This is a genomic window from Massilia phyllosphaerae (assembly GCF_034659755.1).
In the GTDB taxonomy this organism is placed as follows: domain Bacteria; phylum Pseudomonadota; class Gammaproteobacteria; order Burkholderiales; family Burkholderiaceae_D; genus Telluria; species Telluria phyllosphaerae.
In genome coordinates this window covers 54386-109848 of record NZ_JAXSQX010000008.1, presented here as the reverse complement: position 1 = coordinate 109848, position 55463 = coordinate 54386, and the positions used below count along the sequence as shown (strand labels likewise).

At 65.7% G+C, this 55463-nt stretch carries 54 protein-coding genes (2 of these 54 running past the window's edge); 29 read left to right on the top strand and 25 right to left on the bottom strand.

What is annotated here, in order from left to right:
* Positions 1-60, top strand: partial view of a 7-cyano-7-deazaguanine synthase QueC gene (queC, locus tag U1H99_RS25630; protein WP_323144505.1) — the 3' portion only. The gene continues 666 nt to the left of window position 1, outside the view; 60 of the gene's 726 nt are visible here — the last part of the coding sequence; the start codon falls outside the window, past its left edge; it ends in the stop codon at positions 58-60.
* A gap of 47 nt (positions 61-107) precedes the next feature.
* On the opposite strand, the gene U1H99_RS25625 is transcribed toward queC, so the two are convergent.
* Entirely contained in the window at positions 108-473 is a 366-nt protein-coding gene (locus tag U1H99_RS25625) for a hypothetical protein (RefSeq protein ID WP_323144504.1), read from the bottom strand.
* A gap of 231 nt (positions 474-704) precedes the next feature.
* Between U1H99_RS25625 and U1H99_RS25620 the strand changes: the two genes are divergently transcribed.
* From U1H99_RS25620 to U1H99_RS25610, 3 genes are all read left to right on the top strand, one after another.
* Complete coding sequence (locus U1H99_RS25620; RefSeq protein ID WP_323144503.1) at positions 705-911, top strand: hypothetical protein; 207 nt, start codon at positions 705-707, stop codon at positions 909-911.
* 147 nt (positions 912-1058) lie between these two features.
* Entirely contained in the window at positions 1059-1550 is a 492-nt protein-coding gene (locus U1H99_RS25615) for a hypothetical protein (RefSeq protein WP_323144502.1), read from the top strand.
* A gap of 102 nt (positions 1551-1652) precedes the next feature.
* Positions 1653-3626 (top strand): GAF domain-containing sensor histidine kinase, encoded by a 1974-nt coding sequence (locus tag U1H99_RS25610; RefSeq protein ID WP_323144501.1) that lies wholly within the window; start codon positions 1653-1655, stop codon positions 3624-3626.
* Here U1H99_RS25610 and U1H99_RS25605 read toward each other — a convergent pair.
* Positions 3595-4008: a PPC domain-containing DNA-binding protein gene (locus tag U1H99_RS25605; protein ID WP_323144500.1), complete on the bottom strand. Its 414-nt coding sequence runs from the start codon at positions 4006-4008 to the stop codon at positions 3595-3597. The genes U1H99_RS25610 and U1H99_RS25605 overlap by 32 nt on opposite strands.
* A 261-nt stretch (positions 4009-4269) precedes the next feature.
* Here U1H99_RS25605 and U1H99_RS25600 point away from each other — a divergent pair, with 261 nt between their 5' ends.
* Positions 4270-4542, top strand: a complete 273-nt coding sequence (locus U1H99_RS25600; protein WP_323144499.1) for a hypothetical protein — start codon at positions 4270-4272, stop codon at positions 4540-4542.
* Position 4543: 1 nt separating this feature from the next.
* Here the strand turns inward: U1H99_RS25600 and U1H99_RS25595 are convergent, their stop codons facing one another.
* From U1H99_RS25595 to U1H99_RS25585, 3 genes are all read right to left on the bottom strand, one after another.
* Positions 4544-6754 carry a hybrid sensor histidine kinase/response regulator gene (locus tag U1H99_RS25595; protein WP_323144498.1) on the bottom strand — a complete coding sequence of 737 codons (2211 nt, stop codon included), beginning with the start codon at positions 6752-6754 and terminating at the stop codon, positions 4544-4546.
* A gap of 76 nt (positions 6755-6830) precedes the next feature.
* Positions 6831-8336: an HD domain-containing phosphohydrolase gene (locus U1H99_RS25590; RefSeq protein WP_323144497.1), complete on the bottom strand. Its 1506-nt coding sequence runs from the start codon at positions 8334-8336 to the stop codon at positions 6831-6833.
* Between the two features lie 156 nt (positions 8337-8492).
* On the bottom strand, positions 8493-9230 hold the full coding sequence (locus U1H99_RS25585) for a DNA-formamidopyrimidine glycosylase family protein (protein ID WP_323144496.1): 738 nt from the start codon (positions 9228-9230) through the stop codon (positions 8493-8495).
* Between the two features lie 170 nt (positions 9231-9400).
* On the opposite strand from U1H99_RS25585, the gene U1H99_RS25580 reads away from it, so the two are divergent.
* Entirely contained in the window at positions 9401-9898 is a 498-nt protein-coding gene (locus U1H99_RS25580) for a DUF3016 domain-containing protein (protein ID WP_323144495.1), read from the top strand.
* A 209-nt stretch (positions 9899-10107) separates the two neighbouring features.
* Positions 10108-12507, top strand: a complete 2400-nt coding sequence (locus tag U1H99_RS25575) for a catalase (RefSeq protein ID WP_323144494.1) — start codon at positions 10108-10110, stop codon at positions 12505-12507.
* 149 nt (positions 12508-12656) lie between these two features.
* Here the strand turns inward: U1H99_RS25575 and U1H99_RS25570 are convergent, their stop codons facing one another.
* Positions 12657-13100 carry a thioesterase family protein gene (locus U1H99_RS25570; RefSeq protein ID WP_141835000.1) on the bottom strand — a complete coding sequence of 148 codons (444 nt, stop codon included), beginning with the start codon at positions 13098-13100 and terminating at the stop codon, positions 12657-12659.
* 74 nt (positions 13101-13174) lie between these two features.
* Positions 13175-14491, bottom strand: a complete 1317-nt coding sequence (locus U1H99_RS25565) for a M20/M25/M40 family metallo-hydrolase (protein WP_323144493.1) — start codon at positions 14489-14491, stop codon at positions 13175-13177.
* 148 nt (positions 14492-14639) lie between these two features.
* On the opposite strand from U1H99_RS25565, the gene U1H99_RS25560 reads away from it, so the two are divergent.
* Positions 14640-15443: a lipid II flippase Amj family protein gene (locus tag U1H99_RS25560; protein ID WP_323144492.1), complete on the top strand. Its 804-nt coding sequence runs from the start codon at positions 14640-14642 to the stop codon at positions 15441-15443.
* Between the two features lie 7 nt (positions 15444-15450).
* The gene (locus U1H99_RS25555) at positions 15451-15747 is read left to right on the top strand and encodes a hypothetical protein (RefSeq protein WP_323144491.1); all 297 of its coding nucleotides are present in this window, start codon (positions 15451-15453) and stop codon (positions 15745-15747) included.
* Positions 15748-15775: 28 nt separating this feature from the next.
* Here U1H99_RS25555 and U1H99_RS25550 read toward each other — a convergent pair whose 3' ends face one another.
* Both U1H99_RS25550 and U1H99_RS25545 read right to left on the bottom strand, forming a co-directional pair.
* Positions 15776-16243 carry a hypothetical protein gene (locus tag U1H99_RS25550; RefSeq protein WP_323144490.1) on the bottom strand — a complete coding sequence of 156 codons (468 nt, stop codon included), beginning with the start codon at positions 16241-16243 and terminating at the stop codon, positions 15776-15778.
* A gap of 1 nt (position 16244) precedes the next feature.
* Entirely contained in the window at positions 16245-16610 is a 366-nt protein-coding gene (locus U1H99_RS25545; RefSeq protein WP_323144489.1) for a nuclear transport factor 2 family protein, read from the bottom strand.
* Between the two features lie 116 nt (positions 16611-16726).
* Here U1H99_RS25545 and U1H99_RS25540 point away from each other — a divergent pair, with 116 nt between their 5' ends.
* Both U1H99_RS25540 and U1H99_RS25535 read left to right on the top strand, forming a co-directional pair.
* Complete coding sequence (locus U1H99_RS25540) at positions 16727-17176, top strand: MarR family winged helix-turn-helix transcriptional regulator (protein WP_323144488.1); 450 nt, start codon at positions 16727-16729, stop codon at positions 17174-17176.
* 42 nt (positions 17177-17218) lie between these two features.
* Positions 17219-18406: an FAD-dependent monooxygenase gene (locus U1H99_RS25535; RefSeq protein WP_323144487.1), complete on the top strand. Its 1188-nt coding sequence runs from the start codon at positions 17219-17221 to the stop codon at positions 18404-18406.
* Between the two features lie 3 nt (positions 18407-18409).
* Here the strand turns inward: U1H99_RS25535 and U1H99_RS25530 are convergent, their stop codons facing one another.
* The 3 genes from U1H99_RS25530 to mepK are packed head-to-tail and all read right to left on the bottom strand — an operon-like array spanning position 18410 to position 20174.
* Entirely contained in the window at positions 18410-18739 is a 330-nt protein-coding gene (locus tag U1H99_RS25530) for a hypothetical protein (protein ID WP_323144486.1), read from the bottom strand.
* Positions 18736-19563, bottom strand: coding sequence for a hypothetical protein (locus U1H99_RS25525; protein WP_323144485.1), 828 nt, complete (start codon positions 19561-19563; stop codon positions 18736-18738). Before U1H99_RS25525 ends, U1H99_RS25530 begins: the two co-directional genes overlap by 4 nt.
* 47 nt (positions 19564-19610) lie before the next feature.
* On the bottom strand, positions 19611-20174 hold the full coding sequence (gene mepK / locus U1H99_RS25520; RefSeq protein ID WP_323144484.1) for a peptidoglycan L,D-endopeptidase MepK: 564 nt from the start codon (positions 20172-20174) through the stop codon (positions 19611-19613).
* A 242-nt stretch (positions 20175-20416) separates the two neighbouring features.
* Between mepK and U1H99_RS25515 the strand changes: the two genes are divergently transcribed.
* From U1H99_RS25515 to U1H99_RS25505, 3 genes are all read left to right on the top strand, one after another.
* Positions 20417-23206 carry a M16 family metallopeptidase gene (locus U1H99_RS25515; protein ID WP_323144483.1) on the top strand — a complete coding sequence of 930 codons (2790 nt, stop codon included), beginning with the start codon at positions 20417-20419 and terminating at the stop codon, positions 23204-23206.
* A gap of 184 nt (positions 23207-23390) precedes the next feature.
* The gene (locus U1H99_RS25510) at positions 23391-23534 is read left to right on the top strand and encodes a hypothetical protein (protein WP_185748657.1); all 144 of its coding nucleotides are present in this window, start codon (positions 23391-23393) and stop codon (positions 23532-23534) included.
* A gap of 220 nt (positions 23535-23754) precedes the next feature.
* The gene (locus U1H99_RS25505) at positions 23755-25944 is read left to right on the top strand and encodes a TonB-dependent receptor plug domain-containing protein (RefSeq protein WP_323144482.1); all 2190 of its coding nucleotides are present in this window, start codon (positions 23755-23757) and stop codon (positions 25942-25944) included.
* Positions 25945-26090: 146 nt separating this feature from the next.
* Here the strand turns inward: U1H99_RS25505 and U1H99_RS25500 are convergent, their stop codons facing one another.
* Positions 26091-27794, bottom strand: coding sequence for a M1 family metallopeptidase (locus tag U1H99_RS25500; RefSeq protein WP_323144481.1), 1704 nt, complete (start codon positions 27792-27794; stop codon positions 26091-26093).
* A 77-nt stretch (positions 27795-27871) separates the two neighbouring features.
* Between U1H99_RS25500 and U1H99_RS25495 the strand changes: the two genes are divergently transcribed.
* Positions 27872-28462 carry an isochorismatase family protein gene (locus U1H99_RS25495; protein WP_323144480.1) on the top strand — a complete coding sequence of 197 codons (591 nt, stop codon included), beginning with the start codon at positions 27872-27874 and terminating at the stop codon, positions 28460-28462.
* Positions 28463-28601: 139 nt separating this feature from the next.
* Here U1H99_RS25495 and U1H99_RS25490 read toward each other — a convergent pair whose 3' ends face one another.
* Together U1H99_RS25490 and U1H99_RS25485 are read right to left on the bottom strand one after the other, a co-directional pair.
* The gene (locus U1H99_RS25490; RefSeq protein ID WP_323144479.1) at positions 28602-28898 is read right to left on the bottom strand and encodes a hypothetical protein; all 297 of its coding nucleotides are present in this window, start codon (positions 28896-28898) and stop codon (positions 28602-28604) included.
* A gap of 120 nt (positions 28899-29018) precedes the next feature.
* Complete coding sequence (locus tag U1H99_RS25485; protein WP_323144478.1) at positions 29019-30005, bottom strand: LLM class flavin-dependent oxidoreductase; 987 nt, start codon at positions 30003-30005, stop codon at positions 29019-29021.
* 221 nt (positions 30006-30226) lie between these two features.
* On the opposite strand from U1H99_RS25485, the gene U1H99_RS25480 reads away from it, so the two are divergent.
* On the top strand, positions 30227-30919 hold the full coding sequence (locus U1H99_RS25480) for a hypothetical protein (RefSeq protein ID WP_323144477.1): 693 nt from the start codon (positions 30227-30229) through the stop codon (positions 30917-30919).
* 133 nt (positions 30920-31052) lie between these two features.
* Here U1H99_RS25480 and scpC read toward each other — a convergent pair whose 3' ends face one another.
* Positions 31053-32576: a succinyl-CoA:acetate CoA-transferase ScpC gene (gene scpC, locus U1H99_RS25475; RefSeq protein WP_323144476.1), complete on the bottom strand. Its 1524-nt coding sequence runs from the start codon at positions 32574-32576 to the stop codon at positions 31053-31055.
* Positions 32577-32714: 138 nt separating this feature from the next.
* Positions 32715-33641 carry a bestrophin family protein gene (locus U1H99_RS25470; protein ID WP_323144475.1) on the bottom strand — a complete coding sequence of 309 codons (927 nt, stop codon included), beginning with the start codon at positions 33639-33641 and terminating at the stop codon, positions 32715-32717.
* 298 nt (positions 33642-33939) lie between these two features.
* Here U1H99_RS25470 and U1H99_RS25465 point away from each other — a divergent pair, with 298 nt between their 5' ends.
* Positions 33940-34929, top strand: coding sequence for an aldo/keto reductase (locus U1H99_RS25465; RefSeq protein WP_323144474.1), 990 nt, complete (start codon positions 33940-33942; stop codon positions 34927-34929).
* 109 nt (positions 34930-35038) lie between these two features.
* Here U1H99_RS25465 and uvsE read toward each other — a convergent pair whose 3' ends face one another.
* The 3 genes from uvsE to U1H99_RS25450 all read right to left on the bottom strand — a co-directional run bounded on the left by uvsE (position 35039) and on the right by U1H99_RS25450 (position 39767).
* Complete coding sequence (uvsE, locus tag U1H99_RS25460; RefSeq protein WP_323144473.1) at positions 35039-35947, bottom strand: UV DNA damage repair endonuclease UvsE; 909 nt, start codon at positions 35945-35947, stop codon at positions 35039-35041.
* A 176-nt stretch (positions 35948-36123) separates the two neighbouring features.
* Entirely contained in the window at positions 36124-38571 is a 2448-nt protein-coding gene (locus U1H99_RS25455; protein WP_323144472.1) for a PAS domain-containing sensor histidine kinase, read from the bottom strand.
* Between the two features lie 2 nt (positions 38572-38573).
* On the bottom strand, positions 38574-39767 hold the full coding sequence (locus tag U1H99_RS25450) for an ABC transporter substrate-binding protein (RefSeq protein WP_323144471.1): 1194 nt from the start codon (positions 39765-39767) through the stop codon (positions 38574-38576).
* A gap of 270 nt (positions 39768-40037) precedes the next feature.
* On the opposite strand from U1H99_RS25450, the gene U1H99_RS25445 reads away from it, so the two are divergent.
* From U1H99_RS25445 to U1H99_RS25420, 6 genes are all read left to right on the top strand, one after another.
* Positions 40038-41750 carry a methyl-accepting chemotaxis protein gene (locus tag U1H99_RS25445; RefSeq protein WP_323144470.1) on the top strand — a complete coding sequence of 571 codons (1713 nt, stop codon included), beginning with the start codon at positions 40038-40040 and terminating at the stop codon, positions 41748-41750.
* A 116-nt stretch (positions 41751-41866) separates the two neighbouring features.
* A complete protein-coding gene (locus U1H99_RS25440; protein ID WP_323144469.1) occupies positions 41867-42304 on the top strand; it encodes a hypothetical protein in 438 nt (145 codons plus the stop codon).
* A gap of 34 nt (positions 42305-42338) precedes the next feature.
* A complete protein-coding gene (locus tag U1H99_RS25435) occupies positions 42339-42539 on the top strand; it encodes a DUF2905 domain-containing protein (protein ID WP_323144468.1) in 201 nt (66 codons plus the stop codon).
* A 160-nt stretch (positions 42540-42699) separates the two neighbouring features.
* Complete coding sequence (locus tag U1H99_RS25430) at positions 42700-43116, top strand: ribbon-helix-helix domain-containing protein (protein WP_323144467.1); 417 nt, start codon at positions 42700-42702, stop codon at positions 43114-43116.
* A gap of 11 nt (positions 43117-43127) precedes the next feature.
* The gene (locus U1H99_RS25425) at positions 43128-44357 is read left to right on the top strand and encodes an extracellular catalytic domain type 1 short-chain-length polyhydroxyalkanoate depolymerase (RefSeq protein ID WP_323144466.1); all 1230 of its coding nucleotides are present in this window, start codon (positions 43128-43130) and stop codon (positions 44355-44357) included.
* A gap of 99 nt (positions 44358-44456) precedes the next feature.
* On the top strand, positions 44457-44993 hold the full coding sequence (locus tag U1H99_RS25420; RefSeq protein ID WP_323144465.1) for a DUF2058 domain-containing protein: 537 nt from the start codon (positions 44457-44459) through the stop codon (positions 44991-44993).
* 6 nt (positions 44994-44999) lie between these two features.
* Here the strand turns inward: U1H99_RS25420 and U1H99_RS25415 are convergent, their stop codons facing one another.
* From U1H99_RS25415 to U1H99_RS25405, 3 genes are all read right to left on the bottom strand, one after another.
* The gene (locus tag U1H99_RS25415) at positions 45000-45488 is read right to left on the bottom strand and encodes a hypothetical protein (RefSeq protein WP_323144464.1); all 489 of its coding nucleotides are present in this window, start codon (positions 45486-45488) and stop codon (positions 45000-45002) included.
* Between the two features lie 153 nt (positions 45489-45641).
* On the bottom strand, positions 45642-46205 hold the full coding sequence (locus U1H99_RS25410) for a lipocalin family protein (RefSeq protein ID WP_323144463.1): 564 nt from the start codon (positions 46203-46205) through the stop codon (positions 45642-45644).
* 63 nt (positions 46206-46268) lie between these two features.
* A complete protein-coding gene (locus U1H99_RS25405) occupies positions 46269-47201 on the bottom strand; it encodes a LysR family transcriptional regulator (protein WP_323144462.1) in 933 nt (310 codons plus the stop codon).
* Between the two features lie 273 nt (positions 47202-47474).
* Here U1H99_RS25405 and U1H99_RS25400 point away from each other — a divergent pair, with 273 nt between their 5' ends.
* Entirely contained in the window at positions 47475-47684 is a 210-nt protein-coding gene (locus tag U1H99_RS25400; RefSeq protein ID WP_141834905.1) for a hypervirulence associated TUDOR domain-containing protein, read from the top strand.
* 335 nt (positions 47685-48019) lie between these two features.
* On the opposite strand, the gene U1H99_RS25395 is transcribed toward U1H99_RS25400, so the two are convergent.
* Entirely contained in the window at positions 48020-48784 is a 765-nt protein-coding gene (locus U1H99_RS25395; protein ID WP_323144461.1) for an SDR family oxidoreductase, read from the bottom strand.
* 231 nt (positions 48785-49015) lie between these two features.
* On the opposite strand from U1H99_RS25395, the gene U1H99_RS25390 reads away from it, so the two are divergent.
* From U1H99_RS25390 to U1H99_RS25370, 5 genes are all read left to right on the top strand, one after another.
* On the top strand, positions 49016-50956 hold the full coding sequence (locus U1H99_RS25390; RefSeq protein WP_323144460.1) for a PKD domain-containing protein: 1941 nt from the start codon (positions 49016-49018) through the stop codon (positions 50954-50956).
* 458 nt (positions 50957-51414) lie between these two features.
* Positions 51415-52650, top strand: coding sequence for a glycine betaine/L-proline ABC transporter ATP-binding protein ProV (gene proV, locus U1H99_RS25385; RefSeq protein WP_323144459.1), 1236 nt, complete (start codon positions 51415-51417; stop codon positions 52648-52650).
* A complete protein-coding gene (gene proW / locus U1H99_RS25380) occupies positions 52647-53717 on the top strand; it encodes a glycine betaine/L-proline ABC transporter permease ProW (protein WP_323144458.1) in 1071 nt (356 codons plus the stop codon). Before proV ends, proW begins: the two co-directional genes overlap by 4 nt.
* Positions 53718-53731: 14 nt before the next feature.
* Positions 53732-54781, top strand: coding sequence for a glycine betaine/L-proline ABC transporter substrate-binding protein ProX (gene proX / locus U1H99_RS25375; protein WP_323144457.1), 1050 nt, complete (start codon positions 53732-53734; stop codon positions 54779-54781).
* A gap of 64 nt (positions 54782-54845) precedes the next feature.
* Positions 54846-55364 (top strand): FxsA family protein, encoded by a 519-nt coding sequence (locus U1H99_RS25370; protein WP_323144456.1) that lies wholly within the window; start codon positions 54846-54848, stop codon positions 55362-55364.
* A gap of 74 nt (positions 55365-55438) precedes the next feature.
* Here U1H99_RS25370 and U1H99_RS25365 read toward each other — a convergent pair whose 3' ends face one another.
* A protein-coding gene (locus U1H99_RS25365; protein WP_141834885.1) for a hypothetical protein crosses the window boundary here: on the bottom strand, positions 55439-55463 show its 3' portion. It continues 224 nt past the right edge of the window; the window shows 25 of its 249 coding nt (coding positions 225-249); its start codon lies off the right edge, out of view; its stop codon occupies positions 55439-55441.

Sequence of the window (55463 nt, the reverse complement as noted above, 5' to 3'; positions counted from 1 at the left end):
CGCGCGCGCGGCTACGCCCAGTACGCGCAGGAACACGCGCAGGAAAGCAAGAAAGCCTGACCATCCAGGCTGCGCGCCATGCGCCTGGTGGAAGGCCTGTGGAAGCTTCAGGCAATCCGCGGCTGGCGGCGCGCGCGCCGCGCCAGGTACCAGATGACGGCCAGCGGCAGCAGCAGCGGCAGCAGGAAGGGGGCGACCACCAGCGCCACCACCAGCGCGCCGAAGGCCAGGCCGCCGGCGCACACGATGCCGACGCCGGCGAACACGATGGCCAGCAGGCCGCCCACCAGCAGCAGGATGAAGCCGGCCAGCATGATGCCGCCGCCCGCGAACACGAGCCCGATCAGCGCTTCCAGCGGACCGTCGGCTGGGTCGCCGTTCACCATGAACAGGGTGCCGCCATGGCCGTCGAAGGCGCTCCAGCACAGCAGGGCAAACAGGAACAGCAGGATGATGGCGGTGCGGTCTTTCATGGTGGCTCCTTTCGGGTGGTTCGTGGACATGGCACCAATGTACCGGTAGCGGCCACCGTGCCTCCAGCCCGGTGCGACGGGCTGCAGCTTGGCGGGGCCGAAGCGGCGGCAGGCAGGATGAACGGGGGGCGAATGGGGGGCGCCATCGAGCCCTGCCTTGCGCCAAATCAAGCCTTGCAATGCGGGGCTCGGCGTCTATACTGACAGCCTGCTCTGTCGCAGGAGGATCTTATGCACATCGTTCAACGCCTTGTCCGCGGGATGGCATGGGCCGATGCGGCCGGACACAAAAATCCGCCCTCGGCGCCACCTGCCATTCCCCCGATTATCATCAACCCGTTCAACCGGATCATTCCGATACCGCCGCCGATCGATCCGCTCGAAACGCCGCCCGGCCCACCCATCCTGCCGCCCGGCATCCCCATGCTGCGCATGTAACTGCGGCCTGTCCAACCCGGCGTCCGGTGCCGGCGCGCACCGGATACGGTAATCCGGTGCGTTTTAATGCGGTCAAAGCTTGTTTCATGGGCCGGAATTTCCTATGATCTGTTCTTTAGGAATTGTCCTACCCTATTGAGACCGAACATGAACGACGAAGTATCCGACCGCGACGATGACGCTCCGGTACAGGAAGCGCGCCTGTGGCAGGGCAACGGCTGGACCGCGCGCGTCATCAAGAACGACGACGACGACGGCTGGGCCGTGGCCATGTACAAGGATGGCGAATCCGAACCGGCCTTGGTCGGCCCCTGGACCATGGGGCGCGACAAGAAGAACCCGAAGCCGCTCGACATCAACGCTTTCCACACGCTGGTCAAGACCGCCTCCGAGGTGATCCGGCGCCACGAGCAGCAATTGCATGCGCAACTGCACAAGAGCACTGTCGTATCGACCGAGCAGGGCGAGCTGAAGATCACGCTCGACATCGTGCCCGACGAAGACAACCCGTATGCCGTGCTGACCGCCGTCGACCAGATGGGCGAGCAGGTGGCGCAGGTGCGCGTGCAGCCGACCTTCAAGCTGTCGCCGTCCTCGGCCATGACCTGGGTCGACAACGATTTCCGGGCGCCGCGCTGAGCGTGTCGCCGGGCTGCAATATTTCCACAACACAATGATCTATGAGGCGCGCTAACCTGATAATATTTCCATAGTGCATTTATATGCTGAATGGGGAGATCCATGGAAAGCCGTCTTGACCGCCTGGAGGCGGTGCAGTCCATGTTGCTCGAAATCGGGCAGCTGTCCGCAAGCTGCACCGACATCACCGAATTCATCGGCGCCGTCCACCGCGCGCTGGGCCGCATCATGTATGCGGAGAATTTTTACGTCGCCCTCGCCGAGCGCGAAGACAACACCGTCCGCTTCGTCTACTTCGTCGATACCGTCGACCAGGGGCCGAGTCCGGACGAACGGGTGACGCTGGCCTCGCCCGAGCAGTCGCCCACGGCCTGGGTCATGCTCAACAAGAAGGCGATGTCGATCACCGCCGAGCAGATGCGCGCACGCATCGATGCCTACAACAGTGGCCGCAACTGGGGCAGGGGCAGCATCGCCGAGCACTGGATGGGCTGCCCGCTGTTCGACCAGCAGCACACTGTGCTGGGCGCCATCGTGATCCAGAGCCATTTACCTCAGCACAGGTACGGCGCGGAAGACGAAGCGCTGTTTGCGCTGATCGCCAACCACGTCTCGAACGCCCTGCAGGGCCTGCAAAGCATGGACCGGCTGGAACGCGCGGTGCAGGAGCGCACGCGCGCGCTGGCGCGCGAAGTAACCGAGCGCCGCCGCGCCGAGCAGGTCCAGCATGCGCTGTACCAGATCGCCGACCTGTCCGCTTCCGCCATCGAGCCCGAGGCGCTGGCAGCCAACCTGCACCGCATCGTCGGCGAGCTGATGGTGGCGAAGAACTTCCTGATCGCGCTGGCGCATCCATCCAGCGGCGAGATCAGCGTGCCGTACTACGCCGACGAGCGCGACACCTACACGCCCAACCAGCGCTTCCCGATCGGCGCCGGCATGGTGTCGCACGTGCTGCAGACGCGCCAGGCGCAGCTGCACGACGCCGGCAGCGTGGCGCGCCTGCGCGCCGCCGGCAAGGTGCGCGAGCCGCTCGGGAACATCGACGTCGCCAGCTGGATCGGCGCCCCGATGCTGGCGCACGACCAGGCCTATGGCGTGCTGGTGGTGCAGAGCTACGACCCGACCGTGGTGTATACCAAGAGCGAGCTCGACTTGCTGGCCTTCATCGCCAGCCACGTGGCGGTGGCGCTCGCGCGCATGCAAGCCGACCGCGCCGTGCGCAAGGCCAAGGACAGCCTGGAGCAGCAGAACGCGGCGCTGGCCCAGGCCCTGAACCAGCTGAAGGACGCGCAGTCGGAACTGGTGCGCCAGGAAAAACTGGCGTCGCTCGGCCAGATGGTGGCCGGCGTGGCGCACGAGATCAACACCCCGCTCGGCATCTGCGTCACCGCCACCAGCCACCTGGTCCAGGAACTGAAGCTGACGCGCGAGGAACTGGCGGCAGGCGAGATGACCGAGGACAGTCTCGGCGCCTTCTTCGACGTGGTCGACCAGTCGCTGCGCATCATGACCACCAATACCCAGCGCGCGGCCAGCCTGGTGCGCAGCTTCAAGCAGGTGGCGGTGGACCAGTCCTCGGACGACATCCGCAGCTTCGCGCTGGGTACCTACCTGAACGAAGTGCTGTTGTCGCTGCAGCCGAAACTGAAGGGGCGCAAGGTCGCGGTCGAGGTGGCGTGCGCGCCGGACCTGGTGCTGGAGAGCTTCCCCGGCGCGGTGTCGCAGATCGTCACCAACATGGTGGTCAACTCGCTGCTGCACGGCTTCGAGCACGGCCAGGCCGGCCGCATTCACTTGCGGGCGGCGCTCGACGCCGAGGGCATGGTGGACTTCGAATACGGCGACGATGGCGCCGGCATGGATGCCGCGACGCTGGCCAAGCTGTTCGACCCCTTCTTCACCACCAAGCGCGGCAGCGGCGGCAGCGGCCTCGGCGGGCACATCCTGTACAACCTGGTGACCGGCGCCCTGAAAGGCACGCTGCGGGTCGAGAGCAGCCCGGGGCAGGGCTTGCGCTATTACCTGCGCTTCCCGCAAAACATCAAGAAGAGGCCGCTGGCGGCCGCTGCGTGACGCATAACTCCTTGTAGCCCGTCGCGGGATCGTGCTCGCGGCTGAAACGGTGCCCCGGCAGCAGCGCCACCAGCACCTCGGCCGTGGTCCGCACCAGACATCCCGCCCCCATGTGGCCGCCGACCACGCGGCCTTCTCCATCCGACACCGAGATATGCAGGTGCGGGCCGTCAGGTCCCAGCGACCCGCCCAGCGTCAGGATCTCCAGGTCGCCGCGCAGTTCGGTAGCCTCCGGCTTGCCGGCATAGCGGATGCACGCCACGCTCAGGCTGCCAATGCCCTGCACCACGAAGGCCGCGTCGACCCCATGCAGGCGTGGAATCGCGTCGAGCGCCGCCCGCAGGTCGGTACCGGCCGAGAAACGCAAAGGCAGCGCTTCCATCTTCATTTCCACGCGCGCCGCGGCATGGCAATCGAAACTAATAGTTTCCTAACGTCAACAATGTTGAGATTGCAATTGATAAATTTAAGATTCTTAGGACGCATTATTTTGGTAAGAAATGGATAGATTGTTTCCACACAGACCGATTATCATAGCGTTGTCCTGAAAGACACCCATAAAAATACGGAATATACGGAAATGTTTCAAAAAATTACAACTATTGCCAGTGTGCTCACGCTGCTCTCGGCTTGTTCCACCACGATGACGCCTGTAACCGGGAATCACTATGCCAGCACCGATGGCGCGCTGCAAATTCGCGGCGAGCTGGTCGACAGCAGCAACGTGCGGATCTACGTCAACAATGCCAAGGTTATCGAAGACAATGTGTCGCTGCTCAAGGGCGATGGCGATTTCAGCGGCAGCTTCCAGGGCAAGCCGGTGCATGCCAGCTGCGCTACTGTGAGCGGACGCGCGCTGTCGGGTACCACCTGCATGGTCGCCTTTGCCGGCGAACGGGTCAGGCTGACCCTGTAAACTAGCGCGGGCGCGTCAGCCCGGCCAGCAATTCCACCAGCTGGCCTATCTCGTAGGGCTTGGCCAGCACTTGCACGCCCGGTACCACGGCGCGCTGGTCGGTGTAGCCGGTGGCCAGCACCACCGGCAGGCCGGGACGGCGTTCGCGCAGCAGGGCGGCGAGGTCGATGCCGCTGACCTGGCCGGGCATCACGATATCGGAGAATACGACCTCGGTGTCGAGTCCTTTCTCGATCATCGCCAGTGCCTGGTCGCCGCTGGCCGCGACCACCACGTCGAAGCCGGCGTCTTCGAGGCCGCCGACCACCGCTTCGCGCACCAGCGGATCGTCTTCGACGAACAGCACGCGGCCGCTCGCCTGCCGTATCGCTGTGCCGGTATCGGTGGCACCAGCCGGGCTATGGGACAGCGGCTGCGCCGAGCGCGGCAGGTAGAGATCGATCGTGGTGCCGACGCCCACGCTGCTGGCCAGCGCCAGGAAGCCCTGCGACTGGTTGGCGAAGGCATACGCCTGGGGCAGGCCGAGGCCGGTGCCTTCGCCCGGCGCCTTGGTGGTGAAGAAGGGATCGAGCGCGCGCGCCAGCACCTCGGGCGGCATGCCGCTGCCGCTGTCGGCGACCGTCACCACCACGTAGTCGCCGCCGACGCGTTCCATGGTCGGTTCCAGGCACGTGTTGCGTACGCGGATCTGCAGGCGGCCGCCGTCGGCCATGGCGTCGCGCGCGTTGATGGCGAGGTTCAGCAGGGCCAGGTCGAACTGCAGCGGGTCGATGGTCACCGGCCAGGCGCCGTCCTCGCAATCGATGTCGAGCGTGATGCCGTGGCGCAGCACGCCGCGGATCAGCTGCAGCGAATTGCGCACCTGCTCGGCCGGATCGACGGTCAGCAGGCGCGCATCCTGCAGGCGGCCGAAGGAACCGAGGCGCGTGGTCAGCGCGTTGGCACGGCCGACGGTGCGCTTGCAGGTGTCGATCAGCGACTGCACCCTGGGCTGGTTCGAGGTCAGCGCGGCCAGCTGCAGGGCGGTGGTCAGCGTCTGCAGCAGGTTGTTGAATTCGTGGGCGATGCCGCCGGTGAGCCGGCCCAGCGCTTCCAGCTTTTGGCTGCGCATCAGCGCCTGCTGCGCCTGTTCGCTGGCGGCCACCGCCTCGGCCACCCGACCTTCCATCTCGTGGCGCGCGCGGCGGATCTCGATGCTGGCGTCCGCCATGCGCCGCGCCACCGCATCCAGTTCGGCCACTTCCTGCGGCGCATACGCCACTTCGACGCCCTTGCCCAGGTCGTCGGCGCTGCGGCCCAGCTGCTCGATGGGCGCGATCGCGCGGCGGCCGACCCAGCGCGCGCCCGCCAGCGCCAGCGCCAGCAGCAGCGCCATCATCGCGGCCAGGAAGGCAGCGGCGTGCAGCGGCACGCGCCGCAGTTCGGCCTGGGGAATGGTGACCATCACTTTCCAGTCGACGTCCGGCACGGTGCCGAAGAAGCCCTGCACCGGGGTGCCGGCCAGGTTGGTGCCGTTGAAGATGCCCTCGCGCCGGGATGCGAACTGGTGCTGCGCCTCGGCGCTGACGCTGCGGCCGCGGAAGTACTCGGGTTCGCGCGTGCGCGCGATGATGCGGTTGCTGCGGTCGACGATCACCGCCTGCCAGCCGGCCGGGAAGCGCTGGAGCTCGAGCAGGTGTTGCAGCTGCCCGGCGTCCTCGCTCATGCTCAGGAAATAACGCAGCTGGCCCTGGATGCGCACCGGGACCTGGATCACGAAGTCGTGCTGCCCGCTGAACGGCGCCGGAAACAGGTCGGACACCAGTGTGCGGTCGGGACCGTATTTGGCGATCAGCGCCTGGATGTTCGAGCGGCGCCGCTCCGGCAGCGCCTGGTCCGGCGCCGCGCGCGTGTTCATCAGCTGGCGGCCCGTCGTTTCGAGCAGGATGATGGCGCTGTCGCGCGTCGGCGCCAGCAGCCTGGCATGCTGGGAGAACTCGCCGAGATCACCCTGGGCCAGTGCCGGCGAGGCGGCCAGCGCATGCAGGACGCCTTCGCGGGTTTGCAGGTCGTTCTGGACCAGCAGGGCGAAGGCGCGCACCGCCTCGGTCACGCTGTTTTCCTGGGCCTGCCGTTCCTCGACGTAGACGTAGCCGACCGCCAGCGCCGCCGCCGCGAAGGCGGGCACCAGGATGGCCAGGATGATGATCAGCAGTCGGGTTCGGATACGCATCGTGAAAGTCGGCCGCCTCGACAGGACGGTGCAGGATGCCGAATACTACCCGACAAATGGCCGGATTGTCTGGTCGTCAGTCCGGCCAGCGCCGGTTGACCTCGTCGGCCTTGTCGATGTTCCTGATCAGGATGTCGACGTAGTCCGGATCGAGGTGCTTGCCGGCGACTTCGCGCAGATAGTCGCGCACCTGGTCGATCGGCCACGCTTCCTTGTAGCAGCGTTCGTGGGTGAGGGCGTCGAACACATCGGCCACCGCCACGATGCGCGCATATGGGTGGATCTGCTCGGCCTTCAGGCCTTGCGGATAGCCGCTGCCGTCCCATTTTTCATGGTGCTGGTGGGCGATCACGGCGGCCGCCTTCAGGATCGGACGCTGCGAGCCGTCCAGGATCTGCAGGCCGACGGTCGGGTGCTGCTTCATGATTTCCCATTCCTCGGGCGTGAGGCGGCCGGGCTTCAGCAGCACCGCATCCGGAGTCGCGATCTTGCCGATGTCGTGCATCGGCGCCGCGTGCATCAGCACTGCGGTCTCTTCTTCCGTCATCCCCGATTCCAGGGCCAGCATGTGGCAGATCTGGGCCATGCGGCGCACGTGGTTGCCGGCTTCGTGCGAGCGCGATTCGACCACGTCGCCCAGGCGCAGGATCAGCTCGGCCTGGGTATCGGTGATTTCCTGGTTCAGCAGGATGTTGTCGAAGGCGATCGCCACGCCGGTGCAGAACACGTCGAGCAGCTGGACGTCGATCTCGGACAGCTCGTCCACGCCTTTCAGCACCAGCAGCGAGGCCTTGCCGCTGTTGTTGGGAAAGTAGCCGACATAGGTGTCGCCATGCAGCTTGGAGATGCGGTTGTGGCGCACCTCGTCGAGCCGGGCGATCAGCTCGGGACCGATATCCTCTTCGCCGAGGTCGCCGATCCGGGCCAGCACCTCGTAGCGGCTCTCGCCGGCGATCACGCTGGCGCCGGCCACGCGCAGCAGCATGCTCTGCTCGAGCTGCAGCAGCGCCACTACCTGCTGCAGCAGGCCGCTGGCAAAATCCTTCAGGCTGCGCTGGCGGAACAGGTGGCCGGACGCGGCGATCACGCGCTCCAGGCCTTCGCGGTAATTCTGCTGCGTGCGGCGCGCATCCTCGACCTTCATGATGTCGCGGTAGGCGCGCAGCGCCGCGAAGGTCGTGGTGAACAGCTTGGTGCGGTCGAGTTCCGTCTTTTCCTTGTAGTCGTTGATGTCGTAGTCGACGATCACGCGCTCTTCCGGCGCCTGGCCAGGCTGGCCGGTGCGCAGCACGATGCGGGTGAACTGGTTGTCGAGGTCCTGGCGCAGCCAGCGCGCGACTTCCAGGCCGCTGTCCTCGCGCTCCATCACCACGTCCAGGAACACCAGGGCAATGTCCTGCTCGCGCGCCAGCACTTCCTTGGCCTCGGCGCCGCTGTAGGCATGCAGGAAGGTGAGGGCGCGGCCGTCCAGGCGGAAACGCGTGAGCGTCAGCTTGGTGATGTCGTGGATGTCCGGTTCGTCGTCGACAAGCAAGACTTTCCAGGGAGCGAGTTTCGGCGCGGCTGAAGACAGGAATGACATAAGACGATCCAGTGTCGTGAATGTGTCAGATCAAAAGCTTGTGCTAAAGCAAGATGGGTGGAGCCGATTGTAGTACCAGAACTTACTATTAACAATAAGAAATATTGAACACAGTCCACAAATGTTCATACCCGCGCAACACATCGGGTCAGCGCATCAGCCGTAACGTTTCTGGCAGCGTTCGCACCAGAAGCTGCGCCGGTTGCTCTTGCCGAGATTGGCCTTGTGGAAGGGGATGTGACAGCGCGGGCAGATTTTCTGTGCGTGCGCCAGCCAGTGCTGCTTGAGGGTGAATTCCTTTTTCCAGCCAAGGAAATCGAAGCTGTACTGGCGCGCTTCCTGTACCAGCGCGCGCAGCTTGGCCGGCGGCAGGGCACCGACCGTCGAGCGTGGATCGACTCGGATGCGGAACAGCACCTCGTTCTTGATGATGTTGCCGACGCCCGAGAAGATGTCCTGATCGAGCAGGGCGTCGCAGGCCAGCATGTCGGGGCAGGCGCGCAGCTTCTTGCGCGCCCTGGCCGGATCCCAGGCATCGGACATGACGTCGGCGGCCCAGTCGTACATGCCGTCGATGTCCTGGTCGATTTCCTTCACCGAGCACGCATAGAAATTCAGCACGCTGCCGTCGGCGAAGCCGAGCGACAGCCGCGGCGGCTTGTCGCGTCCTTCATTGACGCGGTAGGTGCCGAACAACAGGAAGTGGATGCGCACCACCATGGCCGGCATCTCGATCAGGAAATGCTTGCCCCAGGTACGCAGCGACACGATCGGCTGGCCCACCATGCGCGTCGTGTCGATGGCCCAGGTATTGCCCTCGGCGCGCACGATTTCCTTACCCACGAACTGGGCGGTCTGCTCCTTCAATATATACAGCGATGGGCCTTCGGGCACGGCGCACTCCTGGGCGTTTACTGTCGGGTTCGATTGTGCGCCGGCCCTCCGCGACAGCCTGTGCGGGGACTAACATTTCGATACAAACTCAGGACGTTCGGCAGACGGACGACGCTGTAAAAAGCGGCGTATATTCCCATCTGAGACCTGTGAACAAAAGAGGAAAAAACATGAAACCGTCGACACGATGGGCGCTGGCAGGCCTGCTGGCGCTGAGCACCGGAGCCGCTTCGGCCGCGGTGAGCGTGGTCTATGACCACCCCGATAAATTCTACGACCTGCCGTTCGCGACCTGGGAGCGCGACGAGATGCTGGGCCAGATCACCGACCATTTCCAGCAGCTGGGCAAGGCGCTGCCGCAAGGCCAGGACCTGCGCATCGAAGTCACCGACTTCGATCCGGCCGGGCGCCTGATCCCGAATGCGCGCGCGGGCCGCGACCTGCGCGTGATGACCGGCCGCGCCGACTGGCCACGCATGGAATTGCGCTATGCGGTCGAGCAGAACGGCCAGGTCATCAAGAGCGGCGAGGCCAGGCTGGCGGACATGAATTACCAGCAAGGCTCTCTCCTCCTTTCGGACAGCGAACCGCTGCGCTACGAAAAGCGGATGATCGACGATTGGTTCGACAAGACGATCGCACCGCTGCCGAACCGGCGCCACCGCTGAGCCGGCGCTTTGTGCGTGACCGGGAGCGCTGTTCGCGAGAGCAGCGCTTTTTTATTGCCATCTCATTCTTAAAATCTATTAATGCAATAGCAATGATTTAAATACTATATTGTCTATATGTTAAGCACTTCACATTTCGTTCTGCCGGGCTGAGCTATGGTGTGTGTTGACACCAGACGCAATCAATTAACCAGTCAGCGAGGATACAAATGCCTTCCAAGAAGAAACCAGTTGCTTCCACCGACGGTGCAGGCTCCGTACTGAGCACCATGGCCGGCCCGTCGGATCCGACGCCGCCTTCCAGCCTCGGTAGCAGCAACCCGGTCGGCGATCGCCTGCTCGAGAAAACCAGCGCCGAGAAGCAGCTGGCAGCGGCGATGCCGGTCAACCCGAACAAGCCGTCCGAATACGGCCAGGCATCCGCTATCCCGCTCGAGGGTGAGCATCACCAGCCGGCAACCCACGCCGCCACCGGCAGCACCAGCAGCGAGATCGCCAGCTCGGACAAGGTCGGCAGCGGCAACCCGCCGCAGGGCGAGAACCCGACCGTCGCCCCGCTCGACCGCGTGCGCGTGGACCCGGCCGACCGCCACCTGACCACCAACCAGGGTGTGCCGGTTGCCGACAACCAGCACTCGCTGAAGATCGGCCTGCGCGGCCCGACCGCGCTGGAAGACTTCATCCTGCGCGAAAAGATCAGCCATTTCGACCATGAGCGCATTCCGGAGCGCGTGGTGCACGCGCGCGGTTCGGCCGCGCACGGCTTCTTCGAAGCCTACGACGATTTCAGCGCCCTGACGCGCGCCGTGCCGTTCGCCGCCAAGGGCAAGCGCACCCCGGTGTTCGTGCGCTTCTCGACCGTGGCCGGCGAGCGCGGCTCGACCGACACCGCGCGCGACGTGCGCGGCTTCGCCGTCAAGTTCTACACCGAGCAAGGCAACTGGGACCTGGTCGGCAATAACATCCCGGTGTTCTTCATCCAGGATGCGATCAAGTTCCCGGACCTGGTGCACGCCGCCAAGCCGGAACCGCACCACGCCATGCCGCAGGCAGCCACCGCGCACGACACCTTCTGGGATTTCGCCGGCCTGTCGCCGGAAATCGCCCACATGCTGATGTGGACGATGTCGGACCGCGCCATTCCGCGCAGCTACCGCACGATGCAAGGCTTCGGCGTGCACACCTTCCGCCTGATCAATGCACAGGGCGAGGCGCGCTTCGTCAAGTTCCACTGGACCCCGCTGCAGGGTACCCACTCGCTGGTGTGGGACGAAGCGGTGCGCATCTCGGGCGCCGACCCGGACTTCCACCGTCGCGACCTGTGGGAAGCGATCGAGTCGGGCAACTTCCCGGAATGGGAACTGGGCCTGCAGATCTTTACTGAAGAACAGGCCGCGTCCTTCCCGTTCGACATCCTGGATGCCACCAAGCTGGTGCCGGAAGAACTGGTGCCGGTCACCCCGGTCGGCCGCATGGTGCTGAACCGTAACCCGGACAACTTCTTTGCCGAGACCGAGCAGGTCGCGTTCTGCACCTCGCACGTCGTGCCGGGCATCGATTTTTCCAACGACCCGCTGCTGCAGGGCCGTAACTTCTCGTACCAGGATACCCAGCTGACCCGCCTGGGCGGCCCGAACTTCCACGAGATCCCGATCAATACGCCGATCGTGCAGATCCAGAACAACCAGCGCGACGGTTTCCATCGCCAGGCCATCGCCCGCGGCCGCGTGAACTACGAGCCGAACTCGCTGGGCGGCGGCGTGCCGTACCAGGCCGGCAGCGCCGGTTTCACCAGCTTCCCGGAGCCGATCGCCAGCGTCGATAAAGTGCGCGGCAATCCCGAGCTGTTCGCCGAGCACTATGGCCAGGCACGCCTGTTCTACCAAAGCCAGACCCCGGTCGAGCAAGAGCACATCGCCAACGCCTTCCGCTTCGAGCTGAGCCGCGTGCAGACCCCGATGGTGCGCGAGCGCATCCTGGCGCTGCTGGGCAACGTCGATGACGGCCTGGTGGCCAAGGTCGCCGAGGGCCTCGGCATGGACGTGCCGGCCCCGCTGCCGCGCGTCAGCAATGCGCCGGTGCCCGAGTATGCGCCGTCGCCGTCGCTGTCGCTGATGGCCCGCCCGGGCCAGACCGGCGTGCGCACCCGCCGCGTGGCGATCCTGGTGGCGCCGGGCGTGGACGGCAATGCGGTCCGCGCCATGTATGACGAGCTGCTGGCTGCCGGCGCGGTGCCGCGCCTGGTCGGTAACATGCTGGGCAAGGTCAAGACGTCGGCCGGCGATCCGCTGAGCGTCGAAGTCTCGCTGGAAGCCGGCCCGTCGGTGATCTACGACGCCATGATCGTGCCGGACGGCGACCAGGTGGTGGCAGCACTGGGCCGTAATGCCCAGGCAATCGACTTCGTGCGCGAGCAGTACCGCCACTGCAAGCCGATCCTAGTGCTGGGCGCCGGTGCCGGCCTGCTGGCCAAGGCCATGGTGCCGACGGCCCTGCCGGACGGCTCGGACGACCCGGGCCTGCTGGTGGATGCGCCGCTGGCGTCCTTCATCGAGGCACTGGCCGGCCACCGCGCCTTTGCGCGCGAGACCGATCCGCCGATGGTCTGATCGATCGCTGCCGGGCGCCACGTGCGGCCCGGCAGTGCCATGACCGTATAGCCGGACGGCACGCTGAACAGCGTGGCCGCCGGCTTTTTTGCATTCCGATGTCCCTCACCGGCACCGCGCCGCTGCCGTGCAGGGCGCCGTGCCGGTTCTCAGTCGATCCAGTTCACCCGCTCGAACTTGCTTTCGAACTCTTCCGGCATCGCCACCACCTGGCTGGTCTTGTAATTAAAGAAGACGAAGCCCTGCTTGGCCATGGCGATCAGCTTCTTGTCCTTCGGCCGGGTGATGCGGAAGATGACGTCGCCGCCGTACTTGTTGAAATCCATCACGCCGACTTCGAACAGCAGCTGGTCGCGCGCGTGCGCTTCGGCGCGGTACATCGTGGCCAGGTCGGTGACGATGATGCCGGTGCCGTCCGGCTCGGTTTCGGCGACGCCATACTCGAACAGGAACAGGGCGCGTGCCTCGGAAATCATCGAGATCATCGAGTCGTTGCCCAGGTGGTTGCCGGCGTTGATGTCGGTGGCGCGCACCGTCAGCATCGTCGTGTAGCAGTACTGGTCGTCTGGGAAGTTGAGCTGTAATCGTGCCATAGGTTGATTTTATCCCGTGAGGGTAAGTCGCTTGATTATCAAAATTCGACGGGCATCAAATATCCCGCCATTCTTTATCGGGTGAGCCTGTAGATCAGGAGGGCCGCCCGGATCGCGCCGCGTTCGATCGAGGCCGGGTCCAGGTCTTCGTTGGAGGAGTGGGCGCCGTTGCCGCTCGCGCCCAGGCCGTCCAGGCTGTCGACCAGCGGCGCCACGAACTGGATGTCGCCGGCGCCGCGCGCCTCGGCCGGCAGTGCGCCGATCGGCCCCAGGCCGGCATCGCGGCTGGCGCGCGAATACAGGTCGAGCAGCTTCAGGTTGCCGGGCGTGACCGCCATCGGCGGATAGGCTTCCTGGAACGCGATGCTGGCGCCGGCGCCGGGCAGGTGCTGGGCCACGATGGCGCGCATGCGCGCCTGGGCGCGGTCGCGCTGGGCGTAGTCGAGGTAGCGCAGGTCGCCGCTGACGGCCACGCTGTTCGCGATCACGTTGGTCTTGCCGAAGGCGCTGCCGCGCGCATTGGCGGCGTCGCGTTTCACTTCGGTACCGCCCAGTATCAGGCCGGGATTGAAGGTCAGGCCCGGCTCGGCCACTTCGCGGCGGAAAGCGTCGAGGATGCGCGCCGCCTCGTACACGGCGCCGTAGCCGTTGGCGCCGAACACATTCATCGAATGGCCCTGGCGCCCGCTCACCTGCAGCTCCCACGAGGCGGTGGCGCGGCGGCCGACGGTGGCGGTGGTGCGCCCGTCCTGGTCGGGGATGCTGCTCTCGAAGCTGAGCGCGGCGTCGCTGCGCTGCGCCAGCTCGCGCATCGTGGCGCGCGCCGTGGCGATCGGCTCGCCGGCGTCTTCTTCGTCGCCGCTGAACAGGACGGCAATCGTGGCGCCCTCGAGCGCACCGGCGCGCTGCAGGGCTTGCAGGGCGGCGATCACGATCACGTCGCCGCCCTTCATGTCGGACACGCCCTGGCCACGGATGCGGCCGTCTTTCTGTTCCCACATCGGCACCGCGCTGCCGGGCTCGAACACGGTGTCGAGGTGGCCCAGCAGCAGCAGGCGCTTGCCTTTGCCCGGCGCGCCGGCGCGGGTGGCCAGCAGGTGGCCGGCACGGCGCATCGCGGGTGGCATGTCGACCCAGCGGGTCTGGAAGCCGAGCGCATCGAACTGACTGCGGAACAATTTCCCAACCTCGCGCACGCCCCCCGCATTCATCGTGCCGCTGTTGATCAGCACGCTTTGCCTGAGCAGGTCCAGCGCCTGCGGCGCGTGCGAGCGCACTTCGGCGACGATGCGCTGCTCGACCGGGTCCAGGGTCTGGGCCGCCACCGTTGCCGTCTGTGTGCTGCCGGCCAGCGCCGCCATGGCCAGCAGCCGGCCCATCGTCCTGCGCATGGTGCTCTTTCGTAAGAATAGTGATGCTCAACTGTACACGATTCGGGCCGGGCGCCGGCGCGCCCGCTGGCGCAGTGAGAATGCGTGCATTTCTTGCATCGTCCGTATGCTATGTTGCACTGCTCAACGCACTGCTTGTCAAGGATACGTGGACACCCAACTCCTGCTGATCTGCTTCCTCACCTTCGTCATCCACCTGATCGGGACGCTGGCGTATTCGGTGCGGATCGCCGGGGTGCGGACCCGGCGCATCGCCGTCTCGCTAGCCCTGTTCAGCATCCTGATGCTGGTATCGCGTACCTCGAATTCCTTCCTCGGCCCGTTCCTGGCGAAACGGGTGGAAAACAATCTCGATCATCTGGCGCAGCACGCGCTGCTTGGCGATTTCCTCTGGCTGCTCATTTCGGCAAGCCTGGCAACCGCCGCCGGCGCGCTCTTGATTCCGACTTTCCAGCGCGTGTTTTGCCGCGCCGTCCTGCACTTCCAGGTGCACCGCTCGATGCCGAAGCTGATCATGCACGGTTTTTTCAAGGGCGGCCTTTCCTACGTAAAAGATGCGGCCAGCATGCCAGCGGCGCGCAATCTGACCGAACTCCGGGCGCGCCATGGCGTATCCGGTCGGATTACCGTGTTGAATGTCGGCGCGACGGCGTTATGGACGGTCGGCGTATTTGCGGCGCTGTATGCCGGCGTGCTCGACCCCTCGGTCAGGGTCACGTCGAGTACGCTGTCATCGATCATCAATGGCGGCGCCACCATCATGATGGCCGTGTTCATCGACCCGCACATGTCGGGCATGACTGACGACGTGGTCGAAGGCAAGATCGGAGAAGGGCAGTTCCGGCAGGCGGTCGTCTGGCTGGTGGGCAGCCGGCTGGCCGGGACGCTGGCGGCGCAGGTGCTGCTGCTGCCGGCCGCGATGCTGATCGTGGCGGTGGCGCATGTCATATAGAGAGATCATGGACAATCACATAAAAGCAGTCATCCCGGATGATGAGAGCATTCTGATCGAGGGGCGCAAGCTTGTTGAGCAAGGGGACATTGTCGACGCGCTCAAAGCGGCGCTGCAACGGGATCCGCACTTCATTCTGGTGATCGAGCCGATGGTGAATGCGCACTACAAGGGCATCGGCAAGTTGCTGTACACCTGCCAACGCATCGGCGTGCAGCTCGAGAACCTGCGCTATACGATGGAGAACGGCGAGGGGGTGACCTTGGACGAGCTGCGGGCAAGAACGCCTGCCGAGCCCGCGTAACGCCTTACGCGCGACGGACGACGGTCAGTCATTGCTTGCGATGCATGCGCCGCGCGCTGACCGCCTTGCCGTTCACGTATTCGATCACTTCGATCTGCCCGGTCCGGTACACCATCGGATAGATGATGCGCACCGCATCGGCACCGCCCGCGCAACCGTTGGCGCGCAGCTTGAGCAGATAGGTGGGCAGGCTGCCGGTGACGCCGGCGATGAACTTGGTGCCGCGCCCATTCACGTACATCGTCCCCGGCTTTTCGTTTTGCAGCACGAATTGCTGGACACAGGCCGGCGCCGATTTCGCAGGTCCGCCCCATGACATCCTGTCGCCCTTGATCGTCAGGGCCGGATAGGTGGCCGCCGCGGCGCCCGGCTGCTGGTCCGGCAGCCAGTGCCCGGCAAAGGGCATGTCCTGCGCCACGACGGACAACGCGCAGCCGAGGCCGGCGGCCATCGCCAGTAAACGCCCCCGCCATCCGGGATGCAAACGCTGTGTCATGTCAATCGAGCCGCTTGGCACCGAGCTTCACCACCTGGCTGCGGATCAGGCCGTCGACCACTTCGTAGATCGCGACCAGTTCCAGGGCACCTTTGCCTTCGGGGAAGTTGCGCGTCACGATTTCATGGTCGACCACCAGGTTGTCCATCACCACGCGCTGCACCAGGCGCGCGTGCAGGTCAGGCTCCTGGAAGCGGGCGGCGAAACGGCCACGCATGGCGTCATGGCCGCTGACCAGCAGCGTGGCGGGATGTTCGTACTGGCGCGCGTCGGGCGCGTAGGTGGCGAGCAGGGCGTCGACGTCGCGTGCGTTGTAGGCGTCGAGCTGGCGCTGGACGACGGCGGCTGGGGAATCGGATTCGAACATGGGCATCGAGTGAACGGGCGCTGAAAGTTTTTATTCTAGCTCAGCGTGCAAGAGGCGTCAGGCATGGTCCGCCTGGAGGCTTGCAGGTGCTGTCGAGCCTACGCTAAGCTTTGCCGATGAACCCAGATATCCATCCCGAAGCCGCCGTCGCGCCAGGCTATCTCGCCAACCATGCAGCGCGCGCCTTCAACCGCATGGTCGATGCCCGCCTGCGCGATCACGGCCTGACGCTCGCGCTGATCGGCCCCCTCCTGCTGCTGTCCTGGAAAGGCGCCATGCTCCAGCGTGACATCGTACGCGCCTCCGCCGTCAAGCAGCCTGCGATGGTGGCCTTGCTGGACAAGCTCCAGGCCATGTCGCTGATCGAGCGCGAAGCGCTGCTGTCCGACAAGCGCGCCGCGGCCGTGCGCCTGACGACGGCCGGGGAAAACGCCGCGGCAATCGGCCGCCGCGTGCTTCTCGACGTCAACGCGGTGGGCGTGACCGGCTTCACGCAGGAAGAAGCCGCGCTGTTTGTCGGCTTCCTTGGCCGTCTCATCGCCAACCTGGACGCGCCCATCGAATAAATATCATGTATGATATTGTTTCACTCATCAGGGAGACATGTCATGCCTGCATCTATTCTCGTCACGGGCGCCAGTATCGCCGGCAACACCACCGCATGGTGGCTGGCCAAGCAGGGCTTCGACGTGGAGGTCGTGGAGCACGCACCGGCGTTTCGTGACGGCGGGCAGAACGTCGACGTGCGCGGCAACGCGCGTGAGGTGCTGCGCCGCATGGGACTGGAGGAACTTGCATTCCAGCGCAGCACGCGGGAGCAGGGGACCGATTGGGTGGATGAGGACGACAGCGTGGTCGCACGCTTCGAGGCCGGCGATTCCGAAACGGACAGCGGGCCGACCGCCGAGCTGGAAATCCGTCGCGGCGACATCGCGCGCATCATCTACGATGCCGCGCGGCAGCGGGCGGCGTTCCGTTTCGGCGATCGTATCGAGGGCGTCGAGCAGGACGCGGCGGGCGTCGCCGTGCGTTTCGAGAGCGGCAGGCAGGCGCGCTACGACATGGTGGTGGTCGCCGAAGGCGTCGGCTCGCACACACGTGAACTGGTCTTCCCGGGCGAAAACGAACCGCGCTGGATGGACCTTACCATCGCCTATTTCAGCATGCCCTCCAGGCCCGGGGATAGTCCGTACGCCCGCCAGTACAACACGGTGGACGGGCGCGGCGCGACCCTGAAGCGTTCGCTCGACGGCCAGTTGGGCGCTTACCTGGGCATCCAGAAAAAGCCGGAAGGCGAGAACGAATGGCCAGTCGAAGACCAGCGCCGCTTCATCGAGGCGCAGTTTGCCGGCGATGGTTGGGAAATTCCGCGCATCCTGGAGGCGATGCGGCAGACCGACGACTTTTATTTCGACGTGCTGCGCCAGGTCCGCATGGCACGCTGGTCGGACGGCCGTGTCGTGTTGACGGGCGACGCCGCATGGTGTCCTACGCCGCTGGCCGGGATCGGTACCACGCTGGCGATCGTCGGCGGCTACGTGCTGGCCGGGGAACTGGCGCGCGCCTCGGGCGACACGGCGCGGGCGTTCGACGCATACGAGCGCGTCATGCGGCCCTTCGTGAAAGAGGGCCAGAACGTGCCGAAGATCGTGCCGCGCCTGCTATGGCCGCATTCCAGGGCTGGCGTGACGCTGATGCGCGGCGCGATGCATCTGGCCGCCACGCCGGTGGTCAAGCACCTCATCAACAACAGCTTCGCGCGCGACGCGAATCACATCGATTTGCCGAACTATTGACGCTCAGCGCTGACCATCCGTCGGATAAGCCGCCCGCCGCCGCATCTTGCGCACGATGCCGTCGCGGTCCAGCAGCAGCACCAGTTCCTCGCCGCCTTTGCCACTAGCACCGCCGGCGCCGGCGGCCGAATACAGCCACGCCTGGTAGCCGCTGTCGAAGGCCACGGAGCGCGTCGGGCCGAAGGCCGCCAGCAGTTCGGCGCGCGTGGTGCGGCCGGGTACCACGAGCTGGCCGAAGCGTTCGGGCGCGACCACGGTGCCGGGCGGCGGCGCCTGGGTGGCGCAGCCGGCCAGCAGCAGGGCGCCGATGAGGCATGCGGGTAAATGCTTCATGGCGTGCCCTCCGCAGGTGCGGATGCCGGCGCCGGCGCATCCTCCATGTACTCGAAACTGACCAGGGCATCGTCCGGCCAGCTGCGGTCCCAGATCGGCGCGTAATAGGTGCGGTCGAGCATGACCTGGCAATCGCAGTACTGCAGCTCGTCGCGCGTCTGTTCGCCGCCGGCGTACAGCATGCGGAAGGGCAGCACTTCGGTGCGCGCGCCGGCGCGCAGCGTCACCGAGAACAGCGGGCGCTCCGTAAAGAACAGGAAATTGCCGTCCGCGCTGTTGCAGACTTGCTCGGGGCTGTTCAGCGCGCTCGAGATCCAGCCGAACAGCGGCGAGCTGTTCGATACCAGGCCCGCTTCGACGCCGACCAGGCATTCCAGGCGCAAGTCGCCGAGCCGGCGCGTATCGGGCGGCAAGCCCGGCGTGACGACCTGGGCGCGCCAGGTCATGCTGGTGGTCTTGCGGTTGGCGATCACGGCCGCGTCTTCGCGCAGCGCCTGTTCGTTGCGCGGCAGCGTGAAGCCATTGTCCTCGGCCACCGGAACCGGCACCGTGATGCGGTCGCCTACGACTTTCAGCGTGATGCCGCGCATGTCCACCGTCGGCAGGCGCGGCAGCAGGCGAAAGCGCAGTGTCGCCTGGGGCGCCAGCGCGTGCTCGCGCTCGAAACGTTCCATGCCGCGGATCATCTTGCGGTAGGACTTGTCGACCGGATCGCGCGTGCTGGTGACGGTGACGGTTTGCGGCTTGGTTGCCGGTTGCGCCGTTGACTCGGGCGCCGCCTGCGCTTCCTGCGCATGCGCGGGAACCGCAGCCAGCGCCATCATGTTTACCATCATCAAACTACCGAACAGCCCCCGCATCGGCAAGGCCATTACCAGTAACGGACGCGGCCGACGTCCATGTGCACGAATTCCGAATCCGGGTAATAGCCGACCCCGCCGGCCTTTTGCGCCATCGCCACCTTGTGCAGCCTGGCGAGGTCCTTGCCGGGGATGCGCACGTCGATGGCCTGGCCTTCCGTGTGCAGGCTGTGCTTGGCCACGCCGGTGGTGTTCGCGTGCAGCTTGGCATTGCTTTCCGGCGAGCGGTAGCCCGAGATGATGTGCACGGTCGGGTGGTCGCCGAAATGGGCGCTTACTTTATCCAGCAGTACCAGCAGCTGTGGATCGATGGCGGCGATCTTGTTGTTGCGGTGGTCGCGCAGCAGCTTGTTGATGTCCTGCAGCGCGTCCGGGATGAACTTGCCTTCGGCCCAGAAGATGCTGCGCAGGCTTTCCCCGGTGTGGGTATTGTAGAGACGCACGATGCGTTCATTCGGTACCGCCGCGGCCTGTGCGACGACCGGTGCGGTCTTGGAGGCGGCCTTGACTGCCGGTGCAGCCAGGACCGATGCCAGTACGGCAGAGCTTTTCAGAAAGGAGCGTCGCTGGTTCATGAGGCATTCCTTGTGCTGTTTGCGAGCACTTCATGATACGCCTCATGCGTAAAACGTGCAGAGAGCGGATCGCCAAGCTGTCTGTCAGCCCAGGACGACACGGAAATGAAATGTTTCTTGAACACAGCATTGTCTTCCTGTCATAGAATATTTGGTCGCCGGATGCGGTCACACGCCACCGCATGCGTATGCATATATATATATCGGCATTTGCCGCCGGGCGTAGCGGACAAAGGAAAAGAATGCGTATCAGCAAACGTTCGTTGACCCTGGCGCTGGCGCCGGTCGTTGCCGCTGTCTCCATGGCCTGGCCGGTACAGGCTGCGCCGGCCAAGGCGGCCGCCCTGGCCGCGCCGGCCGAGATTCCGATCCCGGACATCCCCTATACCAGGTTCGTGCTGAAAAATGGCTTGACGGTGCTGGTGCACGAAGACCACAAGGCGCCGGTGGTGGCCGTGAATACCTGGTACCACGTCGGTTCCAAGAATGAGAAGCGGGGCAAGACCGGCTTTGCCCACCTGTTCGAGCACCTGATGTTTTCGGGCAGCAGCAACTTCAATGAAACCTTTATTTCGGCCCTGCAAAGCATCGGCTCCACCGACCTGAACGGCACCACGAACCAGGACCGCACCAATTATTTCGAGACCGTGCCGACCTCGATGCTGGACTATGCGCTGTTTGCCGAGAGCGACCGCATGGGCCACCTGCTCGGCGTGCTCGACCAGAAAAAACTCGACCTGCAGCGCGGCGTGGTGCAGAACGAAAAGCGCCAGGGCGAGAACCAGCCGTATGGCCTGGTCTACCAGACCATTGTCGAGAACACCTATCCGGCGAACCACCCGTATTCCTGGACCGTGATCGGTTCCATGGCTGACCTCGATGCCGCCTCGATGACGGACGTCACCGACTGGTTCAAGACCAACTATGGGCCGAGCAACGTGGTGCTGGTGCTGGCCGGCGACATCACGCCGCAGCAGGCGCGCGAAAAGGTCGAGAAATACTATGGCGACATCCCGCCCGGCCCGCCGGTGGCCAAACAGCGCGAATGGATCGCCAAGCGCAGCGGCACCCATCGCGGCACGCTGCAGGACCGCGTGCCGCAGGCGCGCATCTACCGCACCTGGAACGTGCCGGGCGCAAATACCCCGGAAGAACCCTTGCTCGACCTGGCGGCGCGCGTGCTCGGCGGCGGCAAGACCTCGCGCCTGTACCAGCGCCTGGTGGTCAAGGAACAGCTGGCGACCTCGGCCAATGCGTCCGACGGCACCAGCGAGATCGGCGGCCAGTTCGACCTGACGCTGACCGCGCGGCCCGGCGCCGACGTCGCCCGCATGGAAAGCGTGGCCGACGAGGAATTGCGCGCGCTGATGAAGCGCGGCCCGACCGACGATGAATTGCGCCTGGCCAAGACCGGCATCCTGGCCGAGTTTACACGCGTGGTCGAGCGCGTCGGCGGCTTCGGCGGCAAGAGCGACCTGCTGGCCAGCTGCACGACCTTCACCGGCAACCCGGACTGCTATAAAACCTATCTGCAGCGCATCAAGGCGGCGACGCCGGCCCAGGTACGCCAGGCCATGGTCGACTGGCTGAGCGACGGCGACTACGTCTTGCAGGTGAATCCCTTCCCGACCGGCCTGAGCGCCGAAACGACCAAGCTCGACCGTAGCAAGGGCGCCCCGCTGGGCCATCCGGAAACCTTGCGCCTGCCGCCGATGCAGTCGGTCACCCTGTCCAACGGCTTGAAAGTGGTGCTGGCGGAAAGCCATGCGGCGCCGGTGGTCAACCTGTCGCTGATGCTGGACGGCGGCTACGCATCCGACTCGAAGGAATTGCCGGGCCTGGCGAGCCTGACCCTGCGCATGCTGGAAGAGGGGACGAATAAACGTTCTTCGCTCGAGATCAGCCGCGAACTGGAAGCGCTGGGCGCCACCTTCGGCACCGGCAGCAACCTGGACGGCGGCTTCGTCACCATGAACCTGCTCAAGCCGACGCTGTCGCGTTCGCTCGACCTGTACGCCGACGTGGTGCTGCACCCGGCATTCCCGGCCGCCGATTTCGAACGCCTGCGCAAGGACCGCCTGGCCGCGATCGCGCGCGAAAAGACGGTGCCGCGCGCGATCGCCATGCGCGTGCTGCCCGAGCTGCTGTACGGTCCCGGCCATGCCTACGCTCTGCCGCTGACCGGTAGCGGGACCGAAGCGGCGGTCGAGCGCATGACCCGCGCCGACCTGCAGCGCTACCACCAGACCTGGTTCCGTCCGAATAATGCGACGCTGCTGGTGGTCGGCGACACCACGCTGGCTGAAATCAAGCCTTTGCTGGAAAAAGCCTTTGGCGGCTGGCAGGCCGGCGAGGTGCCGAAGAAGAACCTGGCCACCGTCGCCCAGCCCGCCAAGACCGTGGTCTACCTGATCGACCGTCCGGGGGCGCTGCAGAGCGACATCGTCGGTGCACAGCTGGCGCCGCCGCGCAATTCGCCGGATGCGATCCCGCTGACCCTGATGAACGACGTGCTCGGCGGCACCTTCAACTCGCGCATGAACATGAACCTGCGCGAGGACAAGCACTGGTCGTACGGCATGAACGCCTCGATGGTGTCGGCGCTGGGCCAGCGACTCTATATGAGCGCCTCGCCGGTCCAGACCGACAAGACCGCGGATTCGCTGCGCGAACTGGCGCGCGAGTACAAGGACATCACGGGTCCGCGTCCGGTCACGGCCAAGGAATTGAAGGATGCCCAGGCCAGCGAAACCCTGAGCCTGCCGGGCCGCTTCGAAACCGTCGAACAGCTCAGCAGTGCCTACTCGACCATCCTGCAGTACCAGTTGCCGGTCGATTACTACAACACCTTTACGGAAAAAGCCCTGGCGCAGACGCCGGCGCAGATCAATGCGCTGGCAGCCCGCACCATCGTGCCGAACCAGCTGGTGTGGGTCGTGGTGGGCGACATGAGCAAGATCGAAAAGGACATCCGGGCGCTGAACCTGGGCGAGGTGCGCAGGCTGGATGTGGATGGAAAGCCGCTGCCCTGATTTCTCAAAAATTGCCCATGAGAAATGCACAGCCGTGATATCGGTTGTGCGGTGCAGCAGATGGAGTTTCGACAAGATATACGTTCTGTTTATCAATGTGATCTGAAATTGAAATTGGACGTATATCTTGTGTGCGATTACACTTGATTCATTGCTGAACGTTAATGAATTCAAGGAGTTGCAAATGAATGCTACCACCACCGCTTCGAACCCGACCGTCACCAAATCCGGCCTGAGCCGTTTCCTGGAAAGCTTCCGCAAGGAAGTTCGCCGCGCCCTCGAACTGGCTGGCGCGCCTTACAAGGACGGTTTCCTGCCGCCGCTGTAAGCTGCCGCCGCTTTACCGATTTTCTGCTTCGCACAAGCGAAGCGACCGAAGCCCCCGCTAGCCGGGGGCTTTTTGTTTTGTGTTTGCTCCATGGAATTCCACGTAAAGGTATAGAAAATTGCTAGAACATAGTAAATAAAATTCTATTTATACGTTGTAATCATTGCTGAACTGGCATATTGTAGTTCCACTAAGTGTCAATATCAGTTTCGGGGATTACATGCCTGTCGTTTCCGCTTCACACAAGCGCCAGTTGGCCATGCTGGCAACGCTCGCACCTATCCCCCTGCTTGCCCATGCCCAGCAAGCGGACACGCCCAAGCCGGTGCCGCAGGTGGAAGTCAAGGGCAGCGGCAGCGACTACGATGCGCGGCGCGACGATACCGCCATGAAGATCGTGATCGGGCGCCAGGACCTGGAGCGGTATGGCGACAGCAACGTGCTCGATGTGTTCCGCCGTATCCCCGGCGTGACGGTCACCACCACCGGGCGCGACACCCAGGTGCAGATGCGCGGCCTGGGCGGCGGCTATACCCAGGTACTGGTCAACAGCGAGCGCATGCCGTCCGGCTATACGCTGGATGCGCTGTCGCCCGAGCTGATCGAGCGTATCGAGGTGCTGCGTGCGCAGACGGCGGAATATTCGGCACAGGGCATCGCCGGCACCATCAATATCGTGCTGCGGCGCAGCGTGCGCAAGACGCAGCGCGAGGCCAAGCTGGGCTACCTGGCTTCCAGCGATTTCCAGGGTCCGCGGGCGTCCTTCGACATGGCCGACCGCGGCGACAAGTCCTCGTATGCGGTGGCCGCCAATGCCGAGCATGACAGCCTGTCGCGTCCGCGCGTCTCCACGGCCGAGGAAACGGTGGCGCCCGGCGGCGCCGTCATCCTGCGGCGTTCCAGTGCGATGCCCGAGGATGGCCGCATGAACCGCTTCGGCTTCAGCCCGAAATTCAACTGGACCCTTGACGGCGGCGACACGCTGGAATGGCAGACCCTGCTCAATGGCAGCCGCTTCAGCAACCACATTCACACGCTGGTCTCGACCGAGACCGGCAGCCCGCCGCCGGTGCCCGACTTCGTCAGCGCCATGGAAGCGGACTACACGGCGCTGCGCTCGACGCTGGCGTGGACGCATGCCTTCGCGTCCGGATCGATGCTCGAGGCCAGGGTGGGGCTGGAGGGTGCCGCGGGCCGCAACCTGCAGGTGCGCAGCGGCAATGGCATCGACGGGCAGCCGGTGACCGACGACAGCGTCGCAGCCGGCCTGCGCGAACGCGGCATCACTTCTACCGGCAAATATACGGTCAAACTCGACAACGGGCATGCGCTCAGCGTCGGCTGGGACGGCGGTGTCAGCCGGCACCGCGAGACGCGCGCCGAACGCGATACGCTGCGGCCGCTGGTGCCGGGCGTCATCCCCGACGAAATCTTCCACGTCAACCTGAGCCGGCTGGCGCTGTACGGGCAGGACGAATGGAAGCTGGGCGCGGCGCTGTCGGCTTACGCCGGCATACGCTGGGAAGGGCTGCGCACGCGGGCTTCCGGCAACGTGTTCGACGCGACCACGATCCGCTCCAGCGTCTGGAGTCCGCTCGCCCAGCTGCTGTGGAAACTGCCCGGCGCCAAAGCCGAGACGGGCAAGGCCAGGCAGTTGCGCGTCGCCCTCAGCCGCACCTATAAAGCGCCGTTTCTGGGTAATTTATTGCCGCGCCGCCAGACCTACGAAAACAACAGCCCGACCGAAGCCGATTTCCAGGGCAACCCCAACCTGCGCCCGGAACTGGCCTGGGGCCTGGACGCCGCCTGGGAGCATTACTGGACCAAAGAGGCCATGGTCTCGCTCGGCACCTCGCTGCGCCGCATCGGCAATTACACCAGCAACCGCGTGTACTTCGACGGCAACCGCTGGGTCATGACCCCGGTCAACGAAGCCCGCGCCGAGACCCGCAGCGTCGAGCTGGAGACGCGCTTCCCCTTGAACACCCTGATCGAAGGTGCGCCGGCGCTGGACCTGCGCGCCAGCGTCAGCCGCAACTGGTCGCGCGTCGATGCGATCCCGGGGCCGGACAACCGCATGGAGCAGCAGGTGCCGCTGTCGGCCCTGCTGGCGCTCGACTACCGGCGCGGCGCCTGGAGCATGGGCGGCAGCTTCGCCTTCAAGGAAGCGGTGCGGGCACGGGTGGCGGTCGACCGCTGGGCCTATGCCTGGGCCCGGCGCGACCTGGATGCCTACGTGGTATGGAAGGCCGGGCCGAAGCTGCAATGGCGGGTGGCGCTGGCGAATATCCTGGGCGAGGATGAGGGGTCGGCGATCGCTTACCTGGATGGGGCCGGGAACCTGCAGAAGCGGCGCTGGGATTATCCGAGCGGGCCGAAGTTGCGGGTGACGATGGAGAGCAGTTTTTGAGTAATGGCTGACGCGTGCAATGCCGTTGGCACAAGCACGTCGCCCCTGCGCAGGCAGGGGTCCAAGTTTTACACTATGCCTCGAACTTGGGCCGCTGCCTTCGCAGGGGCGACGTGCAAAAGCCAACTATTCGTCGCGCGCCGGCTTTACTTCGCCGCCTTCTTTTTCTTCTGCTCATCCAGATACTGCTGATACCGCTCAAACCGCAGCTCGCGCCGCAACACCTTCGAATGCGGATCCAGCGTCCAGCTCTCCCCCTTGCCGATCGCCACGCTGCCGCGCCCATCGGTCATCGGCAGGCTCACCACGCGCTGTCCCACGCGCACCTCGACCGGCATCGGGAACGGCGTATTTTTCTCGGTTTTCCACGCCAGTTGCAAGGTATCGCCGCTGCGCGTCGCCTGCAGGTCGGGCAGGGCCGCCTGATATAGATACGCCTGGAAGAACCAGTTGAGGTCGCGGCCGTTCACGCGTCTGGCGATCGCCATGAATTCCGGCGTGGTGCCGTAGCGCGGCGTGAAGTTGCCGGGGCGCGGATCGCTGGTGCCGTACACGGCTTCGCGCACGGTGCGGAAAAAGGCGTCGTCGCCGATCAGGCCGCGCAGCGTGTGCATCACCAGCGAGCCCTTGTTGTAGATATCCTGGCCGGGGCCGCCGCGCTCGATGACGTAGACGTCTTCCTCGCGGCGCGGCTTGCCCGACACGATCGGCGCCTTGTTGCGGATGGCGGCGCGCTGCTGCAGCAGGGCGGCAAAGTATTCCTGGTCGCCGCGCAGCGACTGCATGTACAGCGGCTGCATGTAGCTGCCCAGGCCTTCGTGCAGCCACATGTCGTCCCAGTCGGCATTGGTCAGCTGGTTGCCGAACCATTCGTGGGCGAATTCGTGTTGCAGCAGGTCGTCGTAGCCGTAGGGCGTCTTCGCGTAGCCGTTGCCGTAGGCATTGATGGTCTGGTGTTCCATGCCCTTGTGCGGGGTTTCCACGACGCCCATTTTCTCGTCGCCGAAGGGGTAGGGGCCGATCGTGCTCTCGAAGAAGTCCAGCATCTGCGGGAATTCCGCAAACAATTCCTTGGCGCCTTTTTCGCTTTGCGGCAGGTACCACATGCGCAGCGGGATCGTGTTGCCGAAGCGGCTGGCGTAGCTGCCTTCCAGCAGCTTGTAGGGGCCGACGTTGATCGAGACGCCGTAGGTGCTCGGGTTTTTTGCGCGCCAGTGCCAGGTGCGCCAGCCGTCGGCGTCGGTCACGCCCATGGCGACGCCGTTGCCGGCCGCCACCAGCGGCGCCGGTACCGTGATGTGCTCGTCGACCAGCTTCGGCTTGCCCATCGGGTGGTCGATGCAGGGCCAGAACAGGTCGCAGCCTTCGCCTTCGACGGCGCTGGCGACCCAGGGCTGGCCGTCGGGCGTGGTCGACCAGACGAAGCCGCCGTCCCAGGGCGCCTTTTTCGCCACATGCGGCTGGCCGTGGTAGCGCACCCGGATCGTCACCTGCCGGCCCGGCTCCAGCCGCCGCGGCAGGTCGATCGCCAGGCGGCCCTCGGGATTGCGCCAGCGCGCCGTCGGCAGCGGCTGGCCGTCGACCTCGATGGCGTCGATCGGCAGGTTGCGGTCGAGGTCGAGGTCGATGCGATCGAGCGGCGCCCGGGTGCCGAAGGTCAGCAGGGCATCGCCGCGGATGCTGCGGCTGGCGGGTTCCACGCGCAGCTGCAGGTCGGCTTTGTCGAACTCGAGGGCCAGTTGGTCGGCATTGCGGGCGACGCCGGAGTTGACGGTGAGTTCGGTGAGGGCCGGCTGCGTGGCGCAGGCGGTCAGAAGGGAACAGGCGAGGGCGGTGGCGGTTTTTTTCATCCGAGAAATTTATCACGCCGGACGCGCGCCGCCAAACTTCCAGTTACTGAATACTTGGGGCCAAGGAGGATTTATTCATGAGCGACTTGACGATCGAACTCGCCCGCACCGCGCTGGTGCTCATCGACTTGCAGAACTTTAATGTACAACGCGAGCTGGCACCGCATCCGGCCGAGCGCGTGGCCGGCAATTGCGCCATGCTCGCCGGCGAGATGCGCGACCGCGGCGCCATGGTCATCTACGTGCGCGTGCTGGCCGACCAGTTGCTGGCGCTGCCCGCGGACGCGCCGATGACCAAGCCCGGCACCCCCGCGCCGCCGCCGGACGCGCTGTACTTCGCACCCGAAGCCCAGGTCCAGGCCACCGACCATGTGGTGACCAAGCGCCAGTGGGGCGCCTTCTACGGCACCGAGCTGGACCAGCTGCTGCGCCGGCGCAACATCAAGACCATCATCCTCGGCGGGATCGCCACCAATTATGGCGTGGAGTCGACCGCGCGCGCGGCGTTCGATCGCGGTTATGCGCTGGTGTTCGTGGAGGATGCGATGAGCAGCATGCAGGCGGAAGCGCATAATTTTGCGTGCGAGAACGCGTTCCGGACGATGGGGAAGGTGCGCTCGATGCGCGAGGTGATCGATGCGCTGCAGGCGGGGACGGGCGACGCTTGAATCATCGCGCCTCCATTCTGGCGTGAACCCTTGCACGTCGCCCCTGCGAAGGCAGGGGTCCAAGTTGGTCGCGTTACCTTGGCGTATGCAGCCTTGGGCCCCTGCCTTAGCAGGGGCGACGGTTCGTATGACGGCGATCTTATCGGCGGCCGTTGGCCTGCTGATTACGCGCAGCCTGGGCCTGCGCATTGGCCTGAGCCTGAGCCTGCGCATTGGCTTGCGCCTGCTGCTGTTGGCGTTCCTGCTTCTTGCCCATGTGGTGGCCCACGGCGCAACCGGCGGCTGCACCCAGCAGGTGGTGCTTGCCGAGGAAGTGGCCGCCGACCGCGCCCACGGCGGCGCCTTTCAGGCAGCCCGGCTTGGCGGCAGCGCCACTCGAGGCGAACGCCAGCGGCAGCGAAACGATGACGGATGCAAAGACGAGTTTGGTGTTCATGTTGTTTCTCCTGTTCATGCGGCGGCGCGAATGCCGCTCAATGACTTCAGGGTAGAGCGTGGCACCGCACTTGAATGTGCGGTGCCACACGATCGACACAATTGAAACAATATAGCGGGCTCAGCTGCCGCGATGGATGTCGGCGGTGATCTCGTACGAACGCAGGCGCGCCTTGTGGTCGAAGATCTGCGAGGTGATCATCAGCTCGTCGGCGCCGGTGCGCTCGATGAAGGCTTTCAACTGGTGGGCGACGGTGGCCGGCGAACCGATTGCCGTGCACGACAGTACCGAATCGAGCATGCCGCGTTCCGCCGGGCCGAGCAGGTCGAGATAGCCTTCGACCGGCGGCTTCAGCTTGGTCGGGTTGCCGGTGCGCAGGTTGACGAAGGCTTGCTGCATCGAGGTCGCGCGCAGGTGGGCTTCGGCATCGGTGTCGGCGGCGAACACGTTAAAGCCGAGCATCACGTACGGCTTGTCGAGCTGGGCCGACGGGCGGAAGGTGGCGCGGTAGATCTCGATCGCCTGCATCATCATCTGCGGCGCGAAGTGCGACGCGAAGGCGTAGGGCAGGCCGAGCGCGGCGGCCAGCTGGGCGCCGAACAGGCTGGAACCGAGGATCCAGACCGGCACCTCGAGGCCGGCGCCCGGCACCGCGCGCACCTGGCGGCGCGACGAGCCGGCAAAGTAATCCATCAGTTCGACCACGTCCTGCGGAAACTCGTCGGCATCCGACGCCAGGTTGCGGCGCAGGGCGCGCGCGGTGGTGTGGTCGGAACCGGGAGCGCGGCCGAGGCCCAGGTCGATACGGCCGGGAAACAGCGACGCCAGTGTGCCGAACTGTTCGGCGATCACGAGCGGAGAATGGTTTGGCAGCATGATGCCGCCGGCGCCGATGCGGATGGTCGAGGTGCCGTTCGCCACATGGCTCATCAGCACTGCCGTCGCCGCGCTGGCGATGCCCGGCATGCCGTGGTGTTCGGCCAGCCAGAAGCGGTTGTAGCCCCACCGTTCGCCATGCTGGGCAAGGTCGAGCGAGTTGCGGAACGAGTCGGCGGCGGTGCTGCCTTCCGTGATCGGGGCGAGGTCGAGTATGGAGAATGGAATCATGTCCGTCATCATACGCCGATCGATTTATTCGCGTGCGGCGTGCCTGAAAATGGAAAGCTAGACCGTTTTCATGTCGGTTCGCAACTGAAGGTAGATGAACGAAATTGCCTGTAGGCTAACGCGCGCACCCTTTGCGGCGGTCGTCTTACACTTCGCTTCCTCAATTTATCTTCTTGATATTGTTGAGCTTTCTGCCCCATAAAATCGATTAGGAGAACGACATGAAAATGAATAAGTTACTGAAAGGCCTGTTGGGTGCGTCCGTCGCCGTGGCAATGTGCGGCGCCATCAATGCCCAGGCACAGACCAGCGGCAGCTCGTCCACCAGCGGCGGCAGCAGCGCGAGCTCGCAGGATCAAAGCTCGGGCAGCTCGTCGAGCAGCTCCAGTAAAAAGAAACATTCGTCGAAAAAGCATGGTTCGAGCGGCAGCTCGGGTTCCAGCGGCTCCAGCAGCAGTGGTTCGCAAAGCGGCGGCACCTCGGGTAGCGGCAGCATGGGCACCAGCGGCTCGAGCAACTCCAGCGGCGGCAGCGGCAGCAACAGCGGTTCGGGTTCCAGCGGCTCGATGGGCACCGGTTCGAGCGGTTCCAGCGGCGGTTCGAGCGGCTCCAGCGGTTCCAGCGGCTCGACCGGGTCGGGTTCGTCGGGCACCGGCGTGACCGGTTCGGGCGGCACCTCCGGCTCGAGCGATTCGATGGGCACCGGCGGCACCGGTTCGACCGGCGCATCGGGCTCGAGCGGCCTGGGCGGCAGCACCGGCTCCGGCGGCACCTCGGGCGTGGGTACGTCGGGTTCCAGCGGTTCGATGGGCAGCGGCAGCTCGGGTAGCGGCACCAGTGGCGCCAGCGGCACCGGCAGCACCGGCTCCAGCACCACCAGCGGCGGCGCCGGTACCGGCAGCCGCGGCTACTGATCCGTAGCGTAAGCCTGGCCTGTCCTGCGCCATTGGCGCCTGACAGGCCACAATCAAAAACATGACACCAGCCTGCGGGCTGGTGTTGTCATTTCCATGTGCCGCACTAGCAGCGTGGCATAGGGGCAGGGGGTTACCGGGGTGCGGCTGCGCCTGACGGTTCCAGCATCGACCCGGTCTCGCGATACCGCGCATGCCACGCAAACGCCTTCTCCAGCACATGCGGGGTCTGCCCGCCGCGCAGCTTCGCTTCCGCGACGTAATCGCGCAGCATGCTGCGATACGGCTCGGCCACGCACTTCTCGATGATCACGTCGGCGCGCTCGCGCGGTGCCAGGCCGCGCAAATCGGCCAGGCCGTATTCGGTGACGATGATGTCGACGTCGTGTTCCGTATGATCCACGTGCGACACCATCGGCACGATCGACGAGATCTTGCCGCCCTTGGCGGTGGCCTTGGTCGCGAAGATCGACAGGTAGGCGTTGCGCGCGAAGTCGCCCGAGCCGCCGATGCCGTTCATCATGTGGGTGCCGCTCACGTGGGTCGAGTTGATGTTGCCGTAGATGTCGGCTTCGAGCGCGGTGTTGATCGCGATGATGCCGAGGCGCCGGATCACTTCCGGGTGGTTCGAGACTTCCTGCGGGCGCAGCACCAGGCGCTCGCGGTAATGCTCGAAGCCGCGGAACACCTGCGCGCTCTTTTCGGGTGACAGCGTGATCGAGGAGCCGGACGCGAAATCGAGCTTGCCCGAGTCGAACAGGTCGAAGGTCGAGTCCTGCAGCACCTCGGAATACATGGTGAGGCCGTGGAAGGGGCTGTCGACGAAGCCCGCCAGCACCGCGTTGGCGATGGTGCCGATGCCGGCCTGCAGCGGCAGCAGGCTGTTGGTCAGGCGCCCGGCCAGGATCTCGTCTTCGAAGAAGCGCACCAGGTGGCCGGCGATGGCGGCAGTCTCGGCGTCCGGCGGCAGCACCGAGGAGGTGCTGTCGGGCTGGTCCGAGATCACGATCGCGACGATCTTCTCGGGCGGGATCTCGATCGCGGTGGTGCCCACGCGCTGTTCGACCGACATGATCGGAATCGGCTCGCGCATCGGCCGTTTTTTCGGAATCCAGACGTCGTGCAGGCCTTCCAGGCCGGTCGGCTGCGCCAGGTTGATCTCGACGATGACCTTGTCGGCCAGGATCGCGAAGCTGGCGCTGTTGCCGACCGAGGTGGTCGGGATGATGGCGCCGGTCTCGGTGATCGCCACCGCCTCGACCACGGCGACGTCGACCGGCGCGATATGGCGGCTGCGCAGCTGTTCGACGGTTTCCGACAGGTGCTGGTCGATGTACATCACCTCGCCGCGGTTGATCGCGGCGCGCAGCACCGGATCGACCTGGAAGGGCATGCGCCGCGCCAGCGCACCGGCTTCGGTGAGCCGCTTGTCGGTGTCGTTGCCGAGCGAGGCGCCGGTCAGCAGCGTGATCTTCAGCGGGTCCAGCTTGGCGCGTTCGGCCAGCGCGGCCGGGACCAGCTTGACGTCGCCGGCGCGGGTGAAGCCGCTCATGCCGACGGTCATGCCGTCCTTGATCCAGGTGGCGGCCTCTTGGGCGCCGGTGACGCGCTTGCGCAGTTGTTCGCAGCGGATGCGATCCAGGTATTCCGTTTTCATCTCTCTACTCTTCTCTAAAAATAGAGCGTCTAACAAAAGCCCCAGGGCAAGGGATGCGGCCCACCGACGCAGCGTCGAAGACAGTACGCTAGTACGGCGAGACGATGCAACGCGGCCATGGGGATTTTTTAGGCGCTCTTAGCTGAGCTGGTAATTTACTGGCATCAGCTGTGGGGGCAAGTCCCGCTCGCCCAGCGCCGTGCGCAGGTCGATCTCGATCGTGCGGCAGATGGCGTCGAGCGGCAGGTCGTTGTCGGAGTGGCCGAACGGTTCCTCGATCTCGTCGCCGAGAGCGTCCAGGCCGAAGAAGGTGTAGGCGACGATGGCGGCCACCAGCGGCGTCAGGTAGCCGATGGTGTCGACCAGGCCGAAAGGCAGGAACATGCAGTACAGGTGGGCGGTGCGGTGCAGCAGCAGGGTGTACGAAAACGGGATCGGCGTGCCGCGGATCCGTTCGCAGGCGGCGGCCACGCCGGTCATGCTCGACAGCGTGGCGTCGATCGGCGCCGCCAGCATCGGGTCGAGGCGGCGCTCGCGCAGGCACAGCGCCAGGTCGGCGCCCATCGCCAGCATCAGCGCATGCGGCAGGTTGGGCAGGCTGCGGATGCGTTTCCATTCGTCCTGCGCCAGCCAGGGCGCGACGTCGGCCGCGGGATCGGTCCTGCGCAAGTGGTGGCGCAGGGCGTGGGCATAGGCGACGGTACGCCGCAGCATGCGTTCACGCAGCACGCCGCCGTCGTCCGCATCTGCACCAACCAGCGACAGGCACTGGCGCGCCAGCGTACGGCTGCGCAAGACCAGTTCGCCCCATTGCTTGCGGCCTTCCCAGAAGCGGTCGTAGGCGGCGTTGTTGCGGAAGCCGAGGAAGATCGCCAGCGGCAATCCCATCAGCGTGAACGGGATGGCGCTGACCGTGATCTTGACGCCGTCGATGCGGCCATCGAGCACGGTGACGACGATCGCCAGCAGGGTAGTGAAGGCGAGGCTCTTCCAGATACTCGGCAAAATCGAGCCGCGCATCACCAGGAACAGGCGCAGGCCGGTCGGGCGGTCGCGGACGATCATGCGCTGGCCCGCCGCGGTAGTGCATACGGTAGGAAGATCGGATCGGGCAGGCAGGGGTAGTTCATCGCTTTTGCTTCGTCATACGGTCGGTGGCCCATTCTGCGGCAGGACCAGAATGGCCCGCGTACATTTGGGAACGACCGTTTTATTCTGCGCCTCAAGCACCCGAATGCCTAATTACGATTCCTGATGGCGGGTATGCCGCACCTGAATGGTGCATTGCAGCGTGAGCCGTGTGCCGTATCCGGACAGGGTCACGTATGGTGGGCGTCACGTTATCAAACACGGAGCCAGTCAAATGAAGACGCGCCAGTTGGGCAATACCGGATTACAAGTCTCGAGCATCGGCCTGGGCTGCATGGGCATGAGCGATTTTTACGCCAACCGCGACGACCAGGAATCGATCGCCACCATCCAGCGCGCCATCGACCTCGGGGTGACGCTGTTCGACACCGCCGACATGTATGGCCCGCACACCAACGAGGAACTGCTGGGCAAGGCGATCCGCGGGCGCCGCGAGGGCCTGGTCATCGCCACCAAGTTCGGCGTCATGCGCACGCCGCAGGACCCCACCGACTACCGCGTCAACGGCAGTCCGGACTACATCCGCCAGGCGGTCGAGGGCAGCCTGAGGCGCCTCGGCATCGAGGCCATCGACCTGTATTACCAGCACCGGGTCGACCCGGGCACGCCGATCGAGGACACCATGGGCGCGCTGGCCGACCTGGTCCGCGCCGGCAAGATCCGTTACATCGGACTGTCGGAAGCATCGGTCGAGACCATCGACCGCGCCGTGAAAGTGCATCCGGTGACGGCGCTGCAAAGCGAGTATTCGCTGTGGACGCGCGATCCGGAGGAGGGCGTGCTGGATGCCTGCCGCCGCCACGGCATCGGCTTCGTGCCTTACAGCCCGCTGGGACGCGGCTTCCTCACCGGCGAGATCCGCACGCCGGAAGACTTCGCGCCGGACGACTACCGCCGCAACAGCCCGCGCTTCCAGGGCGAGAATTTTGCCAGGAACATCGCGCTGGTCGACAAGGTACGCGAGCTGGCACACGAAGCCGGCTGCACGCCGGGCCAGCTGGCGCTGGCCTGGGTGCTGGCGCAGGGACCGGACATCGTGCCGATCCCGGGCACCAAGCGCCGCAAGTACCTGGAGCAGAACGTGGAAGCGGTCGACCTGGATATCGGGCCGTCGCAGCTGACCGAACTGGAAGCGATCTTCCCGCGCGGCGCGGCGGCCGGGACGCGCTATCCAGAAGCGCAGATGGCGGCCGTCAACCGGTAGTCCGCGACGCTGGAACGTCGCCCCTGCGCAGGCAGGGCCCAGGTCCTGCTTGCGCTGTCGATACGCTTGCAAACTTGGACCCCTGCCTTTGCAGGGGCGAAGCATTACATCATCCGACCACCGCCGCCTGGCCTGCCTGCACCGCTTTCCAGTCGCGCAGCCCGGCGATCGCTTCTTCCTTCAGCTTGGCCTCGATCTCGATCCAGGGCGCGCCGGCGTACGAGGCCGGCATGGTCGCGATCAGGTCCGAATGCTGGCGGTCGTTGAAGTCCTCGCGGCCGTTCGAGATATGGACCACCTGGTGGGCCGGCTCGGCCCAGGTTTCTCTCGCCCTGGCCAGCATCTCGGCCACGCTCGGGTCGTCGTAGCTGGACAGCTTGTCGTGCACGATGTGATGGTGGGCGTCGAAGATCATCGGCACGCCGCTCCTCACGCAGACGTCGTGGATGTCGAGGGCGCCGTAGCTGTATTCGTCGTTCTCCAGGCACAGGCGCAGGCGGATCGGGTCCGGCAGGTCGCGGATGCGCGCCACCAGTTCGTCGCTGCGATTGGCCTTGCCGCCGTGGATCTCGAGCAGCGCCCAGGGCGAGCGCGGCTGCTGCAGCAATTCCATGATGTCGGCATGCATCTGCAGGATCTTGATGCTGTTGGCCACCACCTCGGGCGAGTCGGAGCTGAGCACCACGAACTGGTCCGGGTGCATCACCAGCCGCAGGCCCAGTTGCGTCGCGCGCGCGCCGGTGCGTGCCAGCGCGGGGGCCAGCGGCTGCATCACCTCGCGGCCGATGTCCTCGTCGAAGAAGGGAAAGAGCGAGGACGGCATGCGGTACAGGCGGATCCCTTCGCGCTGGCAGTAATTCAGGGCGCCGTCGAGGGTCTGGATGTTGTCGCGGTAGATCTCGTCCAGGATCTTGCGCTGGCCGGCATCCGACTGCTCGAGCAGGCGCTTGCGGGTGACGGTGCGGTAGCGGATGTCCTTGGATACGGTAATGCAGACCAGGCCGAGCTCGGGAGACATGGGATCGTGGATTCGTTAGTGTGGATGCCATGTTCCAATGAATCCCGCCTGCGGTCAAAAGCAATGCCGCGCCGCAACCACCTTGCGTAAACGCAAACCGGGGTCAGAGCCCAAATTTTGGCAATTGCTTACGGAGTTTTGCCAAAAAAAGGGCTCTGACCCCGGTTTGCGGGAGGTCAGGCAGCGAGCAGGGGCAGCTTGACGGTGAAGGTGCTGCCCTGGCCGGGACCGGGGCTGGCGGCGCTGACGCTGCCGCCGTGCAGTTCGACCAGTTTGCGGACCAGCGCCAGGCCGAGGCCGAGGCCGCCCTGGGCGCGGTCGAGGGTGCGCGTGCCCTGGGTGAACAGGTCGAACACCACCGGCAGCAGGTCGGGGCCGATGCCGCTGCCGTTGTCGTGCACGGCCAGGACCGCCTCCCCATCCTCGGCACCCAGGGTGACTTCGATGCGGCCGCCTTCCGGCGTGTACTTGGCGGCGTTGGTCACCAGGTTGGCCACCACCTGCACCAGGCGCGTGTGGTCGCCGTCGACCGTCAACGGGCCGGATGCCGGCGCGACCGACAGGACGTGGCGGCGCGCGTCGACCAGCGGCCGCGACTGCTCGACCGCCTCGTTCAGCACCCGCCCCAGGTCGAGCGGCTTGCGCGCGACCGTGACCAGGCCGCGCGTCACGCGCGACACGTCCAGCAAATCGTCGACCAGGTGGCGCATGTGGGCCACCTGGCGCGCGACGATCTCGCTGATCTGCTTGATGCGCGCTTCGTTGGCGTAGGCGATACGCAGCATGTCGGCGGCGCTGGCGATCGGCGCCAGCGGGTTGCGCAGTTCGTGCGCCAGCATCGCCAGGAACTCGTCCTTGCGGCGGTCGGCCAGGCGCAGCGCTTCCTCGGCGCGCTTGCGCTCGGTGATGTCGATCGCCACCGCATGCACCACGGTGCGTCCGTTGATGCCGGGGCCGAGGTGGCCGCGCAGGTCGATCCAGGCGACGCTGCCGTCGTCGGCGCGCAGGATGCGCGGCATGAGGTGATAGCTGCCGCCGTCGCGCATCACCTGGGCGTGGCAATCGAGCACCATCTGGCGGTCGTCCGGATGGTACAGCTCCCACACTTCGCTGACGTTCTGCCAGTCCTTGCCGAACACGCTGTGCAGATTGGCCGAGAAACTCACTTCGCCGGTGCCCGGATCGCGTTCCCACACCGCCATGTGGGCCGCCACCAGGCCCTGGCGCAGGCGGTCCTCGCTGTAGCGCAGCGCACTCTCGGCGCGTTCCAGTTCGCTGACGTCGGTACCGGTGCCGAACCACTGGACGATCCGGCCGCCGGTATCGCGCAGCGGCGCCACCGAGGCGAAGATGCTGCGGTATTCGCCGTCGGCGCCGCGCAGCGGGAAGGTCATCTGCGCCGTGTTGCCGGTGGCCAGCGCTTCTTTCCAGCGCTGCGCCACCTGCGGCAGAATCGCCGGATCGTGGAACGCGCGCCAGTCTTGCGGCGCCAGCGTGCCGGGTGCGGCGCCGGTGAATTCGTACCAGCGCTGGTTGAACCAGGTAATGGTGCCGTCCGCATCGGCCATCCAGACCAGTTGCGGGATGTTGTTGGACAGCTGCAGGAAGCGGCGCCGCTCGGCCTCCAGGCGCGCATGCTGTTCGTACAGGCGGTCCAGCATGCGGTTGATGGCGCCGGCCAGGCTGACCACTTCGCGGCTGCCGGCCAGCGGTGCGCGCTGCGCATCGCCGCCATCGATGCCGTCGCCGTCGCCCAGGCTGCCGGAGAAGGCTTCGAGGCGGCGCAAGTCGCCGGTCAGGCCGTGCGCCAGGCGTGACGCCAGCAGGAACACCACCAGCGCCAGCAGCGCCGTGATGGCCAGGATCGCCAGGTACTGCGGCCCCGGCACCACCATCGGGGCCGCCAGCCGCCGTTCGTCTTCGTGCAGCACCAGGCCGAGGTGGCGCAGGCTGGCCGGTAGCGGCACGGCGGCGTCGATCTCGTGCGCGTGGCCGGCGGCGCCGAGGTGGCGGAACGCCGCCCACTGCACCGGTTTCAGGTCGGCCAGGCGCACTTTATAGACCAGCGCGCCCTCCGGCGTGCGGGTGCGCGAGTAGCGCAGCAGGTTCACGCCGATCAGTTCCTGGCCCTGCGGGCCGGTGCGCAGCGCGGCGCGCTCGTCGCCGCTGTCGATACGCTGGCGCAGCCAGGCGACGTCGTCGGCGCTGAAGCTGGCGGCGCCATTGTCGGCGATGGCGGCGCCTTCGAAGTCGGTGAACATCAGCTGCAGCGGGATGCCGTTGATCTGGCGCAGCCCATGCAGATAAGGGCGCAGGTAGGTTTCCTTGCCGGCGCTGTCGACCAGCGCATTGGCCAGGATCGGGCTGTTCGCCACGTCGGCCAGGCGCGTGGTCAGCGCCTCCAGGTTGGTGCCGACGGTGGTGGCGTGGAAGGCGACCTCGCGCTCCTGCAGCAGCGCGTTGGCCTGCTCGCGCTGGCGGTCGATCAGCCAGAACGAGACGATGGAGATCAGGAGCACCGCGAACGCGGTCAGGATCGCGGCCGCGATCGCGAAGCGGCGCGACAGGCTGGCCGGCGGTGCGGCGCGCGTGGCCGCCGGGGTTTTTCGGAATTGGCGCAGCATGCTCAATCCTGCGCCGGCACCAGCACGCCGTCGGCACGGTAGCGTGCCATCAGGAGCTGTTCCGGTCCCAGCGCTTCGTGGCGCGCCGGCGTGAACGGCGGCGCATAATCCTTGACCAGGCCGCGATGGCTGCCGACCCGTTCCAGCGCGTCGCGCACGGCGCGGCGGTCGGTGCTGCCGGCCAGGTCGATCGCGCGCGCCAGGATGTGGGTCAGGTCGTAGGCGTGGGCGACGCCGACCGGACCCTGGATGTCTTCGATGCGCTTGACCTTCGACACGGTGGCCGCGCTGGCCAGGAAGCGCTTGACCCGTGCCGGGTCGGCCTTGTAAAAGCTGAAGGTCTGGATCACGGAAAAGTCGACCTGCTGCAGCGCCGGGCCGGCCTGGGCGGTGAATTCGCCGCCGGTCACGCCCCAATGGCTCAGGATCGGCACGCGCTGCGCCTTGGGCAGCGCCGCGACTTCGCGCACCAGCACCGCGGCCTCGTCGTCGTTGGCGACCAGCACGATGGCCTGGGCGCCGGCCGCGCGCAGCTGGCTGTATTTGGCCACCAGCGAGGTGTCGCGCCAGTTGTACCAGGAGGTGCCGACGATTTTCATGCCGGGCAATTTCGGCAGCGCGCGCTCGGCCGCGGCGGCGTTGCTGCGGCCCCAGGAGGTGTTGGTCATCAGCAGGCCGACACGCGCCAACTTGCGCCGTTTGGCCGCCGCCAGCAGCGCCGGCATGGCCAGCGAATCGCGCAGCGACAGCCGGTACACGTAGTTGGGTTGCATCGCGTTGTCGACGATGCCGTCGGCCGACGACCACGCCGCCATGAAGGGCACACGGGCCGCCTTCAGGGTCGGCAGTTCCTCGATCACGACCGGACTGAAACGCCCGCCGAACACCGCGACCAGGTCCGGCATCCTGGCGAATTCCTGGATGTTGCGGATGCCGCGCGCCGGAATCGAGCGGTGGTCCTTGACGACGACTTGCAGCGGGCGGCCATGCAGCACGCCGCCGGCCGCATTGATTTCCTGGACCGCAGCGCGCATGCCGAGTTCCACCGCCTGCGCCGACGTGCTGTTGTCGAGGCCGAATTCGCCGTCGATGCCGAGCAGGACCGGCCGTACGCCGGCCGCCTGTGCCAGCCCGCCGAGCAGCAGCGAACAGGCGAGGGCGCGGATCACGGCGTGGAAGGCGTGGCGGTAGGGCATGACAGTCCTGTCGAAGGGAAACAACCTGGCATTTTAACGTCATCCATGACACATGCCCCGCACCGCAAGTCCCCAATTTCCGAAATTTCGTTGCTTAACCGCAACCAATAATGCGGTATTTGCTGGATTCGGATAAGATGAAGAAATTGTGACGAGGCAACTTTTCATGCGTCGTCAGGCCAAATCCTCGCCTTCAGTCCCGCCAGGTCCGCGCCCGCCAGTTTGCTGGCGCCAGCCTGGTCAGTCTTCTTTTCTTTCTCTGGGGTGAAAATGAATATCAAGAATCTGAAAATCGGCGCCCGCCTCGGCCTGGCATTTGCCGCCGTCCTGGCGCTGGCGATCCTGCTCGCCGCTGTCGGCATGCAGCGCTTGCACGAAGTGTCGACCACGACCGAAGACATGGTCGGTGCCGTCCACAAGATGCGCCTGGCGGACCGCTGGCTTGCGGCCATCCAGGCCAATCGCGGGTACGGCGAGGCGCGCCTGCGCGGCGACGATGCCGCCGACATCCAGGCCATGGCCAAGAGGATGAAGGACATCAGTGCCGGCGTGTCCGGGATCCAGCAGGAACTGGACAAGCTGGTGGTGCTGCCCAAGGGGCGCGAAATGCTGGCCACGATCGCGGACAAGCGCAAGGCGTATGTCGCTGCGCGCGACAAGCTGTTCAGCGCGCAGGACAGCGGCAGCGCCGATCCGGCCGCGCTCAAGCGCATGCTCGACAGCGAAGTCACTCCGGCAATGAATGCCTACGAAGAAGCCTTGCAAGCCCTGTCCGGGCGCCAGAACGACATGGCCGCCGAAGCACGCGACGCGGTGGGCCGGGCCTATGCAGCCGGCATCAAGGTGCTGGCGGCCTTCACCGCGGTGGCGCTGGCCCTCGGTGCGGCCCTGGCCTGGATGCTCACCCGCAGCATTACCCGTCCGCTGCGCGAAGCCGTCGTCGTGGCCAACGCCGTGGCCCAGGGCGACCTGTCGTCGCGCATCGAGGTGCAGTCGGGCGACGAAACCGGCGAATTGATGTCGGCCCTGAAATCGATGAACGAGAATCTGAATGCCCTGGTGACGCGCGTGCGCAGCGGTGCCGACAGCATCGCCACCGCCGCCGGTGAAGTCGCGGCCGGCAATCAGGACCTGTCGAGCCGCACCGAACAGCAGGCCGGCTCGCTGGAAGAAAGCGCCTCGTCGATGGAAGAGCTGACCAGCACCGTCAAGCAGAACGCCGACAATGCCCAGCAGGGCAACCGCATGGCGGCATCGGCCTCCAGCATCGCCAGCCGCGGCGGCGAGGTGGTGTCGCAGGTGGTCGAGACCATGGGCGCCATCAACGCCTCGGCGCACAAGATCGTCGACATCATCACGGTCATCGACGGCATCGCCTTCCAGACCAATATCCTGGCCCTGAACGCGGCGGTCGAAGCGGCGCGCGCCGGCGAGCAGGGACGCGGCTTCGCGGTGGTGGCGGGCGAGGTGCGCACCCTGGCCCAGCGCTCGGCCGCGGCGGCCAAGGAAATCAAGACCCTGATCGACGATTCGGTCGAGAAGGTCGGCACCGGTTCGCGCCTGGTCGACGAAGCCGGCGCTACCATGCAGGAAGTGGTAGCCAGCGTGCGCCAGGTGACCGCCATCATGTCCGAGATTTCGGCGGCGTCGCGCGAACAGAGCGCCGGCATCGCCCAGGTCAACGACGCCATCACCCAGATGGACCAGGTGACCCAGCAGAACGCGGCGCTGGTCGAGCAGGCCGCGGCGGCGACCGAATCGATGCAGGAGCAGGCTTGCGGCCTGGCCGAGGCGGTCAGCGTGTTCAGGCTGGCACAGGGCACTGCGCCCGCCGCGGCGCCGGCACGGCGTGCGGTCCAGGCATCGGCCCGCGCACTGCCGGTAGCAGCGGCAACGGCGCGCGGCGCACGCCGTCCGGCACCTACCGTCACGGCGCGGCCGGCGGTCGCGGCGGGCGCCGGCGATGGCTGGGAAGCGTTCTGAATCTTTCAGGATACGTCGCGCCCCTTCCGCATCGCGTCCGGCAGAATGAAGCCGGCATGGTCCCGGCGCCGGCCCGGCCGGACCGTATCCCGATTCGAATTGCGGAGGAGTAAGTCATGAGCAACCAGCAAAAAGATACCCAGGCAACTACACAGGGCGCGCCGACGCGCAGCGATACCACGGCCGCGGCCGGCGCCCAGCCGGTCCAGGGACGCTCGGCATCCGGCAAGACCGGGGCCCAGATCGTGGGTGGCGCCGGCGGTACCGATGCCGCAGCCGGCGCCAGCATGGGCGGTGATGGCGGCAGCGGCCTGCGCGGACAGGGGCGCGAGGGTGCCGGTGCACCGGGCAGCCCGGGCGGCAATGTCGAAGGCAATATCGGTCCGGGGGCGGGCGCGGCGGTGGCCGGCGGCACCGGCCTGGGCGAAGCGAACAGCGCCGACGACACCCGTACCGGCATCAGCAGCGGCGAGGGCGCTTCTCTCACCGACGGCGATCCCAGCAGCGGTGCGATCCCACCGCCGGCCAGCAAGGGCGGCGCCTCGGCAGCCTGAAGCCGTCGGCGGCCGCTGACGCTACACTACCCTTATGCAAAAGTTCCTGATAATCATTGGCCTGGTGCTGCTCGGCGCCGGGCTGGCCTGGCCCTGGCTGCGGCGCCTGCCGCTGGGCCGCCTTCCCGGCGATATCCACGTCGTCCGCGAAGGCTTCAGCTTCAGTTTCCCGATCGTCAGCTGCATCGTCGTCTCGATCGTCGTCTCCCTCATCCTCTGGTTCTTGCGCCGCTGAGCGCGCCTCCGCGCCTCTGCCGGCCGGCGCAGCGCCGGCCGGAAGAGGCGCGGGCCAACATCCCTGAACTGTCGCATTTATTTGACGCGAGGCCTTGTTTATCCTCCATCCATACTCCAATTGGAGTATAACGGGAGTATCAACGCACAAACCGAGCGCCATGAACATCGTTAATATCAAGCAAAAACTGCCGGAAACCGAAAAAGTCACCGTGAATCTGGGGCTGGTCGACCTGGCCCAGATGGACTTGCTGATCGAAGAAGGTTTCTATACCAACCGCACCGACTTCGTGCGCACCGCCATCCGCAAGCAGCTCGAGCGGCATGGCGAGGACATTCGCCAGACCGTGGTGCGCAAGCGCTTCGTGGTCGGCCTGCAGCGTTATACGAAAGCCGAGCTGGAGCGCAGTGTCGCCGCCGGCGAGCGCCTCGAGATCCACGTGCTCGGCCTGGCTTCCATCGACGACGACGTCACCCCCGAACTGGCCACCGCAGCGATCGCTTCGATCTGGGTGCTCGGGGCCTTCGTCGCCTCCAATGCGGTCAAGGCCGCCCTTGCCGACCGCATCCATATCTGATGAGGAAAATCATGAAACCCTACGAACAATTTGTCGCCAACATCCTGAAGGCGGCCGGCACCGCCCGTACCGATCCCGGCGCCGTCAGCGGCCTGGTCCAGGATGCGCTCAAGAGCGCCGGGCTGCTGACCGGGATGCCGTCGCCACCGAAGGCACAGGACCCGTCCTTCGTCGACTTGAACGCGGCCCCGGCGTGGGCGCGCAAGCCGGCGGCTGCGCCGGACGCCGCCGCCGCAGATGCGCAAACCGCAGCGGGCGGCGGCACCGGCTTCGCCGGCCTCCCGCGCTTCGACGCCGGCAAAATGGCGGACTGGGCCGCGCAATTCAAGGCCTTCCAGGCCGGCCAGAGCGCATCCCCCCAGGCACCGGCACCGCGCAACCTGGCGGCGGAACCGGGCGAATTCCTGGACGGCAGCTTCAGCAACGCCGCCGGCACCCGCGCCTACCGCCTGTACGTGCCGGCGCGTGCCGCCGCCGGCCCGCGTCCGCTGGTAGTCATGCTGCACGGCTGCACCCAGCATGCGCAAGACTTTGCCGCCGGCACCACGATGAATGCGCTGGCCGAGGAACACGGCTGCCTGGTGCTGTATCCCGAGCAGCCGCGCAGCGCCAATGCGAATGGCTGCTGGAACTGGTTCGAGGCGGCACACCAGGGCCGCGAAGGGGGCGAACCTTCGATCCTGGCCGGCATGACGCGCGAGGTCTTGCGCGAGCACGGCGGCGACCCCGGCCGCGTGTTCGTGGCCGGCCTGTCGGCCGGCGGGGCGATGGCGGCGATCCTGGGGGCGGCCTATCCCGAGCTGTATGCGGCGGTGGGCGTGCACTCCGGCCTGGCGGCCGGCAGCGCGCACGACCTGATGTCGGCGCTGAATGCGATGAAGGGCACGCGCGGGCGCAAGGCGGCGGCGAAGCACGGCGCAGCAGGGCGGCTGCCGGCCATCGTGTTCCACGGCGATGCCGACGGGACGGTCCACGCGTCGAATGGCGAAGCGGTGCTGCGCCAGTTCACCCAGGGCGCGCCGCTGCGCGAGGTCGAAGAGCGCGGCCAGGACGGCAGCGGACGCAGCCATACGCGCACGGTGCTGCTGGACGCGGACGAGCGCGCGGTGGCCGAACACTGGGTGCTGCACGGCGGCGGCCATGCCTGGTCGGGCGGCAGCACGGCCGGTTCGTATGCCGAGGCGGGCGGGCCGAACGCCTCGGCCGAGATGCTGCGTTTTTTCCTTGCGCAGCAGCGCTGACCGCCTCTTCCGGCCGGGCAGCGGGCTTGCTATGCTAACGGGTTTCCAGCCCGGTCCGGCGATGCGGCGGCCGGCCATCTACTATTTGGAGTTATAAACATGGTTTCCCTGCAAGAGCAGCTGATGAAGGCCGGCCTGGTCGACAAGAAGAAGGTCAAGGTGGCCAACCAGGAAAAGAGCAAGCAGCAGAAGATCGACCGCCGCACCGGGGTGCAGAGCGTCAACGAGACCAGGGAAGCGGCGCTCGAAGCCCAGCGCCAGCAGGCCGAACGCGCCCGCGAACTGAACGCCCAGCGCGATGCCGCCGCCGCCCAGAAGGCTGTCGCCGCCCAGATCGCCCAGATGGTGCAGCAGAACCGCCAGCCCAAGGGCAACGGCGACATCGCCTACAACTTCACGCTCGGCACCAAGATCGAGCGCATCCACGTGTCGGAAAAAGTGCGCGACCACCTGGTGGCGGGGCGCCTGGCCATCGTCGCCCAGCAGGGTGGCTTCGAACTGGTGCCGAAGGTCATCGCCGACAAGATCGCCGAACGCGCGCCCGAGAGCGTGGTGCGGGTCAACAAGGCCAGCACCGAAGTCGACGCGGACGATCCTTACGCCGACTTCAAGATTCCGGACGACTTTACCTGGTAAGCCGGATCAGGGCAGCGACGCGCCGACCGGAGCCGGGGTGGCGGCGGCGACCGGCGCCGCCGCCGGTGCAGCGGCCGGCATGCCGGCCTGCTGGCCCAGCATGACCTGGAACAGCACAGGGTAGTCGTAGGCGGCCCCGGTGGAAGCATCGACACCGGCACCGATGACCCCACCGAACAGGATGTTCCCGGCCATCATGCCCTTGGTCGAGGACTTGAAGGTGGCCAGGCCGGCATCGTAGCCCGGCTTTTCGCACTTGACGTTCATGTCGCCATAGGCGCGGTGGACCGTGACGGTGCCCGGGGTGGTGACGTAATACACGCCCTTGTCGTTCTCCAGCTTGCAGCTCGCACCGGCGACATTGCCGCTGGGATGCAGGGTCTCGACCGAGACCACCTGACTGGTACCGCTGACGATCGAGGCACAGCCGGTCAGGCCGGCAGTGCCTGCCAACACCGCGGCCATGAGGGCGGTGCGCATGAATGGTTGATGCATTTGTTTCTCCCAGGATTTTGCCGTTTGCTTAACGGTCGTTTAATTGGAGAAACCTTTATACATTTGAAAATATTGATTTTCAACATATATTTACGTTAGCGAACTGTCTACGTAGCTATGTTGTATTTTCGCTATTTTCAATCAACATTCGATTCACTCTTGTGGCGTGACTTGCAGCTTTGCCAGGTCGAACCCTTGGCGCTCCAGCCGCGCCAGCAGGGCCGCATACGCCTCCCGGGGAACGCTCGGGGTGCGCGACAGTATCCACAGATATTTCCGGCTCGGTTCGCTGACCGCCGCCAGCTGGTAATCGGGATCGAGGTCGATTACCCAGTAGTCGCCCCATACCTGCGGCAGGAAGGACAGCCAGGCAGGTGCGAAACGCACTTCGAGGACCGGGGAATCCGGGCCGCCGATCTGGCGCGCCGTCCCGGTGGCATCGTCGAAGCGGCCATCGGCGCGGCGGCAGCGGTTGACGACTTCCACGGTCTTGTCCGGCCGCAGGCGATAAGACGCCGTGGTGGCGCCGGCGCACTGTTTCTGGAAGCGGTTCGGGTATTTGGCGATCTCGTACCAGGTGCCCATGTAGCGCGGCACATCGATGGCGGGAACGGGCGTGACGCCGGGCTGGCGCCTGGCTTGGCCGGCAGCCAGTACGGCGGCGGACGCAGCGGCCAGGCCGAGCAGGAGAATTGCATGTCGTGAACGGAAGCGCATGGCAGGTCGAGGCTGTTGAAGTTGTGTGCATACTACTTCGGTCTGCCGAAACGGCGCGTTTGTTCAGCCGATGCCGGCATCGGACTCCAGCATATCGGCAATATCCGGGTCCTGCGCAAACGCCTCGGCAAAGTAATCCACGAAGTGGTTCACCTTCAGCGACGGCCGCCGAGCCGGCTGGAACACCACGTTCAGCGGCAGCGGCGGCAGGCGGAAGCGCGTCAGGACCGGCTTGACGCGGCCTGCGCGGATGTCGGCGCCGTACAGCCACAGCGTCGAGTAACCGATGCCGAGGCCTTCGCACACGGCCTGGCGCATCGCTTCCGAACTGTTCGACTGGAAGCAGCCGTTGACCTTGACCGTGAGCGGGATGCCGCTTTCGTCGAGGAAGGTCCATTCGTTGGGGGCGGCCAGGCCGGTGTAGACCACGCACTGGTGCCCGGCCAGGTCGGACGGATGCTGCGGTTCGCCGTGGCGCGCCAGGTAGGCGGGCGACGCCAGCGCGGCGCGGTGGGCGGTGCCGATGCGGCGCGCGACCAGTTGGCTGTCCTTCAGCTCGCCGACCCGGAAGGCGACGTCGACGCCGGCCGCGACCAGGTCGACGAAGCTGTCGTCGAGCAGCAGGTCGATCTTGACCTTGGGATAGCGCGCATAAAAGCCGTGCAGCCGTGGCACGATGTGCTGGCGCCCGAAGGCGGCCGGCGCCGCCACCCGCAGCATGCCCGCGATGTCGTGTTCGGCGCGCTGCACCTCGATGCGTGCATCTTCGAGCGCATCGAGCACCTGGCGGCAGCGTGCGTAATACAGCTGGCCGGCCTCGGTCAGCGAATGGCTGCGCGTCGAGCGCACCAGCAGGGTGGCGCCGAGCTGGGCTTCCAGCGCCTGCATCTGCTTGCTGATCGCCGACTGGGTCGTCATTTCCTCGCGCGCGACTGCCGAAAAGCTGCCCCGCTCGACGACACGGCAAAAGGTTTCCATCAAACGCAGCCGGTCCATAGTCGACTATTCATTCCTGTGAGGAATAAATCATATCATCCGTATGCCCTGCCATATGTTTACACGAATGGCCATAATATCTTCAATGCACGGGGCCGCTACGAGAGCATCGAACGCGGCCCCATCATATGGCGTCATCCAGACGGAAGGGACGCCACCCCGAATTCTCGAAAAGCGCCCGTGAGGCGCTTTTTTTATGCGCGGCAAATGTGCAGGGCGTGCATGCGATCCGTGTTCAAATAGCCGGCCAACCACCATCCAGCGAGGCACGGCATGACAGACACGTTCAAGGCGGGCGACAAGGTGCAATGGCATTCGCCGCAAGGCACGGTGCACGGCACGGTCAAGAAAAAGCTGACGGCGCACACGACCATCAAGGGCCACGAGGTGGCGGCGTCGCAGGAAAACCCTGAGTACCTGGTGGTCAGCGACAAGACCGGCGCCGAGGCCGCGCACAAGGCGAGTGCGCTGAAGAAAGTGTGAGAGGAATCAGCCCTTGACCTGCCGCAGCCAAGCTCAAGAAGAATGCAGTTTTGCCAAGAAATTTTTTCCAACGTGGTGTAACTAACGGACGGTCCTGCCCGCCGCTGGCATTCTGGAACCGTTATCACAAACACCACACCAGAAGGAGAGCATCATGGGTAAATATTTCTTGGCCTGGATCATGGGCGTGCCTGCAATCGTGCTGGTTCTGATCTATCTGTTCTTCCATTGATCCGATGCGGACCTTATGGGAATCGAAAACGCCACCTGCCGGTGGCGTTTTCATTGGATGGCCCAGGTAATCGACGCCGCTACCGAAGCGCCTGACAACACCTTCAGGTTTTCGACATCGACACGCCGCCGTCGACGAACAGCGTGCTGCCGGTTACGAAACTGGCCGCATCGGACGCCAGGAACAGTGCCGCCTTGGCGATTTCGGCCGGCTGTGCAAGACGTTTCGTGGCGTGGAGGCCTTCGACAAAGGCGCGTGCTTCCGGCGTCGAGGCGGCGGCGCGGCCCATGTCGGTATCGGTTCCGCCGGGCATCAGGACATTGACCCTGACGCCGCGTGCGCCGTACTCGACCGCCAGCGTGCGCGCCAGTCCCACCAGGCCGGCCTTGCTGGCGCCGTAGGCGGCCATCCCCGGCATGCCGATGGTATGGCCGACGAAAGACGAGGTAAATATCAGGGAGGCGCTGCCACGCTTGAGCATCGCCGGAATCTGGTATTTTGCGCAGAAAAATGCGCTGCTCAAATTGGTATCGAGCGTGTCGTGCCAGTCCGCGGCGCGGATGCCGCCAAGCTCGCCCATCGCGCCCAGCGTGCCGGCATTGTCGAAGGCGATATCGAGTCCGCCAAAGTGCTCGAGCGCCAGTTCGACCGCTTCTTTCGCGACATCTTCCTGTTTCAGGTCGCCAGCGAGCGCGTACGCCTTGCCACCCGCCGCGACGATCTCGTCGACCAGCGCTGCCAGTTTTCCGCCGCTGCGGGCGACTGCGATGACGTTTGCGCCTTCATGCGCGAACAGCTTTGCCGCCTCGTAGCCGATGCCGGCGCTGGCGCCGGTCACGATTGCTGTCTTGCCTGCTAGAATTCCCATGTAAGTGTCTCCCACCAAAATGAAGCGTTGGACCCGCCTGCCGCCAGCGGTGACCAAGTATAGGAAGGGCCAACATCCGGAACACTCCGTTTGTTGTTCTTGAATAAGCGGCTGCGAACGCCGCACTCGACTGCGCGCAAGCGGCAGCGCAATGCATCGTGCATGATCGGCGGGCTACCCGATACCGCCGTGGCAAGGGCCGGTTTTTCCATCCTTATCTGGAGAGAAGACATGCAACGCGTTCGAAAAATGCTGTTGGTCGCACTGGCGGTGGCGGGCACGGCGGCCGCTCAGCAGGCGCAGCTGTCACAGCCGGCCGCGGCAACAGACGGCAAACACGTCAGCGCGCATACGAGCTACCGCGTGATCAACCTGGCCCCCGGCCTGCTCGCCACGCTCCCGCGCATCAACGCCGGGGGCCAGGTGGCGTTCTCGATGCAGGCCGAGGCCGGCGCGGTGGGATACTTCTATGACGGCAGCAGCGTCCAGGATATCGGCACGCTGGGCGGCGAGACCCTCGCAAACGACCTGAACGACCTGGGACAGGTGACCGGCAGCTCCCTCACCACCGGCGGCGTCCAGCATGCCTTCGTCTGGCGTGCCGGCGCCGGCATGCTCGACATCGGCACGCCCACCGGTGGCGGCGAGTCGAGCGGCACGGCCATCAACCGCCATGGCGTCGTCACCGGCTCGTCCTATGCCGACTTCCTGCCGCGCGCCTTCCGCTGGAGCGCCGCGAGCGGCAGCGAAAGCCTGGGCGCCCTGACGGCGGGCCTGGGCAGCGCTTCCTTCGCCGGCGCCCTCAACGGTGCCGGCCTGATCGCCGGTTCGTCGGCGACCGCGGACGGCAGCCGCCATGCCTTCGCCTGGACCCGCAGCAGCGGCATGGTCGATATCGACACCTTGAACAGCTACGATGCGCTGGTGGTGGCCGTCGGCGCCAACGGCGAGGTGGCCGGCAACCATATTCCCTCGCTCGACGCGATCGCATATCGCCCCTTCCTGTGGACGCGCGCCGGCGGCATGCGCGACCTCGGGACGGGCGGCGGCAGCGCGGCTTTCGTTACCGCCATGACGCCCGGCCTGCACATCGCGGGCCTGATCAATTTTGGCGACGAGGTCCAGCGTGCGATGTCCTGGACGCGCAGCGGCGGCATGCGCAATCTCGGCACGCTCGGCGGCGCGTCGTCGCGCGCCGACGGTGTGAACGCCGCCGGCCAGATCGTCGGCTTTGCGGAAAACACGGCCGGCGACTGGCGCGCCTTCGTCTGGACCGCAGGGCAGGGCATGCTCGACCTGAACCGCTACCTGCGCCGTGCGCCGCCCGGCCTGGTGCTCGACGATGCGCTCGCGATCAACGACAGCGGCGCGATCGTGGCGACCTCGAATGCCGGGCTGGTGCTGCTGCGGCCGGACACGGGGCGCGCATGCGGCCATCTGCTCGGCCCGGTCGTGGCGCCGGCCCTGGTCAAGGCCGGCGTGCCGTTGCAGGCTGCGGTCGATTTCATCGACGAGGACGGGGTCGGCACGCGCAGCGTCAGCTGGTCGTGGGGCGACGGCAGCGGCGTCCAGGCCGGCCGGGTCAGCGGGCGCGGCGCCGCCGGCAGCGCCAGCGCCAGCCACAGCTTTGCCATGCCCGGCGTGTACCGGCTCACGGCCACGGTAGTCGACCGCAAGGGCCGCAGCACCGCGGTCAGCCATGAGCTCGTCGTGACGGCAGTGGCGGGCGGGATGGTGGCCGGCAGCGGGACGATGACGTCGCCGGCAGGGGCATTCAGGCAGGCACCGCTGTATGCGGGCACGGCACGCTTCAGCCTGGTCGCACCGCTGGCCGCGCCCTTGGCCGGGACAGCATCGGCATCGGCAGCCGGCATGCCGGCCAGGCTGCACTTCGACCTGCCTGGCCTGCAGTTCCGCAGCCGGGATGTGCGCATGCTGGGCCGGCAGGGGACCCAGCATGTGTTCGAGGGCAGCGGTAGCGTCAAGGGCGCGGGTGGCTACAGGTTCAGGCTGTCCACGTCGGCAACGCTGCCGGGAGGCGGGCAGGGCCGGTTTGCGCTGAAGATCTGGCATGCCGATCCGGCCAGCAGGCGCGAGGTGGTCGACTACGACAATACGCGTGCGCCATCCGGGGGCGGGCGTGTGGCGAAGGGGATCATCGTGCTGGAATAGACGGGTTGGCAGGAACGCTGCCCAGCCGGTGGCGTTCCGCACACGTGTCGATAGACGCACTTACTAGCATAGTTTAATTTGAGCCGCTACTGGACAATTACATTTGCTTGCAATATAATTGGTGTCTATACAATAGATTCATCAGTAATACCTCTGCTGCACAAGGTTTTCCTCGCCACGCTTAGGAAAACATTCCTGGGCCATGCGCCCGACTCCCTGGTGCCATGCATTTGCATGCGCCTGCGTGCTTAAAAGTCCTGAACCCAGCCTCTTTTAACACGCATCCACACCCTGGCCCCGGCATCGTTTGCCGGAAAAGCGTGCCGCGTTTCCGTCCGCCGCTTGCGTACGCTTGTGCGCCCGTGCAGCGCCGACGGCTCAGGGTCTGGTGATTCCCGTTCGACGCCTCATGGCTGCCGGGTCTCACCGCATTTGCCAACTCGAAGGAGAACCAGACAATGGCAAAACAAATCATCATCGACCATGTCTTCAAGGTCTACGGCGATCAGCCGCAAGAAGCGCTGGCCCTGGTCCGCCAAGGTGCCGGCAAGCAGGATATCCTGGCCAAAACCGGGTGCACGATCGGCGTGTTCGACGCCACCTTCACCATCGAAGCCGGCGAGATCTTCGTCATCATGGGCTTGTCCGGTTCGGGCAAGTCGACCCTGGTGCGGATGCTGAACCGCCTGATCGAGCCGACCGATGGCCGCATCCTGATCGACGGCACCGACATCAATACCCTGCCGGACGCGCAGTTGCGCGCCCTGCGCCGCAAGGACATCAGCATGGTGTTCCAGTCGTTTGCGCTGCTGCCGCACGTCAGCGTGCTCGACAACACGGCCTTCGGCATGGAGCTGGCAGGCATTCCCAAGGCCGAGCGCCATGCGCTGGCCCGCCAGGCACTGGAACAGGTCGGCCTTGCGGCCTATGGCGCCAGTTATCCCGACGAACTGTCCGGCGGCATGCAGCAGCGCGTGGGCTTGGCGCGCGCGCTGGCCTGCGATCCGTCGATCCTGCTGATGGACGAAGCGTTTTCCGCGCTCGACCCCATCATGCGCACGGAAATGCAATCGGAACTGCTGCGCCTGCAGCAGATCAAGCGCCGCACCATCGTCTTCATTTCGCACGACCTCGACGAAGCCATGCGCATCGGCGACCGCGTCGCCATCATGAAGGATGGGCATGTGGTGCAGGTGGGCACGCCGGAAGAAATCCTGCGCAAGCCCGCCAACGACTACGTACGCAACTTCGTGCGCGGCGTCGACGCGGCGGCCGTGTTCAAGGCCGGCGACATCGCCCGCAAGAGCCAGGTCGTGGTGTCGGAATCGCCGACCCGCGGTTCGCGTGCGGCGCTGTCGATGCTGGAAGAGCAGGACCGGGCCTACGCCTATGTCGTCAATCCGCGCCGTGAATTCCTCGGCGTGGTGTCGGCCGATTCGCTGCGCAATGCGCTCGACGGCCACATCGGGCCGCTGGGCCTGGCGCATGCCTACCTGCCGGATGTGCAGACCATCAATGCGGACGAGCCCGTTGCGGGCCTGTTCGGCCAGGTAGCGCAACTCCCGTACGCAGTGCCGGTAGTGGCGGGCGACGGCAGCTTCCGCGGCGCCATCAGCAAGACCACCTTGCTGAAGTTCCTCGACCGCGATACGCCCGCCATTGCCGAGCAACATATTCAGAAAGGACAAGCATGACCCCGAACAGCGCATCTCCCCAGGTGAACCCGTGGCTGCCGACGCCGCCGGCCGACACGGCCTGGCTCGACGCCGCGACACCGGCCGCCACGGCCGGGCAAGGCGGCGGTTCGAAACTGATACACCTCTTCGATGGCTCGCTGCCGCTGGAAACCTGGATCAACCAGGGCCTGGGCTGGGTCGTCGCCCATTGCCGCCCGTTTTTCCAGGCCGTGCGCGCGCCGATCGACGCCACGCTGGCCGGCGCCAGCGACGTGCTGCTGGCCGCGCCCGCGCCCGTGGTGATCGCCATCGTCGCTTTGCTGGCCTGGCAATTCACCAGCCGTGCGCTGGCGATCGGCACCGTGCTGGCGCTGCTGGGCCTGTCGGTACTGGGCGTCTGGCCGGAAGCGATGGTGACCCTGTCGCTGGTGCTGACCTCGCTTGCCTTCTGCCTGGCGATCGGCTTGCCCTTGGGGATCTTCCTGGCCAGCAGCGACCGCGCACAAAACATCCTGCGTCCGTTGCTGGACGCCATGCAGACCACGCCTGCCTTCGTGTACCTGGTGCCGGTGGTGATGTTGTTTGGTATCGGGGATGCGCCCGGCGTGATCGTGACCATCATCTTCGCGCTGCCGCCGCTGGTGCGCCTGACCAATCTCGGCATCCGCCAGGTCCGCCCCGACCTGGTCGAAGCGGCGCGCGCCTACGGGGCCTCGCCCTGGCAGCTGCTGACCCGCGTGCAGCTGCCGCTGGCGATGCCATCGATCATGGCCGGCATCAACCAGTCGCTGATGCTGTCGCTGTCGATGGTGGTGATCGCGTCGATGATCGCGGTCGGTGGCCTGGGCCAGATGGTGCTGCGCGGGATTGGCCGCCTGGACATGGGACTGGCCACCGTGGGCGGTCTCGGGATCGTGCTGCTCGCCATCACGCTGGACCGCCTGACGCAAGCCATGGGGCAATCGCGCCGCAGCGGGCGTCATTGGTACCAGACCGGTCCGCTTGGCGTCATCCTGCGCCTGGTGCGTGGCAATCCGGCGCGCGGCAAAGCGGCCGCGCCGACCACGTCCGTGCGCGCGCAATAACAAGAAAGGAACACATGCATCAACTCGACCACTTCAACGCCACGTATGCAACGCGGCGCCGCTTCCGCTGGTTCTCGGCCCTGGCCATTGCCGCGCTCGCATTGAGCACCAGCCTGGCGATGGCGCAAACGCCGGCTGCCGGCCTGCCCGGCAAGGGCATCAAGGTGCAGGCGCTGCAAAGTCCGATCGCCGAAGAAACCTTCCAGACCATGCTGGTGGACCGCGCCCTCGAACAGCTGGGCTACGCGCCGCAGCCGATCAAGGAAGTCGACTATCCGACCGCGCACATCGCGATCGCCAACGGCGACGCGACCTTCCTCGCGGCGCATTGGGATCCTCTGCACAAGGACTATTTCAACAATGCCGGCGGCGACGCCAAGCTGCTGCGCGTGGGCGCCTATGCCGGACCGGCCGCGCAGGGCTACCTGATCGACAAGGCAACGGCCGACAAGTACCACATCACCAATATCGACCAGCTGCGCGATCCGGCCCTGGCCAAACTGTTCGACCATGACGGCGACGGCAAGGCCGACCTGACCGGCTGCAACCCGGGCTGGGGTTGCGAGGCGATGATCGAACACCATATGAATGCCTACAAGCTGCGCCCGACGGTCAAGCATGTGCAGGGCAGCTACGCCGCACTGATCGCCGACACCATCGGCCGCTACCAGCGTGGCGAGTCCATCCTGTACTACACATGGACGCCTTACTGGGTGAGCGGGGTGCTGGTGCCGGGCAAGGACGTCGTCTGGCTGCAAGTGCCGTTCTCGGCGAATCCCGACAAGGCCGATACCCGTCTCGGCGATGGCAGCAACTACGGATTTTCCGTCAACACGACGCGGATCGTCGTGAATCGGGCCTGGGCCGACAAGAACCCGGCGGCCGTCAAGCTGTTTGAAGTCATGCGCTTGCCGATTGCCGACATCAACGCGCAGAACGAGCGCATGCGGCAAGGCGAGAACACCCAGGCCGACATCGCGCGCCATACGGCGGGCTGGATCAAGTACCACCAGCAACTGTTCGACAGCTGGATCGCGCAGGCACGGGCCGCCGCGCAGCCCTGAGCCGGAAGCGAGGCCGGCACCGGATCGAAATGCCCGACATGGGAGAGGCTGTTAAGATGCGCGCTTGCCTTCCATGTCGATTTGCAGGAGACCACAAATCCTACCTTTTTTACTCACCGCGATAATGCGGGCGCCAAAGCTGACGATCGCCGCCGCACTCTGCGTGCTGGCAGCCCTGGCCGGTACGCTGACCTACACCGGTTACCTCGTGGTCGGCGTGCTGGCCGATTATCTCGGCACAGGCCGCGGCGCGGCAGGACTGCTGCTTGCCGTTCTTTTTGCCAGGTTTCCCTGGGTAAGCAACAGGAAGCTGCGCATTGTCGGCCTGTTGCCTGGACCTGCGCGCCGGCCCGTCATGGCGAGCTTGCTGGCACTCTGCGCCTTGCACTTCCTGTCGCAAGGCGACTATGTGTCCGCAGGGTTCACGGGTTTCGCCATGGCGTTTCTGCTCTTCTTCCCCTGGTTGCGGCGTGCTGTAGCCGGCCGCATGTCATCGTCCGTCTTCGGGTTTGCCGGTAAAAACGCGCCCCAAAGTACCGACGACAATGTGATCGAGGGTGAATTCCGCGAAAAGAAAGAGTAAGCGCATCCAAGGTCTTGTACATGAAAACGCCAACCCATGCAGGTTGGCGTTTTTATTTTCGGCATCCGATGCGGCTAGCCCTTGTCGGACTGGCGGTTG

Excerpts from the sequence above, each read along its gene's own strand:
- U1H99_RS25625 (WP_323144504.1), bottom strand. The coding sequence starts at position 473 with ATGAAAGACCGCACCGCCATCATCCTGCTGTTCCTGTTTGCCCTGCTG.
- U1H99_RS25620 (WP_323144503.1), top strand. The coding sequence starts at position 705 with ATGCACATCGTTCAACGCCTTGTCCGCGGGATGGCATGGGCCGATGCG.
- U1H99_RS25615 (WP_323144502.1), top strand. The coding sequence starts at position 1,059 with ATGAACGACGAAGTATCCGACCGCGACGATGACGCTCCGGTACAGGAA.
- U1H99_RS25610 (WP_323144501.1), top strand. The coding sequence starts at position 1,653 with ATGGAAAGCCGTCTTGACCGCCTGGAGGCGGTGCAGTCCATGTTGCTC.
- U1H99_RS25605 (WP_323144500.1), bottom strand. The coding sequence starts at position 4,008 with ATGGAAGCGCTGCCTTTGCGTTTCTCGGCCGGTACCGACCTGCGGGCG.
- U1H99_RS25600 (WP_323144499.1), top strand. The coding sequence starts at position 4,270 with ATGACGCCTGTAACCGGGAATCACTATGCCAGCACCGATGGCGCGCTG.
- U1H99_RS25595 (WP_323144498.1), bottom strand. The coding sequence starts at position 6,754 with ATGCGTATCCGAACCCGACTGCTGATCATCATCCTGGCCATCCTGGTG.
- U1H99_RS25590 (WP_323144497.1), bottom strand. The coding sequence starts at position 8,336 with ATGTCATTCCTGTCTTCAGCCGCGCCGAAACTCGCTCCCTGGAAAGTC.
- U1H99_RS25580 (WP_323144495.1), top strand. The coding sequence starts at position 9,401 with ATGAAACCGTCGACACGATGGGCGCTGGCAGGCCTGCTGGCGCTGAGC.
- U1H99_RS25575 (WP_323144494.1), top strand. The coding sequence starts at position 10,108 with ATGCCTTCCAAGAAGAAACCAGTTGCTTCCACCGACGGTGCAGGCTCC.
- U1H99_RS25570 (WP_141835000.1), bottom strand. The coding sequence starts at position 13,100 with ATGGCACGATTACAGCTCAACTTCCCAGACGACCAGTACTGCTACACG.
- U1H99_RS25565 (WP_323144493.1), bottom strand. The coding sequence starts at position 14,491 with ATGCGCAGGACGATGGGCCGGCTGCTGGCCATGGCGGCGCTGGCCGGC.
- U1H99_RS25555 (WP_323144491.1), top strand. The coding sequence starts at position 15,451 with ATGGACAATCACATAAAAGCAGTCATCCCGGATGATGAGAGCATTCTG.
- U1H99_RS25550 (WP_323144490.1), bottom strand. The coding sequence starts at position 16,243 with ATGACACAGCGTTTGCATCCCGGATGGCGGGGGCGTTTACTGGCGATG.
- U1H99_RS25545 (WP_323144489.1), bottom strand. The coding sequence starts at position 16,610 with ATGTTCGAATCCGATTCCCCAGCCGCCGTCGTCCAGCGCCAGCTCGAC.
- U1H99_RS25540 (WP_323144488.1), top strand. The coding sequence starts at position 16,727 with ATGAACCCAGATATCCATCCCGAAGCCGCCGTCGCGCCAGGCTATCTC.
- U1H99_RS25535 (WP_323144487.1), top strand. The coding sequence starts at position 17,219 with ATGCCTGCATCTATTCTCGTCACGGGCGCCAGTATCGCCGGCAACACC.
- U1H99_RS25530 (WP_323144486.1), bottom strand. The coding sequence starts at position 18,739 with ATGAAGCATTTACCCGCATGCCTCATCGGCGCCCTGCTGCTGGCCGGC.
- U1H99_RS25525 (WP_323144485.1), bottom strand. The coding sequence starts at position 19,563 with ATGATGGCGCTGGCTGCGGTTCCCGCGCATGCGCAGGAAGCGCAGGCG.
- mepK (WP_323144484.1), bottom strand. The coding sequence starts at position 20,174 with ATGAACCAGCGACGCTCCTTTCTGAAAAGCTCTGCCGTACTGGCATCG.
- U1H99_RS25515 (WP_323144483.1), top strand. The coding sequence starts at position 20,417 with ATGCGTATCAGCAAACGTTCGTTGACCCTGGCGCTGGCGCCGGTCGTT.
- U1H99_RS25510 (WP_185748657.1), top strand. The coding sequence starts at position 23,391 with ATGAATGCTACCACCACCGCTTCGAACCCGACCGTCACCAAATCCGGC.
- U1H99_RS25505 (WP_323144482.1), top strand. The coding sequence starts at position 23,755 with ATGCCTGTCGTTTCCGCTTCACACAAGCGCCAGTTGGCCATGCTGGCA.
- U1H99_RS25500 (WP_323144481.1), bottom strand. The coding sequence starts at position 27,794 with ATGAAAAAAACCGCCACCGCCCTCGCCTGTTCCCTTCTGACCGCCTGC.
- U1H99_RS25495 (WP_323144480.1), top strand. The coding sequence starts at position 27,872 with ATGAGCGACTTGACGATCGAACTCGCCCGCACCGCGCTGGTGCTCATC.
- U1H99_RS25490 (WP_323144479.1), bottom strand. The coding sequence starts at position 28,898 with ATGAACACCAAACTCGTCTTTGCATCCGTCATCGTTTCGCTGCCGCTG.
- U1H99_RS25485 (WP_323144478.1), bottom strand. The coding sequence starts at position 30,005 with ATGATTCCATTCTCCATACTCGACCTCGCCCCGATCACGGAAGGCAGC.
- U1H99_RS25480 (WP_323144477.1), top strand. The coding sequence starts at position 30,227 with ATGAAAATGAATAAGTTACTGAAAGGCCTGTTGGGTGCGTCCGTCGCC.
- scpC (WP_323144476.1), bottom strand. The coding sequence starts at position 32,576 with ATGAAAACGGAATACCTGGATCGCATCCGCTGCGAACAACTGCGCAAG.
- U1H99_RS25470 (WP_323144475.1), bottom strand. The coding sequence starts at position 33,641 with ATGATCGTCCGCGACCGCCCGACCGGCCTGCGCCTGTTCCTGGTGATG.
- U1H99_RS25465 (WP_323144474.1), top strand. The coding sequence starts at position 33,940 with ATGAAGACGCGCCAGTTGGGCAATACCGGATTACAAGTCTCGAGCATC.
- uvsE (WP_323144473.1), bottom strand. The coding sequence starts at position 35,947 with ATGTCTCCCGAGCTCGGCCTGGTCTGCATTACCGTATCCAAGGACATC.
- U1H99_RS25455 (WP_323144472.1), bottom strand. The coding sequence starts at position 38,571 with ATGCTGCGCCAATTCCGAAAAACCCCGGCGGCCACGCGCGCCGCACCG.
- U1H99_RS25450 (WP_323144471.1), bottom strand. The coding sequence starts at position 39,767 with ATGCCCTACCGCCACGCCTTCCACGCCGTGATCCGCGCCCTCGCCTGT.
- U1H99_RS25445 (WP_323144470.1), top strand. The coding sequence starts at position 40,038 with ATGAATATCAAGAATCTGAAAATCGGCGCCCGCCTCGGCCTGGCATTT.
- U1H99_RS25440 (WP_323144469.1), top strand. The coding sequence starts at position 41,867 with ATGAGCAACCAGCAAAAAGATACCCAGGCAACTACACAGGGCGCGCCG.
- U1H99_RS25435 (WP_323144468.1), top strand. The coding sequence starts at position 42,339 with ATGCAAAAGTTCCTGATAATCATTGGCCTGGTGCTGCTCGGCGCCGGG.
- U1H99_RS25430 (WP_323144467.1), top strand. The coding sequence starts at position 42,700 with ATGAACATCGTTAATATCAAGCAAAAACTGCCGGAAACCGAAAAAGTC.
- U1H99_RS25425 (WP_323144466.1), top strand. The coding sequence starts at position 43,128 with ATGAAACCCTACGAACAATTTGTCGCCAACATCCTGAAGGCGGCCGGC.
- U1H99_RS25420 (WP_323144465.1), top strand. The coding sequence starts at position 44,457 with ATGGTTTCCCTGCAAGAGCAGCTGATGAAGGCCGGCCTGGTCGACAAG.
- U1H99_RS25415 (WP_323144464.1), bottom strand. The coding sequence starts at position 45,488 with ATGCATCAACCATTCATGCGCACCGCCCTCATGGCCGCGGTGTTGGCA.
- U1H99_RS25410 (WP_323144463.1), bottom strand. The coding sequence starts at position 46,205 with ATGCGCTTCCGTTCACGACATGCAATTCTCCTGCTCGGCCTGGCCGCT.
- U1H99_RS25405 (WP_323144462.1), bottom strand. The coding sequence starts at position 47,201 with ATGGACCGGCTGCGTTTGATGGAAACCTTTTGCCGTGTCGTCGAGCGG.
- U1H99_RS25400 (WP_141834905.1), top strand. The coding sequence starts at position 47,475 with ATGACAGACACGTTCAAGGCGGGCGACAAGGTGCAATGGCATTCGCCG.
- U1H99_RS25395 (WP_323144461.1), bottom strand. The coding sequence starts at position 48,784 with ATGGGAATTCTAGCAGGCAAGACAGCAATCGTGACCGGCGCCAGCGCC.
- U1H99_RS25390 (WP_323144460.1), top strand. The coding sequence starts at position 49,016 with ATGCAACGCGTTCGAAAAATGCTGTTGGTCGCACTGGCGGTGGCGGGC.
- proV (WP_323144459.1), top strand. The coding sequence starts at position 51,415 with ATGGCAAAACAAATCATCATCGACCATGTCTTCAAGGTCTACGGCGAT.
- proW (WP_323144458.1), top strand. The coding sequence starts at position 52,647 with ATGACCCCGAACAGCGCATCTCCCCAGGTGAACCCGTGGCTGCCGACG.
- proX (WP_323144457.1), top strand. The coding sequence starts at position 53,732 with ATGCATCAACTCGACCACTTCAACGCCACGTATGCAACGCGGCGCCGC.